This window comes from Staphylococcus sp. AC872, from assembly GCF_979255425.1.
The window spans coordinates 544,785-602,455 of sequence record NZ_CEEDKW010000001.1 but is presented as its reverse complement, the minus strand read 5'-3'; the positions used below and the strand labels follow the sequence as shown (position 1 = coordinate 602,455).

At 31.4% G+C, this 57,671-nt stretch carries 61 protein-coding genes and 5 pseudogenes (2 of these 66 cut by a window edge); 44 read left to right on the top strand and 22 right to left on the bottom strand.

The features are described 5' to 3' along the window. From ACZ267_RS02990 to isaB, 6 genes and pseudogenes are all read left to right on the top strand, one after another. A protein-coding gene (locus tag ACZ267_RS02990; RefSeq protein ID WP_463680285.1) for a hypothetical protein crosses the window boundary here: on the top strand, positions 1-534 show its 3' portion. 339 nt of this gene lie to the left of the window's left edge; only the last 534 of its 873 coding nucleotides appear in the window; its start codon lies off the left edge, out of view; its stop codon occupies positions 532-534. Positions 535-674: 140 nt separating this feature from the next. Beyond that, the gene (locus ACZ267_RS02985) at positions 675-2,069 is read left to right on the top strand and encodes a YfcC family protein (protein WP_047210528.1); all 1,395 of its coding nucleotides are present in this window, start codon (positions 675-677) and stop codon (positions 2,067-2,069) included. A 304-nt stretch (positions 2,070-2,373) separates the two neighbouring features. Next, positions 2,374-3,237 (top strand): UTP--glucose-1-phosphate uridylyltransferase GalU, encoded by an 864-nt coding sequence (gene galU, locus ACZ267_RS02980; RefSeq protein ID WP_047210527.1) that lies wholly within the window; start codon positions 2,374-2,376, stop codon positions 3,235-3,237. Positions 3,238-3,410: 173 nt separating this feature from the next. Then, positions 3,411-4,334: pseudogene (locus tag ACZ267_RS02975) on the top strand (CDP-glycerol glycerophosphotransferase family protein); the annotation flags it as partial. Beyond that, complete coding sequence (locus ACZ267_RS02970) at positions 4,329-6,278, top strand: glycosyltransferase (protein WP_308217848.1); 1,950 nt, start codon at positions 4,329-4,331, stop codon at positions 6,276-6,278. The pseudogene ACZ267_RS02975 and the gene ACZ267_RS02970, both read left to right, overlap by 6 nt. A 113-nt stretch (positions 6,279-6,391) precedes the next feature. Continuing rightward, complete coding sequence (gene isaB, locus ACZ267_RS02965) at positions 6,392-6,934, top strand: immunodominant staphylococcal antigen IsaB family protein (RefSeq protein ID WP_058714336.1); 543 nt, start codon at positions 6,392-6,394, stop codon at positions 6,932-6,934. 176 nt (positions 6,935-7,110) lie between these two features. On the opposite strand, the gene ACZ267_RS02960 is transcribed toward isaB, so the two are convergent. From ACZ267_RS02960 to ACZ267_RS02935, 6 genes are all read right to left on the bottom strand, one after another. Beyond that, the gene (locus ACZ267_RS02960; RefSeq protein ID WP_047210525.1) at positions 7,111-8,034 is read right to left on the bottom strand and encodes a hypothetical protein; all 924 of its coding nucleotides are present in this window, start codon (positions 8,032-8,034) and stop codon (positions 7,111-7,113) included. A gap of 24 nt (positions 8,035-8,058) precedes the next feature. Beyond that, positions 8,059-8,733, bottom strand: coding sequence for an ABC transporter ATP-binding protein (locus ACZ267_RS02955; RefSeq protein ID WP_047210524.1), 675 nt, complete (start codon positions 8,731-8,733; stop codon positions 8,059-8,061). A 15-nt stretch (positions 8,734-8,748) separates the two neighbouring features. Continuing rightward, on the bottom strand, positions 8,749-9,669 hold the full coding sequence (locus tag ACZ267_RS02950; RefSeq protein ID WP_047210523.1) for an ABC transporter permease: 921 nt from the start codon (positions 9,667-9,669) through the stop codon (positions 8,749-8,751). Next, positions 9,666-10,832, bottom strand: coding sequence for an ABC transporter permease (locus ACZ267_RS02945; protein ID WP_047210522.1), 1,167 nt, complete (start codon positions 10,830-10,832; stop codon positions 9,666-9,668). Before ACZ267_RS02945 ends, ACZ267_RS02950 begins: the two co-directional genes overlap by 4 nt. A 154-nt stretch (positions 10,833-10,986) precedes the next feature. Beyond that, the gene (locus ACZ267_RS02940; protein ID WP_047210521.1) at positions 10,987-12,471 is read right to left on the bottom strand and encodes a DUF6583 family protein; all 1,485 of its coding nucleotides are present in this window, start codon (positions 12,469-12,471) and stop codon (positions 10,987-10,989) included. Between the two features lie 104 nt (positions 12,472-12,575). Next, on the bottom strand, positions 12,576-13,187 hold the full coding sequence (locus ACZ267_RS02935; RefSeq protein WP_047210520.1) for a DUF5067 domain-containing protein: 612 nt from the start codon (positions 13,185-13,187) through the stop codon (positions 12,576-12,578). 326 nt (positions 13,188-13,513) lie between these two features. Here ACZ267_RS02935 and ACZ267_RS02930 point away from each other — a divergent pair. From ACZ267_RS02930 to ACZ267_RS02860, 15 genes and pseudogenes are all read left to right on the top strand, one after another. After that, positions 13,514-13,985 (top strand): annotated as a pseudogene (locus ACZ267_RS02930) (DUF5083 family protein). 14 nt (positions 13,986-13,999) lie between these two features. Continuing rightward, complete coding sequence (locus ACZ267_RS02925; RefSeq protein WP_047210518.1) at positions 14,000-14,374, top strand: cystatin-like fold lipoprotein; 375 nt, start codon at positions 14,000-14,002, stop codon at positions 14,372-14,374. A 17-nt stretch (positions 14,375-14,391) separates the two neighbouring features. Next, on the top strand, positions 14,392-14,781 hold the full coding sequence (locus tag ACZ267_RS02920; protein ID WP_047210517.1) for a DUF4064 domain-containing protein: 390 nt from the start codon (positions 14,392-14,394) through the stop codon (positions 14,779-14,781). A gap of 1 nt (position 14,782) precedes the next feature. Continuing rightward, entirely contained in the window at positions 14,783-15,175 is a 393-nt protein-coding gene (locus tag ACZ267_RS02915; RefSeq protein WP_047211290.1) for a DUF5084 family protein, read from the top strand. A 103-nt stretch (positions 15,176-15,278) separates the two neighbouring features. After that, a complete protein-coding gene (locus tag ACZ267_RS02910; protein ID WP_079449119.1) occupies positions 15,279-15,917 on the top strand; it encodes a DUF5079 family protein in 639 nt (212 codons plus the stop codon). Positions 15,918-16,019: 102 nt separating this feature from the next. After that, entirely contained in the window at positions 16,020-16,340 is a 321-nt protein-coding gene (locus ACZ267_RS02905) for a DUF5085 family protein (protein ID WP_239216988.1), read from the top strand. A gap of 1 nt (position 16,341) precedes the next feature. After that, positions 16,342-16,791: a DUF5085 family protein gene (locus tag ACZ267_RS02900; protein WP_227705989.1), complete on the top strand. Its 450-nt coding sequence runs from the start codon at positions 16,342-16,344 to the stop codon at positions 16,789-16,791. Beyond that, positions 16,791-17,405 (top strand): DUF5080 family protein, encoded by a 615-nt coding sequence (locus ACZ267_RS02895; protein WP_047211287.1) that lies wholly within the window; start codon positions 16,791-16,793, stop codon positions 17,403-17,405. Before ACZ267_RS02900 ends, ACZ267_RS02895 begins: the two co-directional genes overlap by 1 nt. A gap of 13 nt (positions 17,406-17,418) precedes the next feature. After that, the gene (locus ACZ267_RS02890) at positions 17,419-17,793 is read left to right on the top strand and encodes a hypothetical protein (protein WP_047211286.1); all 375 of its coding nucleotides are present in this window, start codon (positions 17,419-17,421) and stop codon (positions 17,791-17,793) included. A gap of 281 nt (positions 17,794-18,074) precedes the next feature. Beyond that, positions 18,075-18,467 (top strand): HNH endonuclease, encoded by a 393-nt coding sequence (locus ACZ267_RS02885; protein ID WP_047211285.1) that lies wholly within the window; start codon positions 18,075-18,077, stop codon positions 18,465-18,467. Positions 18,468-18,487: 20 nt separating this feature from the next. Then, the gene (locus ACZ267_RS02880; protein WP_047211283.1) at positions 18,488-18,934 is read left to right on the top strand and encodes an SMI1/KNR4 family protein; all 447 of its coding nucleotides are present in this window, start codon (positions 18,488-18,490) and stop codon (positions 18,932-18,934) included. A gap of 188 nt (positions 18,935-19,122) precedes the next feature. Then, positions 19,123-19,656 (top strand): annotated as a pseudogene (locus ACZ267_RS02875) (DNA/RNA non-specific endonuclease); the annotation flags it as partial. A 10-nt stretch (positions 19,657-19,666) separates the two neighbouring features. Further along, entirely contained in the window at positions 19,667-20,161 is a 495-nt protein-coding gene (locus ACZ267_RS02870; RefSeq protein WP_047211282.1) for an immunity protein YezG family protein, read from the top strand. 234 nt (positions 20,162-20,395) lie between these two features. Next, a pseudogene (locus ACZ267_RS02865) lies at positions 20,396-21,054 on the top strand (DUF5079 family protein). A 76-nt stretch (positions 21,055-21,130) separates the two neighbouring features. Continuing rightward, positions 21,131-21,796 carry a DUF5079 family protein gene (locus tag ACZ267_RS02860; protein WP_047211281.1) on the top strand — a complete coding sequence of 222 codons (666 nt, stop codon included), beginning with the start codon at positions 21,131-21,133 and terminating at the stop codon, positions 21,794-21,796. A gap of 220 nt (positions 21,797-22,016) precedes the next feature. Here the strand turns inward: ACZ267_RS02860 and ACZ267_RS02855 are convergent, their stop codons facing one another. Beyond that, the gene (locus ACZ267_RS02855) at positions 22,017-23,480 is read right to left on the bottom strand and encodes an alkaline phosphatase (protein ID WP_002466704.1); all 1,464 of its coding nucleotides are present in this window, start codon (positions 23,478-23,480) and stop codon (positions 22,017-22,019) included. 353 nt (positions 23,481-23,833) lie between these two features. Between ACZ267_RS02855 and ACZ267_RS02850 the strand changes: the two genes are divergently transcribed. The 5 genes from ACZ267_RS02850 (at position 23,834) to ACZ267_RS02830 (ending at position 27,599) form a co-directional block, all read left to right on the top strand. Continuing rightward, positions 23,834-24,655 (top strand): amidohydrolase family protein, encoded by an 822-nt coding sequence (locus ACZ267_RS02850; protein ID WP_326130113.1) that lies wholly within the window; start codon positions 23,834-23,836, stop codon positions 24,653-24,655. Further along, entirely contained in the window at positions 24,656-24,814 is a 159-nt protein-coding gene (locus tag ACZ267_RS02845) for an amidohydrolase family protein (protein WP_326130111.1), read from the top strand. Positions 24,815-24,829: 15 nt separating this feature from the next. Then, the gene (locus ACZ267_RS02840; RefSeq protein WP_227706011.1) at positions 24,830-25,336 is read left to right on the top strand and encodes an isochorismatase family protein; all 507 of its coding nucleotides are present in this window, start codon (positions 24,830-24,832) and stop codon (positions 25,334-25,336) included. A gap of 233 nt (positions 25,337-25,569) precedes the next feature. Further along, on the top strand, positions 25,570-27,264 hold the full coding sequence (locus ACZ267_RS02835; protein ID WP_047211279.1) for an ABC-ATPase domain-containing protein: 1,695 nt from the start codon (positions 25,570-25,572) through the stop codon (positions 27,262-27,264). Between the two features lie 71 nt (positions 27,265-27,335). Then, positions 27,336-27,599, top strand: a complete 264-nt coding sequence (locus ACZ267_RS02830) for a hypothetical protein (RefSeq protein WP_002466695.1) — start codon at positions 27,336-27,338, stop codon at positions 27,597-27,599. 68 nt (positions 27,600-27,667) lie between these two features. On the opposite strand, the gene ACZ267_RS02825 is transcribed toward ACZ267_RS02830, so the two are convergent. From ACZ267_RS02825 to ACZ267_RS02815, 3 genes are all read right to left on the bottom strand, one after another. Then, a complete protein-coding gene (locus tag ACZ267_RS02825) occupies positions 27,668-28,027 on the bottom strand; it encodes a hypothetical protein (RefSeq protein ID WP_047211278.1) in 360 nt (119 codons plus the stop codon). A 185-nt stretch (positions 28,028-28,212) separates the two neighbouring features. Then, on the bottom strand, positions 28,213-28,563 hold the full coding sequence (locus tag ACZ267_RS02820) for a DUF4064 domain-containing protein (RefSeq protein ID WP_047211277.1): 351 nt from the start codon (positions 28,561-28,563) through the stop codon (positions 28,213-28,215). Positions 28,564-28,742: 179 nt separating this feature from the next. Continuing rightward, positions 28,743-28,916, bottom strand: a complete 174-nt coding sequence (locus ACZ267_RS02815; protein ID WP_171991404.1) for a hypothetical protein — start codon at positions 28,914-28,916, stop codon at positions 28,743-28,745. Positions 28,917-29,067: 151 nt separating this feature from the next. Here ACZ267_RS02815 and ACZ267_RS02810 point away from each other — a divergent pair, with 151 nt between their 5' ends. The 4 genes from ACZ267_RS02810 to ACZ267_RS02795 all read left to right on the top strand — a co-directional run bounded on the left by ACZ267_RS02810 (position 29,068) and on the right by ACZ267_RS02795 (position 32,417). Then, positions 29,068-29,736, top strand: coding sequence for a response regulator transcription factor (locus ACZ267_RS02810; RefSeq protein ID WP_047211276.1), 669 nt, complete (start codon positions 29,068-29,070; stop codon positions 29,734-29,736). An 89-nt stretch (positions 29,737-29,825) separates the two neighbouring features. Further along, on the top strand, positions 29,826-30,734 hold the full coding sequence (locus tag ACZ267_RS02805) for an ABC transporter ATP-binding protein (RefSeq protein WP_047211275.1): 909 nt from the start codon (positions 29,826-29,828) through the stop codon (positions 30,732-30,734). Position 30,735: 1 nt separating this feature from the next. Further along, positions 30,736-31,491, top strand: coding sequence for an ABC transporter permease (locus ACZ267_RS02800; protein WP_047211274.1), 756 nt, complete (start codon positions 30,736-30,738; stop codon positions 31,489-31,491). A 17-nt stretch (positions 31,492-31,508) separates the two neighbouring features. Beyond that, positions 31,509-32,417, top strand: coding sequence for a sensor histidine kinase (locus ACZ267_RS02795; RefSeq protein ID WP_047211273.1), 909 nt, complete (start codon positions 31,509-31,511; stop codon positions 32,415-32,417). Positions 32,418-32,484: 67 nt separating this feature from the next. Here ACZ267_RS02795 and ACZ267_RS02790 read toward each other — a convergent pair whose 3' ends face one another. Next, the gene (locus ACZ267_RS02790; RefSeq protein ID WP_002466588.1) at positions 32,485-33,162 is read right to left on the bottom strand and encodes a hypothetical protein; all 678 of its coding nucleotides are present in this window, start codon (positions 33,160-33,162) and stop codon (positions 32,485-32,487) included. Between the two features lie 213 nt (positions 33,163-33,375). Here ACZ267_RS02790 and ACZ267_RS02785 point away from each other — a divergent pair, with 213 nt between their 5' ends. Continuing rightward, positions 33,376-34,743, top strand: a complete 1,368-nt coding sequence (locus ACZ267_RS02785) for a YqeG family HAD IIIA-type phosphatase (RefSeq protein ID WP_047211272.1) — start codon at positions 33,376-33,378, stop codon at positions 34,741-34,743. Positions 34,744-34,799: 56 nt separating this feature from the next. On the opposite strand, the gene ACZ267_RS02780 is transcribed toward ACZ267_RS02785, so the two are convergent. Both ACZ267_RS02780 and ACZ267_RS02775 read right to left on the bottom strand, forming a co-directional pair. Then, on the bottom strand, positions 34,800-35,462 hold the full coding sequence (locus ACZ267_RS02780; RefSeq protein WP_047211271.1) for an ABC transporter ATP-binding protein: 663 nt from the start codon (positions 35,460-35,462) through the stop codon (positions 34,800-34,802). A 14-nt stretch (positions 35,463-35,476) separates the two neighbouring features. Then, positions 35,477-36,526, bottom strand: a complete 1,050-nt coding sequence (locus ACZ267_RS02775) for an ABC transporter permease (RefSeq protein ID WP_047211270.1) — start codon at positions 36,524-36,526, stop codon at positions 35,477-35,479. 210 nt (positions 36,527-36,736) lie between these two features. Here ACZ267_RS02775 and ACZ267_RS02770 point away from each other — a divergent pair. Then, positions 36,737-37,765 (top strand): annotated as a pseudogene (locus ACZ267_RS02770) (SDR family oxidoreductase). 62 nt (positions 37,766-37,827) lie between these two features. Here ACZ267_RS02770 and ACZ267_RS02765 read toward each other — a convergent pair. Together ACZ267_RS02765 and ACZ267_RS02760 are read right to left on the bottom strand one after the other, a co-directional pair. Further along, the gene (locus tag ACZ267_RS02765) at positions 37,828-38,685 is read right to left on the bottom strand and encodes an SDR family oxidoreductase (RefSeq protein ID WP_047211269.1); all 858 of its coding nucleotides are present in this window, start codon (positions 38,683-38,685) and stop codon (positions 37,828-37,830) included. A gap of 78 nt (positions 38,686-38,763) precedes the next feature. Then, complete coding sequence (locus ACZ267_RS02760) at positions 38,764-39,819, bottom strand: HoxN/HupN/NixA family nickel/cobalt transporter (protein ID WP_047211268.1); 1,056 nt, start codon at positions 39,817-39,819, stop codon at positions 38,764-38,766. A 190-nt stretch (positions 39,820-40,009) separates the two neighbouring features. Here ACZ267_RS02760 and ACZ267_RS02755 point away from each other — a divergent pair, with 190 nt between their 5' ends. Continuing rightward, entirely contained in the window at positions 40,010-40,219 is a 210-nt protein-coding gene (locus tag ACZ267_RS02755; protein WP_002466596.1) for a zinc ribbon domain-containing protein, read from the top strand. A gap of 193 nt (positions 40,220-40,412) precedes the next feature. Further along, the gene (gene rarD / locus ACZ267_RS02750) at positions 40,413-41,315 is read left to right on the top strand and encodes an EamA family transporter RarD (protein ID WP_047211267.1); all 903 of its coding nucleotides are present in this window, start codon (positions 40,413-40,415) and stop codon (positions 41,313-41,315) included. Between the two features lie 67 nt (positions 41,316-41,382). On the opposite strand, the gene ACZ267_RS02745 is transcribed toward rarD, so the two are convergent. Both ACZ267_RS02745 and ACZ267_RS02740 read right to left on the bottom strand, forming a co-directional pair. Beyond that, positions 41,383-42,801 (bottom strand): anion permease, encoded by a 1,419-nt coding sequence (locus ACZ267_RS02745; RefSeq protein ID WP_047211266.1) that lies wholly within the window; start codon positions 42,799-42,801, stop codon positions 41,383-41,385. A 219-nt stretch (positions 42,802-43,020) separates the two neighbouring features. After that, entirely contained in the window at positions 43,021-43,488 is a 468-nt protein-coding gene (locus ACZ267_RS02740; protein ID WP_047211265.1) for a DinB family protein, read from the bottom strand. Positions 43,489-43,688: 200 nt separating this feature from the next. Between ACZ267_RS02740 and ACZ267_RS02735 the strand changes: the two genes are divergently transcribed. From ACZ267_RS02735 to ACZ267_RS02725, 3 genes are read left to right on the top strand one after another with little or no spacing between them, the layout of a single operon-like run. Next, a complete protein-coding gene (locus ACZ267_RS02735) occupies positions 43,689-44,015 on the top strand; it encodes a PadR family transcriptional regulator (protein WP_002466587.1) in 327 nt (108 codons plus the stop codon). Positions 44,016-44,017: 2 nt separating this feature from the next. Further along, entirely contained in the window at positions 44,018-44,797 is a 780-nt protein-coding gene (locus ACZ267_RS02730; protein WP_047211263.1) for a membrane protein, read from the top strand. 25 nt (positions 44,798-44,822) lie between these two features. Next, positions 44,823-45,386: a tubby C-terminal domain-like protein gene (locus ACZ267_RS02725; protein WP_002466589.1), complete on the top strand. Its 564-nt coding sequence runs from the start codon at positions 44,823-44,825 to the stop codon at positions 45,384-45,386. Between the two features lie 52 nt (positions 45,387-45,438). On the opposite strand, the gene pcp is transcribed toward ACZ267_RS02725, so the two are convergent. Then, the gene (gene pcp, locus ACZ267_RS02720; RefSeq protein ID WP_047211262.1) at positions 45,439-46,077 is read right to left on the bottom strand and encodes a pyroglutamyl-peptidase I; all 639 of its coding nucleotides are present in this window, start codon (positions 46,075-46,077) and stop codon (positions 45,439-45,441) included. A gap of 185 nt (positions 46,078-46,262) precedes the next feature. On the opposite strand from pcp, the gene ACZ267_RS02715 reads away from it, so the two are divergent. The 4 genes from ACZ267_RS02715 to ACZ267_RS02700 are packed head-to-tail and all read left to right on the top strand — an operon-like array spanning position 46,263 to position 50,310. Continuing rightward, complete coding sequence (locus tag ACZ267_RS02715; protein ID WP_079449117.1) at positions 46,263-48,215, top strand: BglG family transcription antiterminator; 1,953 nt, start codon at positions 46,263-46,265, stop codon at positions 48,213-48,215. Next, entirely contained in the window at positions 48,216-48,659 is a 444-nt protein-coding gene (locus tag ACZ267_RS02710) for a PTS sugar transporter subunit IIA (protein ID WP_047211260.1), read from the top strand. A gap of 1 nt (position 48,660) precedes the next feature. Then, the gene (locus tag ACZ267_RS02705; RefSeq protein ID WP_047211259.1) at positions 48,661-48,945 is read left to right on the top strand and encodes a PTS sugar transporter subunit IIB; all 285 of its coding nucleotides are present in this window, start codon (positions 48,661-48,663) and stop codon (positions 48,943-48,945) included. Positions 48,946-48,957: 12 nt separating this feature from the next. Continuing rightward, positions 48,958-50,310 (top strand): PTS ascorbate transporter subunit IIC, encoded by a 1,353-nt coding sequence (locus ACZ267_RS02700; protein ID WP_047211258.1) that lies wholly within the window; start codon positions 48,958-48,960, stop codon positions 50,308-50,310. A gap of 68 nt (positions 50,311-50,378) precedes the next feature. Here the strand turns inward: ACZ267_RS02700 and trhO are convergent, their stop codons facing one another. Beyond that, a complete protein-coding gene (gene trhO / locus ACZ267_RS02695) occupies positions 50,379-51,341 on the bottom strand; it encodes an oxygen-dependent tRNA uridine(34) hydroxylase TrhO (protein ID WP_079449116.1) in 963 nt (320 codons plus the stop codon). A 333-nt stretch (positions 51,342-51,674) separates the two neighbouring features. Between trhO and ACZ267_RS02690 the strand changes: the two genes are divergently transcribed. Further along, entirely contained in the window at positions 51,675-52,646 is a 972-nt protein-coding gene (locus ACZ267_RS02690) for an SMP-30/gluconolactonase/LRE family protein (RefSeq protein ID WP_047211256.1), read from the top strand. Between the two features lie 59 nt (positions 52,647-52,705). On the opposite strand, the gene ACZ267_RS02685 is transcribed toward ACZ267_RS02690, so the two are convergent. Further along, the gene (locus tag ACZ267_RS02685) at positions 52,706-53,221 is read right to left on the bottom strand and encodes a YceI family protein (protein WP_002451375.1); all 516 of its coding nucleotides are present in this window, start codon (positions 53,219-53,221) and stop codon (positions 52,706-52,708) included. Between the two features lie 225 nt (positions 53,222-53,446). Between ACZ267_RS02685 and ACZ267_RS02680 the strand changes: the two genes are divergently transcribed. Next, entirely contained in the window at positions 53,447-53,977 is a 531-nt protein-coding gene (locus ACZ267_RS02680) for a VOC family protein (protein ID WP_047211255.1), read from the top strand. Positions 53,978-54,026: 49 nt separating this feature from the next. Next, positions 54,027-54,839 carry an alpha/beta hydrolase gene (locus ACZ267_RS02675; RefSeq protein ID WP_002466579.1) on the top strand — a complete coding sequence of 271 codons (813 nt, stop codon included), beginning with the start codon at positions 54,027-54,029 and terminating at the stop codon, positions 54,837-54,839. 59 nt (positions 54,840-54,898) lie between these two features. Here ACZ267_RS02675 and ACZ267_RS02670 read toward each other — a convergent pair whose 3' ends face one another. Then, on the bottom strand, positions 54,899-56,464 hold the full coding sequence (locus ACZ267_RS02670) for a YfcC family protein (RefSeq protein WP_047211254.1): 1,566 nt from the start codon (positions 56,462-56,464) through the stop codon (positions 54,899-54,901). Between the two features lie 247 nt (positions 56,465-56,711). Beyond that, on the bottom strand, positions 56,712-57,671 hold the 3' end of the coding sequence (locus ACZ267_RS02665) for an ATP-binding cassette domain-containing protein (RefSeq protein ID WP_047211253.1). The gene runs 1,299 nt beyond the window's last position; 960 of the gene's 2,259 nt are visible here — the last part of the coding sequence; its start codon lies off the right edge, out of view; the stop codon is at positions 56,712-56,714.

The following is a 57,671-nucleotide window of genomic DNA, read 5'->3' as shown; positions in this document are numbered from 1 at the left end:
TCTATAAAAAATGCACCCGATGGCATGAAGTTTTATCAAGTATATCCAACGAAAGGTCAGTTTGCTTCTGTTATAGGTGTAAATAAAAATAAAATATTTATAGGTGGTACACAAGGTGCATTAAATGATTATGCTTCTTTATCTAAAGATGGTAAGGAACTAGATATTAATCAGTTATATAAAGCAAATAAAGATAATAGATCTTTACCAGAAATGGAAAAGAAAATACAAATCGTTGATAGTGGTGCAGCACAAAAAGCAGATGATCCAGATAAAAACGCTGCTAATACGATGGCACATATGAGAAGCCAAATTTATAATGAAATCAGTGAATTTGATGGCGAATTAGATAATAAAACCTACCTTTGGGATAACATCCGTATAGACAACGATGGTAATTGGACAGTGAATTATCGTAATCATGATGGGGAAATCATGGGTACATATAAGAGTGAGAAAGATAAAATAATTAAACTCGATCAAAATGGTAATAAAGTTAAAGAAAAGCAAATGAGTAATCAATCAGAAGAATAATGAATCGATGAAGCGTTTAGTGACATATCAAGGTTACTAAGCGCTTTTTAAATTTCTAAATAAATTATTGTTAATTTTCTGAAAATAGGGTATCGGTATAAAAATATTAACTTCAATGATTTAAAAAGGGGATTAATCATATGAAAAAAGAAAAATCGAAGAAGTTCAAATTTAAAACACCTCATACGTATGCTTTATTATTAATGGTTATTATATTTGCTTGGATAATGACTTATGTGATACCAGCAGGGGAATATGCACGAGAAAAGAAAAGTGGTCAAACAGTAGTTGTTTCTGGTTCTTACCATGAAGTTGCGAATCAGCATTTATCATTTTTAGATATTTTTAGAGCAGTACCAGAAGGTTTGGTAAGTGGCGGTGAAATTGTATTTTATGTATTTTTAGTAGGCGGTGCATTTGGGATAGTTCACCAAACAGGTGCATTTGAAAATGGTGTGAACAAAGCAATGCGTACATTAGGCAAAGCCAATTTTTTAATGATTCCATTGACGATGACGGCCTTTTCCATTTTAGGGTTTTCTATCGGATTATCAGAGGAGACGATTATTTTTGTACCTATAGGAGTGTTGATTGCTCGTACACTTGGTTATGATGCATTAACAGGTGCAGCGGTAGTCATATTAGGAGCCGGAAGCGGATTTATGGGTGGTATGCTTAATCCGTTTACTGTTGGTATTGCGCAAAAAGTAGCTGAGTTACCATTGTTCTCTGGTTGGGGATTACGTACGATTATATACGTCTTTATACTCACTGCAGCTATTACTACAGTCATGCTTTACGGTCAAAAAGTTAAAAAGAATAAGTCGAAGAGTATTGTTTATGAGTTGGAAAAGGAAGAAGGACAACTTAATACAGAAATTGAATATCAACATTTTAGTAAGAGGCAAGCTTTCAGTCTAGCATTGATTCTTGGTGCGATTTTATTTAATGTATTTGGTATTTTTAAGTATGATTGGACCTTTACACAAATGAGTGCCAACTTTCTATTGGCTGGTATCGTAGCAGGATTAGTCGCTGGACTTGGATTTAATGGAACATTTGATGCACTAGTTAAAGGGATGCAAGATATTCTCTATGGTGCGTTAGTCGTGGGTATTGCTAAAGGGATTGTCGTGTTATTAGAAAATGGTAAAATCATCGATACGATTGTACATGGTATGACAACACTATTATCTGACGTACCTGCTTCATTAGTCATCATGGTGACGTTTGTTTTACAATTTATATTGAATTTCTTTATTCCGTCAGGCTCAGGACAAGCTTTAACAACAATGCCACTCATGATACCTATTTCAGATTTACTACACATCAATCGACAAATTACAGTGCTAGCCTTCCAATATGGAGATGCCATTAGTAATATTTTATTCCCGACATCAGCGACACTGATGGGTGCTTTAGCAGTTGCGCGCATTTCATATACACAATGGCTAAAATTTGCATGGAAACTCATTGTTGTATGGATCATTATCTGTGCTACAGCGATGTCCATCGCTCTGGTGATAGGTTACTAGTAAGTTTATATAATTTATAAATGAAAAATATTTAAAACTGATTTTACATCTAAGGTGTAGAATCAGTTTTTTTATAGAATAAGTCAATTTAAATCGCTACACAATACAGACTAGTACAATATTTATAAAAATTAATACTAAAAATAAGTGGAATGTTGTGATAATATAATATGGTGTAAATACTTAACTTTTTAATAAATTGAATAAATCTATGTAAGTAATACATATACTATATATATTTATTATTAATCTAATAAATGATTTATTCGAGGGATTAAACGGTTATTCGAGGGGAGCTATTTGAGTGAAAGTTAAAAAAGCAATTATTCCAGCAGCTGGTTTGGGGACAAGATTTTTACCAGCAACGAAAGCAATGCCAAAAGAAATGTTAGCTATCTTAGATAAACCAACAATTCAATATATTGTTGAAGAAGCATCAAGAGCAGGGATCGAAGATATCATTATCGTTACAGGTAAACATAAACGTGCGATTGAAGATCATTTCGATAACCAAAAAGAATTAGAAATGGTATTACAAGAAAAAGGGAAAAATGACCTATTAGAAAAGGTTCGATACTCAACAGATTTAGCTAACATCTTCTATGTTCGTCAAAAAGAGCAAAAAGGTTTAGGCCATGCCATTCATACAGCACGTCAATTCATTGGAAATGAACCATTCGCTGTATTATTAGGTGATGACATTGTGGAATCAGACACACCAGCAATTAAACAATTGATGGATGTTTACGATGAAACAGGTAAATCCGTAATTGGTGTTCAAGAAGTAGCTGAAGAAGACACACACCGTTACGGTATTATCGATCCATTAGAAAAATCGGGTTTACGTTATGAAGTTAAGAAATTCGTAGAAAAACCAAAACAAGGTACAGCACCATCTAATTTAGCGATTATGGGACGCTATGTACTAACACCTGAAATCTTTGATTATCTTGAAACACAAGAAGAAGGTGCAGGTAACGAAATTCAATTAACAGATGCAATTGAACGTATGAACGCCGAAAGCCAAGTATACGCATACGATTTCGAAGGTGATCGTTACGATGTCGGTGAAAAACTAGGCTTCGTTAAAACAACGATTGAATATGCATTAAAAGACGAAGATATGAAAGATGATGTGAAAAAATATATTAGAGAATTGAATTTTTAATATTAGGAGAAAAAAATTGAAAAAAGTAGATATTAAAAAAAAGATTGATAATTACAAAAAGAATAAAGGTAAATTTTGTTATATAGAGAATCGAAGAAAGAAAAAGATACAAAAAAACTATTTTGTATTAGAGTCCACTCATGGGGATTCGGTAGGGGACATATTTTTATCTTATTGATGAAATTCAAAAACAGGTTGAAAAAAGTAAAATTTTCATCGTTTCTAAACAACCAGACAAGCATAAAAAATTGCTTGATGAAAAAGGAATTTCTAACATTCATATGGTGAAACATTTATCAGAAGAATATTATGAATTGATGGCGGTTTCTGAGTATTTAATCAATGATACAACATTTTATCCATTCTTCAGTAAAAGAGAAGGACAAAAATATTATATTATTTGGCATGGTACACCTTTAAAAAATATGGGGAAAGATATGGAAGTAGTCGTAGATGTTGCTAACGTTCAACGAAATTTCTATATGGCTGATAAAATTATTGTAAGTAATGAACATACTAAAGACGTTTTAGTGGATTCACATAATTTAAAAAATATCTATCCTGGTAAAGTAGTTGTCGGACCATCACCTAGAAATAGCGTGTTTTATAATCAGGAATTACGAGAAGTTATTAGAAAAAACTTAGGTCTAGAGAATAAAAAAGTGATAAGTTACATACCGACATGGAGAGGAACAGTAGGTAAGGTAAAAAAATCAACAGAAGTCGAAAAAATGCTCAACTACTTAGATAAATTTTTAGATGACAATACTATATTATTTGTTAAACTTCATGATTTCGAAAAAAATAGTATAAAAAATACGTATAGAAATATTCGTTTCTTCCCAGAAAACTTTGAAACATATGAATTCTTAACTGCTACAGACGCTTTAATAACAGACTATTCATTAGTGATGTAAGATTATTTGAACATGGATAAACCTGTCATTCTATATACATATGACTTAGATGAATACGCCAATACTAGAGGAATGTATGAGGATTTAACAGATTATCCATTTATTAATACAGATACCTTAGAAGAATTAGAAAAGGTTATTAATAAAATTGAACCAACCACTGATTACACTGAAATGAAAAATAGATTCACTAAATACGATAGCCAAGCAGGCGCCTATAAAATAACTAAAAATATATTGAATGATTATACGGAAGATTCAATTATAGAATATGATATACACAACGGAAAAGAAACTGTAGCCATTCTTAGCGGGGGCTTTTGGAATAATGGTGTAACGACGGCACTTATCAATACTTTGGAAAATGTTGACACCTCTCAACGAAACTATATATGCTTTTTTGAAAAATCTAAGGTGAAACCAGAGCACTATTATAGATTACTAAATCTTCCAGAAAATGTACTTTTTTATCCTACAACTGGGGAATTAAATGGTAATTTATATGATCGAATGCTAGTTAAAAAGTATTTATGGGATGAAAATTATTCTGCAAAAGCTAGGAAAAACCAGTTAAAACGCCTTTATAGAGAAGAATTCAAACGATTATTCGGAGATGTAAAAATAGATTGGATGATTCATTATACTGGTTTTGAACGAAAAGAAGCTGAGATGATGAGACATATAGATGCTAAAACAGCTATATGGGTGCATACTGATATGTTTGAAGAATATAAAGCCAAACGTAATTTTAGTAAAAAGATTGTATTTGGCGCATATAAAGATGTAGATAAGATTGTTTTGGTACATAATAATTTAAGAGAGAATCTAGTGAACAATATCAAAGGTATTAGTCATAAAATGACAACTGTGAATAATTTCTTAGGAGAAAATAGAACTCGAAATCTTGGTAATGAAGATTTGTTTGAATCATTAGAGGGTGTTAAGGTCGATTATTCTTTTAATGACAATGCATATAAATCTAAGAACCAAATTCATCTAGAGAACTTTAAAGATGAAATTCAAACTCTATTAAATGAAATTAAAAATAAGAAAAATATAAACTATAAGTTAGTCATAGATAAAATTATTGAAATTAGCTCAACATACAAGCTTAGTGACTATTTAACTCATGTCGTTAATAAAGAGGTTGAAATGATTAATGAGTCTATACACAGACTTCAAGGTATATTTAATGATAATGAAGATTTGGTATATGAACTAGCATTTGAAGAGTTTGTATCAGCTATACTTCCTACATTAAAAGATAAAGAAGACGAACTGCACTTTGATTTTCCTGAGTTAAACGATCGAATAGAACAATATAGAGATAGTGAAATCGATGAAAATGAAGATTTGAGTAATGATGCAATTAACCAACCTCGACAACAACTATCTCCAAAAGTTGAAAAATTAATTTTAGATAGCTATCAAACTTTAAAAAGAGAAAAAGATTTATCAGCTAAATATGATTATTTATTTGGTAAACAGTTCGAAAAAGTGTCTAACTATATGAATCACTCAGTTTTAGATAATGAAAATCAGTTATCTAAAAAACCAATATTTGATTTTTACAATCACTTTAGAATTTCTAAAGTGAAACTTTTAAATGCTATATATGATGAAAATATTAAGGTTTACATTAATATAGGACGATATGATTATCAAAAAGGACACGATAAATTAATTGAGGCATTCGAAGATTTATATGAAATCAATCAAAATATATTCTTAGTTTTAGTTTGTCCGCATGGTCCACTAAAAAGTAAAACGATTAATAGGGTTAGAAATTCATCGGCTAGGGAAAGCATCGTCATTTTAGGTGGAATGAATAATCCATACCCACTATTATCGAATTGTGATGCATTTGTATTATCATCAAATTACGAGGGATTAGGATTAGTTGTATACGAAGCATTAGCGCTAGAAACAGATGTAATCACTGTAGACCTTCCAGAAACAATTCAATACTTAGAAGAAGATCAAGCCATTATTGTAGATAATAATGCGAAAGGAATCTATAACGGTTTATATAAACATAGATATAATCAATATGAAATTAAACCATTTAATTTCGAACCATTTAGACAATCGTCTATTAAGGAATTTGAAGAAGTCTTTAAATAATTCATATAGACGTACAGGCATTGCTAACCATCAACTAGGAAAGATAGGTCTCCGATTATCAAGTTATTGTTACATTAAATGTATCAATATATTTTGTGTAAAGGAGAATAAATATGAAGTTAATTCGATGGTCAGGTCTCGTATTAATTTGTACTTTAACTGTGATACCGATGAATGGTTTAGCACATGCCCAAACTAATCAAACAAATATGTCATCAGTACATACTGATATCCATGATACTCAGTTTGAAAAATCTGGAAATGTCGGTAATCACGCACAATTTTTACTTGATGAATCGTTTCTAAAATCACTAGATAAAGGAACTGTTTCATTTAATGGTTACCAAGTTGTATCAAATGATGATGGAAAATCAACGTATAACAAGCAAGTGTTTGATCAAGATATCACAGTTATTGATTCCCATTCAGCATCGAGTGTGAGATTTTCAGTAGCAAATCCAAGTGTGTCATTACAACAGATGAAGGACGTATATGATTCATCAAAGCTAAAACATATCCCTCATACAAGTAATGATGCACAATATCCTGATGATGGTACTTATGTTTATCAAGGTGATGCTACGCGATTACAATTTGTAGTTAAAAAGGGCTATGTATCAACTGTAACAGTCGGTCAAGTGAATACAGAAGGATAAAGTAAGGGTAAGTGTGCGGTTTGTCTAAGGGTAGATAATTATACTTTTAAAAGAAATCTAAATGAAGAAACATAAATATAAAATCCTCAACTTGTGGTATCAACACTATTGAAAAGTGTGAATCAATCATCACTCTATATTCAATGGTGTTCATCCATTTAAGTTGAGGATATTTTTTATAATGCTTCTTTGAGTGCTTCTTTCATAGCGACATAAGCATAGTTACCAAAGTCTGCTTGTGCACTTTCAAACGGAGCGCCATTAACACTCACTACTTCATGATTTTTATCTTTATCATACTTAACAGGTGAGAAATTAAAATAAGCTAAATAGTTAGAATCGGCTTTTTCGTCTTTTTCCTTTTCACCTTTAACTAATATTGACACATTAGTAACTGGAAGTGCTTCATAATTCATTTGAGCTACACTATATGGTACAGGTTTTGATTGGTTAAGTTTTAATAATTGGTTTAAATTTTTAACTTTAGTGAAATCTTTATTTTCTACAGCATCACTGAAACTTACATGATATAGACCTGGTTCAACAGAAGCATAAATAAGTTTACCGTCTTTATATTTAGTCATGATTTCAGTATAATATTCTGGGTAATTAGTGTTGCCGACTTTTTTACCAGAGCCAGTGACATACCAATAATTAACTTGCTTAATACCATCTTCGCCTGCATCCATTTTTTGACGTTTTACATCTTTTTTATCTTTGAAAAATGCATCAACATCGTCTAATGAAGAACCCTTAGATTCTTTAGTATATTTATAATCAGCAAGCTTTACTTTATCCATTAATTTCTTATAATCTTTCCAACCTTGCATTCCTTTTTGATTAGTAAAAGTTTTATCTGTCATTATTGGATCTAATTTATTAAGCATAGAGATTGGTTTTTGTTTATTATACTTTTTCTTAGCTTCTTCATACGCTTCACTATTGTCATCGTATTCTTTAAAACGTTCACTTTTACTTTTAGCTTTAGATTCTGATTTTTTCTCATCATTTTTATGTGAATCTTTATCATTATTACTATTGCTACAACCTGCTAAACATAATACTAATGCTAAAATAAATACACTAATTAATTTTTTCATAAAAAATTCTCCTTTAACTATGTTTTAAGTTAATGCATTATTATATTTTTCATAAGCCATCCCTTTGTCTTCAAGAACATGACGATAAAAAGGATTTTGACCGATAATTTTAATGTGGTCAGCTAACACTTCAACCTCATCCAAGTGATGTGTGGTCATAATAATTAAACATTGAGATTTTAATTGTTCTAATAAATGATGGATATCATATCTAGATTCGAGATCGATACCTACAGTTGGTTCGTCTAGAATTAAAATCTTAGGTTGGCTAAGTAGTCCGATTAATATATTGATTTTTCTTTTATTACCACCAGATAGCTTCGAAACTTTAGCTTTGGTTTCATCAAAATTAAGTTGTTTTAAATAACTTTGAATCGTCTCTTCTGATATTGGATGTTCACATAATGATTTGAAAAATTGAATATTCTCTTCAACAGTCATATGTTCAAATAATGCGATGTCTTGTGGTACATAACCCACTAATTGTCTGATTTGCCGTTTAGTTAATGTCTTCCCAAAATAGTGAATGCTACCTGCATCGACCTTTTCAATACCAGCAATTAAGCGCAATAACGTAGACTTACCGGCACCATTTTCACCTAATAGAATAGTGATGAGATTGTTCTGAAATGTCATATTTAGTGAATCGAAAATGTGCTTCTTCTTATAATGTTTCGCTACGTTTTGAACGTCTATCATATTTATCACACTCCTTTATAATTGAATCCATATATAAATCACACTTATTACCATGGCATACACAATCGCCATAAATAGACGATGACTTAAGACATTTACTTTAAATAGAAGTAATGCCATACCGAACTCGTAAACTACTAATATAATGATTGATTTCAAGTAAAACCATATACTCAAAGGTTGGTGCATGCCAATACTAATGAGCACTAATATACAAAATAGAATAATGACATGTGTAATGATATAGGTACTATAAAGTTTGAGTTGACTATGATGAGTCAGAAATAATCGATGAAGTGGTGCATCTTGCTTAAGACGTTGATGTGATAGAATTTGAATCACACTGACCCATATCACAACGGCAAATACAATGCCGATAGAGATAGATTGATTGGCATTATGATTGATGGCATGCGTAGTCATTTGTGATTTGGGTGTGTCTTTGTTGTATTGCTTTTGAATGTCTGACATTGTTTTAGGTTGTTTTATATCACTTAAATGTTCATATATAATATTTGGAATTTGTTGTTCATATAAGGAACGACTTATGATTTCAATGGCTATACTACCTATGAAATCATCACGTCCATATAACGGCAGGGCAGCCTTTAAATTGTTGTCTTTAAGTTTACGATCAAAGTCTTTAGGAATTTGTAGGCTTGCCATGACTTCCTTTTTCTTTACTAAATCATCGATATAAAAGTCGTCTTCAGATAGTTGACGAACATCAACATATTTACTTTGATTAATTTGATGTATGAGTTGCTTAGATGATTGGGTATGACTCATATCTTGTACTGCGATTGGAATTTTAAACGTTTGATTTGCAGATTTTTGACCCAACCATAAGGCAGTTAATGTTAAGACAATCGTCAATATCAAGATTAAATAAGCTAGCCATTGTTTTTTAATCACAAGTTGAATATAAGGTTTCATCGGCGATACCTCCAAACAAGTACAAGTATTAACATCACAATCAATACAACCAAACTAGAATAAAAAGCAGGGTGTGTATCTAAAATATAATTATTTAATGTAATTTCTAGCATCTGATTAGTGACTAAACTAAATGGTTGACTGACTATCATATTATTAAATATATGTTGGAAGAAAATGGTTGGGACAGTGATACCAGAAAATCCAATAATTATGATGCTTAAACCGACTTTTAAAAGTAAATTCAACCATGATTTAGCTAATAAATCGATTATGATTAAGCATAAGATCATCATTGTTACAAAGTATAGTAATTCAATAGTTACTGTAGGCCAATTGTAATTTCTAAAGGGACTATTTAGTGCATGATGAATCCAAATAAACCCTATAGCTGACCATAGTAGCGTGTAAAACCAAGCGATAAACCCACGGACAAGTGTGAGTTTCTCATAGGAAAAGTGAAACATTTGTAATCGCTCTTTTAATGCAGATTCTTGGTTCATTTTAAGTACAGTATAGAGTGAGAGACATAGGATATATATTGAAAGTAAATAACCAGTCACCACATAATAACTACCAGTATCATAGATATTGATAGGTTCATAATCGAAGGCACCAGTACGATTGAGACCTGTAAATAGCATGTCAGTCATCGTCATTAATGTCTCATTGTCAGAAGGCTTATCCGCAAGATGAGTGAAACTTAGAATGCCCCCCATTGATAACATTAAGCGGTCATACACAGAATGAGTAAGTTGGTTAATGACTACACTTTTAGTGGACTGTTTGTCATATGTATAAACTGAAATAGGAAGACTGCCGTTTTTATAAAAAGCCTTTGTCATACCTTTATCAAAGACGAAATAGCCCTGTAATTTCTGTTGTTGCAACAATTGATGCGCTTGATGTTCATCATATTTTTTCAAAGAGACGTTTTTTCCTAAGTGACTCCCTTTACCTACAGACCCTAAAATAAGTTGCGTTTCTTTGGAGTGATCCTTGTCGACGATACCTATCTTGAAAGAAGATTGATCTTGGTTAAGTTGTTGTAGAATTGTTAGTGTCGTGATTAAAGCCATAATCATCAGTAATAAATATAAAAATAAACACCACTTCTTCAATAAAAAAGAGTGGTAGATGTGAAACAATTTTAGTATTTTCAAATAACCACTCCTATTAAATGATATGAAAAATGGGGTGGAAATTATGTCCCACCCCGTATGGTTGTATTGGCTACGATATCCTATATTGAAATGGATAGGGGTATGAGCCAGTCAATAGTTTGAAAATGTATTTGATATATCATTCTCTAGCTACTTAATCTTCTAATTTTTTAGTTATTTTTTTGAAATTATCTTTATAACTTTTATTGATTTCTTTGGCTAGTTTTTCTTTGTCTTTTTCAGATAAATCATTAAAATCTTTAGCACCTTTTGTATCAAAGTCAATTTTTTCTTTTAATTTGGTATCTGCATTTAAAATGATGTTAATAGGTTCATTTTCTATTTTAAACTCTACATTAAGCTTTTGTTTTTGTTGATTATTCTTTGTATCAGTATCTAAATTATTTTCATAGTCAATATCATAGTTATCTGTACCATCATCTATAGTTACAGTACCAGCATCTTTTCGTTTTGAATCGCTTTGACTTTCCTTATTATCGATATCAACTGTATAACGATCATAATCTATACTACTTGTTAATGTGTATTTATCTTTGTAGTTATCATCTTTCTTTTTAGATGTACCATTAATCTCAAATGTATTATCATTACCAGACACTTTGTAATCCACTTTTAAATCATCATCAATTTTATTTGTACCTTTGATAGTGATTTTTTTGTCATCTGAATCAGTAATAGTAATATCTCGTTTTAATATTTGGTGCTTTTCTTGATAAATTTTAGATTCGATTTTAGGGAAATCTTTATCTTGAGCATCCTGTGCATCTTTGAGTGCATCTTTAATTGATTTGTTATAATCTTTTTCATTCATATTTGAAAGTCGCAAAAGTTCATTGTCATTCTTTGCTTTTTTTAATGCGGCTACTGTTATTTTCTTAGCTTTTTCTCTACTAATAGTTAATGTGACAGGTTTAATCTTTTTAGATTCGCCGTCAATTTTGACCTTTTCTTTATCGCCTTTTTTAAAGTCATCATCATCTAATTGATTTGTGATTAAATCAGTATAGCGCTCAGTTACTTTATCCATATCATCTTGACGTGTGTGTAATACGCCTAGTTGATTGTTCAAATTGAAATTAACATTTGAATAGCCTTTATCTTTAAGTTCAGATGGGTCAACACCTTGCAATTCAGCTAATCCATCAATAATTTCATTATTTTTGATACTATAAATACCTTTGAAGTAAGGTGATTGGTAATATTGATTTTGATCATCGGCACTGGCTTGGAATTTACCGATTTCTTCATCTACGATTGTAGGTGACATATTGACGATACTTTTCTTACTTTTAGGATCGTGGCCAATGGTACCTTCAAGTTTTGTACCATCTACTACAGATTTAGGTAAGCCAAGATCTTCGATAAAATCTTTAGAGGCATCTGCACTAATTTCGAATTTAGATAAGAATGAATTATTGTTATATTTTTCTTGGAATTTCATTTCGTTTTCAAAACGATCATTTACATATGAATTTAAGTTTTTAGCTGTTTTCTTTTCACTTAATAAATATGTATTTTTGGGTGTGTTAGTAATAAATGCATATACACCCCAAGCTATTCCCAGTACAAGTAATAATCCGACCACGATAGGTAAGATGATTTTAAGTTTTTTCGACATATCGTATCCTCCCAAAATTTGCTATAATCCCCCAATTAGAATTGAACTATTTAACAAAAGTGACTAAATAATTGCGAACAATTTATTCAGCCACTTTACTTGTATTATTTTAACTTGATTTCCTTTTTAGCAAGATTATCGTTGCTATAATCGTTAGGATCTTTAACCTGTAATGTTACTGGTGTTTTAGTATCTTTTAATTTAAAGAATTTAACTGCTTTAACTTTACCACCTTTATTGATTTCGTCAGTATCGTTATCGCCGTATTTTCTATCTAATTTACTATCATAAGCATCCCCAGTTTCTAATTTTCTTTTTACATCTTTAGAATCTTGGTATGCTTCAAAGCTTTGACTGAATGCTGATGATGCTGTTACATCTTCTTTATCAGTTTTCTTTTTAACACCATAAACAATAGCAATATTTGGTTTGTCATCATCTGCATATTTACTTGCATCAACGATTTCAGTATCTAAAATTTCAATATCAAAATCTTTACTTGTCAATTTATCATTTTTGAATTTAGAGTTAGATTTTTCTTTATCATCGTCAGAAGAATCAACTTTAACAGAATCAGTATTACCAGAATCTTTCTTGCTTTCAGATGATTTGTTTGATGAATCACTATCTGATGAATCCTTAGAAGAATCATCTTTACCACCACATGCGGCTAATACTAGTACTGACGCAAATAGTAAAGCTAATAATTTTTTCATAGTCACAACCTCCAAAATTTTATAAAAGTAAAAGTATGTAATAAAACATTCAAGTTTTAATATTAAATGTATATTAAAATAATGAATATTTATGGTAAATAGTATAGCATTTATTAGATATAATAGTAATACTTTTATTTTAAAATATTTAGTTTAAAATATATAGATAAACAGTATATTTACATAGATTATGATTAATTAAATTTTTGTATAGTTGTAATACCAAATTGTTTTAAAAGCACAATTATCTAATAGAGTTAAATTGAATTTTGTCTAATAATATTAAGAGTTAGTAAAAAAATAAAAAGTAATGCAGAGGAGAAGCAATGGAAAATATAAAAAATCAATAAGCTATTTTTATCTTTTGAAATCATTCCGTTTATAATGACAGTTTTATTAATGTTTGCACCGATGTTAGCAGAATTAATGAATAATCGCTTGCAGTACGGTTGGGATTTTAGTGATAAAGTTGCTTTATATTCTTATATTTCAATTATGAGTGTATATGTTATTACCATATTGTTAGAAATTATTTTTTATTTTAAAATACTGAAAAATTATCAATATGATCAAACAAATATTGAATTAGCCAATAGAGTTAAAGTCACAAAGGTATTGTCAATTTTATATATGATTCCAGGTTTATATGCGATTCCATTTTATTTTAGATTTTTACATGTTCGCTCATTTAGAGAAAATAAAAAGTCGGGACAACCTGCTTATCATTTTTGGGAAAGCTTTATAAAAGCTGACAGAAAACCATTTGAGTTGAAAGACATTTTTACCAAAAACCGTTGATTAAGGAGTTAATAATGAAAAAACTAATTTTAGGTGTTTTAGTTATATTGATAAGTATATTGAATAGTGGTTGTAGTGATAATCAAGAGGAAAACAAATATCAAAGTAAAATAAATAAAATTATGGAAATTCAGCAAGAAACACATAAAGAAATGGTAAAAAAAGATGATGAATTCATACCAGAATTTGATAAAGATAAAGTAAACACATACGTATTTGATGAAGGTAAACTTATTATAATAAGTTATAAAGCATTCAAAAATAGTGGTAATCTGTTTTTTATACCTTATGTATTTAAAGATGACAAAATATACTATAAAGAGCACTTCGACGCAGAAACATATGTTAAAGAACATAAAGCTGATTATAAAGATATCAAAGTAAACTGAATTATAGGAGAGAGAAAATGGAAAAATTAATTAAAGTGACGTCTTTAATTGGCGTTATCATTCAAAGCTTTTTAACATTATTATTTTTATTATTTTTAATTTTATCAGCTACAGGCATTATACAACCGGATTTAACTACAACAGTTAATGGAAAGGAAACAGTACAAAGTCCAGAAACAGCTCAAGCAACATTCGTTACGGTATTTGTCGTTTTATTTGTTATTTCTTTAGTTTCAGATTTATTAGGTATTTTCGCTATGAAAAAGTTATTTGTTAATAATAAAATGAGCGGTATTATGCATATTATTGGAGCAGTGATCAGTGCTAATCTATTAACATTTATTGTTTGGTTAATCAGTGGTATTTCTATCTTAAGTTATAACAAAACTAGAAAAGAAGTGTCGTAGTATGAAATATACTTGGTGGATACTTTTAACAATTGCAGGTATTTTAAGTTTAATAAGTGTATATGGATTTATTCTATGTGTAGGTAGCTTTGGAATGGTAGCACTGAATGTTATGTGGTTATTTGTCTACACACCACATAAAAATTCAAAAGCACTTGAATCTGTTTCAAAACCAACAATATATTTGTCAATCATTGGAACATACGCTGTCATAACGTTGATGTCTATTCTATTTTACTTTGTAATGAAAACTGATTTTAATGATATAGGAACAAAATTATACGGTGAAACTTTTAATACGTTAGGATTACCATTATTTATCATTGGCATTGTTTTATTTACTATTGGTACATGGTTTGTATATAAAAAACAACAATCACGATTAAGACAATAAAACGAATAGAATGTAGTTTAGGACGGGGTGATGAGAATACTGTCCTATTGGTTTATACATATATTAGAAAGCGCTATATATACGTAATAAGGAGGATGTATTAATGGAAGAATCATTAAAACAATTAAGAAAACCGGCAATTCAATATTTAAATATATTTTCATTAATTTTTATATTTTTTTCATGTTTACAATATAACTTTGATTTGACTATAGAGTATACACCGATTTACCTAGTAGTAACTACGATAATAGCAATTATAATTAATATTCTAGGCCTTTTACAATTCTTAGAAAAAAAAGTGACGAAACCTATAAAAAGAGCAAAGCGTTATTTAATAATTAACATATTAAGTAGTTATACTGTATATATGACATTTTACAATTTATACTTTTTTGTGGCTGCTAAGCATCATTATTATTTGGATAATTATTGGTATTTTGGAATTATGACATTATTATTTTGTTCTACTGCTCATATATTAAGTATATTATTAATGATGTTTACTCCTAATTGGTCAAAAGAGAATAAGATGGTGGCTATCATTATTTTGAAGGGGTTAGCTTCTTTGATATATATTCAAAAAATTGTAGAATATTTTGTTGTTCCAAACATTGCAGAATCACATTTTATATTTTTATTATCTCTACTATTTATTTTTGCATGTAACTTTATAGTTACTCAATATTATTTACTGTATGTAAATGTTTATACAGAAGTAAATGATGACAAAAATAACTAAAAAATAATAAAGGATGGGACTAATGGAATTAGATGTATTAATAATGCCTCATATAGCGAAAATAGAATTAAAGAGTTCTTTGTGTCGAATGATATATATACAATGGGACCAATTATTTTTAATAAAGAAAATATGGGTATGGGTGAAGTTAATTTTGTAACATATATATCACTCAATGATGAAATTGAAGACATACCTGAATTAAATATTAAGTATCAACCTACGTTGGAAATTTATCCGACAATTTCTCATAAATGTTTTGATGAGGAAGATTTTGAAGCTATGTATGAGGATATTCAGATATTTGCTTTTGAAAATGATATAACTCTTTCAGATAAACCTTTCTATCATGTGATGTCTCATTACTTTGGGGGAGAGATTTATGAAATTCATGCCGAAATTAATATAGATGAGGTTGAATAAAATGAATTTTTCAGAAATAATGTACCGAAATGTAGTATATAAAGAATACGTTGATTACAGTATTAACAAACTCGATGAATGTGCAATTGATTTTTATAATTTGATTAATGCTTTTGATTTAGAGAAAAATGGTCCACTAATTATGCTTTATACACAGGTAATGAAAGACAATAGGGTTAATGTGAAAATGATGACACCTGTTAACAAATCATTTGTTCCTAATAAATATTTAAACTTTATGACGTTTTTATATATAGACCAAATGTTGCATGGAAGATTAATAGGTGATGATTATTCTAATGAAGAGCCTAAACTATTATATGAAATTGAAGAATTTGCGAAAAAAAATAAAATGAGAAGAATTTCACCATATTATCATATCATAAATGAAATAGATGATTTGAATTGGGTTGATGTAAAGGTCAAAGTGATGGAGGTCTCTAACACATAATGGATATTATACTTGTGATTATCGTGTTTGGTTTATTTTATTTGGTGCATTTTACATCAGTAATGCATTCGGGCGGTCTTAAAGTATTGCCAATAATGACATATATTTTAGCTCTCATTTTATATTTAATACCTGTGATTCTCATAAAAGAAGAAAGTGCAAATCAGTTTGAAAACTTGATGCTCATATTAAATATAGGTGTGTTGTTGTATGGAATTATGGGTGTAAGGGGTTTGTGGTCTAGGCCTTTGAAAGTAAAGATTCAAGAGCTAACAAAGTCATCAGATAAAATGATTACACAACATAAATATGACAAAATTGAAAGTATGAAAATTAATTTAGAAATAGCTAAATATAAGGGCATAATATCATTATTGATCTCATTTATATTTATGATCACAATGTCAATCAAAGCATCATCACAGTATAAAGAAGATTTTGCATTTGGAAACATTATCATAATATATATTTTTATCGTAATATTTGTGATTTACATTATTATAGATATCATTTTTAGAATAACAAAAGGACGATGGAGACTCATATCAATAAGACCATTACTGATGTCGATTTGGTTATTTATTTTCATAGTGATATTACTAATACAAAGATAGGTGAATAAATACAATGAAAAAATTGTTATATATATTAATTGTAATGAGTTGTTGTCTAGTTGGATGTAGTCACAATTCTCAAGATGACTTACCGAAATCAGTGAAGAAGAATGTAGATGAACAAGTTAAATTAGCTAAACAGCAAGGTGACAAGTATACAATTAAAGAAAATTCTGTTAAATATGATAAAAAAAGCAAAACGTTGAAAATGGAAATAGACTGGAAACTAAACATTGATGTACCTGATAGAATTGGTGAAGGTTCTACATACAAATTTGCACATAATGATTTAATTCAAAAAGTGGAATATAAATATGATTATAAAGGAAAAGAACAAAAGCATTTAATGAAGAAAAATAAAGAAGATGAATTTAAATTTGTTAAATAGAAAAATGTAGCGTGAAATATAAAAAATATGATGAAGCCAAAGGTGTTAAATTACTACAAATTTCAATAATTGTAGCAGTTATTATTTTTGTTCTTAATTTATTAAATGTATTTGGATTAAGATGATTTTTTACTATAAACAATAATACATAAAAATGGAGTAGATGAATTTAAAAGGATTCATCTACTCCATTTTTTGTAATAAAATTCCGAATATCTATAAAGAATATTCAACGTAGTTTCATACCAAATCATCAAGTGACACACACACCAAAAGATATTATGGTAAAGAGTGAAGGTAGTCGAATAAAAGATAGCGTAAATAAACCAAAAAATTCTCCAAATCCAACTAAATGGCAAAAAAAGGGTGGAGAAATTAAGATAGATGAGAATGGAACTTGGATTTATACCAATAAGGATGGTATTAAAGTTGCGTATAAAAAGGGATATCCAGATTTTAAAAGAGCAGGTCTTGTAGAGCAAGAAGTTGATATTAATAGTTTTAATGACTATTACACCGATTTTAAAAAAGCGGATGCATTTGCTGAACGAAAGAAAAGAATTGAAAATACTTGGCACCATCATGAAGATGGAAAAACAATGCAAGAAGTAAATAAAAAAATTCATCGAGAATTCACCCATAGAGGTGGAATGTCACTAAAAAGAAAAAATTAAAATATTAGAAGGTGAAGTTAATGAAATTTAAAAATTTTGGAGAAATATCTAAAGAAAAAATTAAATGGTTAGAACAAAAATATAGAGTTACTTTACCGAACGATTACAAGCAATTTTTGTTGGAGAATAATGGTGCTTTTTTCGATATTGAAAACATGAACAAAATACAAATAGATGAATTAAATGATAATATATATATGGAAGTATTATATGGATTCGATACACCTTATGATGTTACGAACGTCGAATATTGGATGGATGAATATGAATCGGAATTAATTGAAGAATCAATTATAATAGGTAATGATTTGTCACAAGGATTTATAGTATTGATTTTATTAGAAGGATATGAAGGAATATATTTCTGGGATGATGGACATAATTTCGAATCATCCAATGACGAAGAAAACACTTATTTTATAGCTGAGTCATTTACAAAATTCATAGAGAAAATACAATATAAATAAAATATATTTTATGAAAATATAGTGGGAATCACAAATAACTTTGATACTGTGTATAAATAAGCGTAGAAGAACGTTTGTATTCAATAGATAATATTTAAAAAGTGAGAAAATGAGTCTCTCTGCCAAATAAAACTGTTATGTTAATTTATGGAAGTTAGGTAAACGAATTACTTAGCTTCTTTTTTTAACATCGCATAAACAGTATTCATTATCAAGAAGACCCAAAACTTACAAAGGTTGAGTATGGTGACCATTATGAAAAAAGATTTATGAAACCTAAAAAATTGAAAGCTAACATCGAATATATAACACCACATGGACATGTGTGTCGCACGGATCACAAAGGTCGTATAAAAGAAGTATACGCAGAAGACCTAGCATCCCATAATGGCGGACGTAATCTATATGCGCAACGAACAATTGGAAGAGAAGACCGATTACCAGATGATGACGGTGGTCATTTAATAGCGCGCGCATTCGGAGGTTCTAAAGATATAGACAACCTCGTACCTCAAAGTAAATACATCAACCGATCATTTAAAGAGAATGGCGAATGGTATAAGATGGAAAAAGATTGGCGATCAACAATAGAAAAAGGTGGAACTATTAAAAATATAAAAATGGAAATTAGATATGACGATGTTAGTCATAGACCATTGAAGTTTGAAGTGTCTTATGAACAAGATGGAAAACTAATAGAAAAAATAATTGAAAATAGATAGGAGTTTAAATATGAACTTTGAAGATAAGCTTAATAATATTTATCAAGAAATTGCGAATAATGCCAATCAAATAATTCCAGATGAATGGAAGAATATCTTTATGGAAAGTGAAGTAACAGAGGACGGAGGTAGTGTATATTTCTTTTATACATTAAAAAAAGAGGAAGGTTTTTTTTATTCTCATGATATTGCGATAAAATTTAACGTTTCAAAACGTATTTATAAAGACATTCTAAATGAATTATATGAATGCTTTAAGGAATTGAGAAAAGAATTTATAAAGAATAATCAAGAAGTATGGACTACATGTACATTTATTTTAAATGATGAAGGAAAAGCGAATATTTCATTTGGTTATATTAACTGGTTAAATAATGATTTTACGTTAGGTACTCGAATAGATTATTTTAAATACAAGTATTTTGGTGAACTTCCAGAGCAACAACGATTAATAGACGAAGTAAAGCAATTAGAACAGTTCATTAAAGAACAAGAAGATAATTAAATATGGCAAGGATAAGCGACTAAACTATTCAAAAAGTTTAGTCGCTATTTTTTGAAATATGATAAAATTAATTAAAAATACATAATATATTTGACATAATAGATAACATTTAGTGTGTTTATAATTAATTGCAAATAAAATATAAAAAATAGTGATTGTTTAAAAATTATTGGAGATTCTTGGAAAAGTGCAACAAAAGGAATAACATCATTGTTCTCATAGGAGGTTTGTATAATGGACAAAGAGAATTTACAAATTTTAAGTATAAGTAATATTAAAAATTCTTATTTAATAGGTTTTGCGTTGTTGAATTTTATAATATTTGCATTTTATATTGCTTCATTGGTATGGAAGGAACAGTCCCTAATTATATGAAAATATATTTATTAATATAATTATTACTATGGCTTATATTGTATTTACAAGAAAAAGGAAAAATATTTGCAGACTTTAATAGAAATAACTATAGGATAAGAGTGTGTATCTATATGCTAATAAATATATTAGCAGGATATAATATTCCTTTTTTGATAAGTTCGGCTGATATTTTTTATTAATCAGGTGTAGATGGAGAAGCGTTTAAATATTGGATTATAATTGCAGGTATAATTCTAATTTCCATTGTAGGATTATTTATATTTTGTTATTTAGAATTTGAAATGTTTGGAAATAAGCAATATCTAATATTAAAAGTTTTAGGAGTATTTTTAGTATTATTATCAGTTATTGCTTTGATATATATTTCATTTGTTTCACCTAGTGACTCGTGGGAAAGTAAGGTTATTTGGATAGGCTGTTTCTTTTTATTTGGTGTCCACATAATAATGGGACGAGTATTTTTCTATTTAGCAGTTTTAATCAATGATATTAGAGAAGATGGGGTGAAATTATAATGGAATTAGCGAAATAATAGAGTATAGGTTGTTAAAAATATACAAAAAGATATTACATATATAGGAGTGGAGAGAAATGGCAACGAATCTACAAAAAAAATCAATAGAATCTATTCAACATTCCCATTTGATAGGATTATCATTAGTGAATTTCATTATTTTTGCATTGTATTATTTTATATATGCAGGTCCAGGTATAAAAGGGAATATACCTTTATATATGAAAATATATTTAATAGGTTCGTTATTATTATGGTTGATTCTTTATTTACAAGAACGAGAATATATTTTTAAAAATTTTAACCGGAGTAATTATAAAATCAGAGTCGTAACATATATGACCATCAACCTTCTTTTAGGGTACAACATTCCATTTTTAATTAGTTCCGCTTATGCTTTTTATTTTGGAGATTCTCGAGAAGATACTTTTACTTATTGGTTATTAATTTGCGGACTCATAATAGTTTCTGCTATAGGTCTATTCTTCTTTTGTTTAGGAGAATTTGAAATGTTTGGTATCCAAAGCGGTAGTTTTATTAGAATGTTTGGAATTCTAGTTATCTTATTATCATTTGGACTATTGTTATATGTATCATTAATTGTTCCGGTTGATTCTGAAGAAAATAGAACGATTTGGATGGGGATGATAATGCTCTTTTGTAGTCATTTGTTAATTGGACGAACATATTTTTATCTTGGTCTGTTAGAATATGATATTAAGGAAGAAGGATTAAATTTATAGGTATTATAATTATTAAATTTTGAATTCTCAAAGCTTTAAAGGTTAAAAATAGAGTTTTTTAATTAATACATTAACCCACATACAATAAGAACGCCAACTACCACAATAAATCAATGGTAGTTGGCATTTTTGATATTTAACAAAGGATATATATAATGATTAAGACTTATTTCACAATGATATGATGGCATAGGGGTAGATCATGTTGCTTTATTTCATTCTATGATGATGTAACGTCGCTGCTAAAGAAGTCGAATAGGTTTTTAGGTTGATCTGTGTTATCGACATTGCCTTCTAAGAAGTCTGAACCTGGTCCGTATGCGTATGTGTTAACATCTTCGCCAGTATGACCGTATGTTGTCCAACCTGTTCTTGATTTATCGTTAATAGGTTTTTGGATAGCGTCTTGAAGTTTGCCTTGTTGTTTTTCAATTTTAGGATCGTCTTCATTTTTGGCTTTATCTTTTACATCTTTTAATTTATCTGCTTCGTCTTTGATTTTATCTATTTGTTTAGACTTCACGTCAAAGCCATATCCGTTCTTGATGACTTTTTCTACATCTTCACCCTTTGCAATTTGTTCTGTCATATGTGCACCTGATTTTTTCATTTTATGAATAGCATCAGGATTCCATTTATATTCCTCGCCACTACCAATTGTCATACCACCAGTTGAATGGTCTGCCGTTGCGATAACTAAAGTATCATCACGATTTTCAGCGTATGACATCGCATTTTCAAATGCTTTGTTGAAACCGTCCATTTCTGACATGACACCTGTGACATCATTAGCGTGGGCTGTTTTATCGATTGAAGCACCTTCTACCATTAAGAAGAAACCGTTATTATTTTTCTCAAGTTTATTTAATGCACTTTGTTGCATATCAGCTAACATTGGATTTTTCTTAGGTGCATCAATTTGTAGTGGCATATTTTCTTCCGCAAATAGACCTAATACTTGGTCGCTTTTAGAATTAGCTAATTCATTTTTATTTGATACGACGTCATAACCGTCTTTTTTGAATTTTTTATCTAGGTTTCCATTTTCTTTACCAAAGTATTTAGAGCCACCACCAAGAAGTACATCTACTTTATGTTGGCCGTTGATTTTATCATTGTAAAATTGTTTAGCGATTTCATCTTTTTTATCACGGTCGTCAACATGTGCAGCATATGCAGCGGGTGTAGCGTCAGTAATTTCCGCAGTCGAAACTAATCCCGTAGACTTACCGCTTTCTTTTGCTTGTTCTAATACTGTTTTTTGAGCTTGTTTGTTATTATCTACACCGATAGCACCATTAAATGTTTTCTTACCAGTACTAAGTGCTGTACCAGCAGCTGCTGAGTCGGTAATATTTTCTTTATCATCATCGTTATGTACGCGCATTGTTCCTTTAAGATAGTTGTCGAAAGCTGTTTTATCCATCTCTTTAGTTTTAGGATTATCAGCGTAGTAACGGTAGGCTGTATTAAATGATGGTCCCATGCCATCCCCAATTAAGAAGATTACATTCTTAGGATTTTTAGTATTACCCATGGCAATGGCTTCGCTATTGTTAGTATTTTGACTATCGGGTGCTTGACCACCTGCTGAAGCTAGTGTTGGATGACTTGTGCTAAATAAAGTCGTCGTTAAAATTGAACCTGCAATAGTCATCTTTCCCCATTTTGAATTTAAAAACATATAAACGTTCCTCCCAATATTATATATAATTGTTACATTAATAGAATAAAATAATTAAATTGATTTGAAGTAATTATTAAGTTAATGTTTTGTAAATTTATATTAAATTCCAGGAGTGTAAATATACATTTATATTAATGCATCATTTTATATTTGGTTGTTTTATAAATGATATCAATTGTTATAAATATGATTTGACCAATAATATGAATTACTATCATTTAGTAAAGTATTGAAAATTAAATCAACCCAATTATTCGCGTTATCATTGGGTAAGCGTTATAATTCATTTGATTTAAATATAAATGTAGTTTGAGATGCTTTATATCTCTTGCTGTAAGGAGGCTTTTTATATGACTCAATCTAAACCAGTCATTGCTGTTGAAGAACATTTTGTTATAGAGGAGTTAGATTCTTTTAAAGATGAAGATCCTAATGGTCCACATGCGAAAGCGGTAGCACCTATCATGAATCGTTTGAAGAACTTAGGTGACAATCGTATTGCTGAAATGGATGAAGCGGGAGTGGCAAAGCAAATTGTGTCTCTAACTGCACCTGGTACACAACAATTAGAGAGAGATGAGGCAATCCAACTGTCTACTAAGGCAAATAATTTACTTGGTGAAGCAGTTCAAAAGCATCCTGAAAGACTAGCTGGATTCGCAACGCTACCCACCATTGAGCCAGAATTAGCCGCACAAGAATTAGAGCGTACTGTGAATGAATTTGGATTTAAAGGCGCGATTATAAATGGTCATACGTTAGGAGAATATTTAGACCATCCTAAATTTGAAATAATCTTTGAAAAGGCTGAACAATTAAATGTACCTATCTATTTACATCCAGCCATTCCACCTGACAATGTAATCGATACGTATTACAAAGGTAATTATTCAAGTGATGTAGCAATGCAATTTGCTTCTGCTGGATGGGGTTGGCATATCGAAACAGCTATTCACTTAATTCGCATCGTGTTGAGTGGTACATTTGATAAGTATCCCGATTTAAAAATAGTGACAGGACATAATGGGGAAGGTGTATTATACGCACTTCAAAGATTGGATACTTTAATTCCACCACAATTGTCTCATCTAAAGAAAAAAGTCAGTGATTATCTTAAAGAGAATATTTATTATTCAATTTCTGGTTATACTTATGCACCACCATTTATGTAAATGTACGAACAAGTAGGTGCTGATCATATTTTATATTCTAGTGACTATCCATATGTTTCTATGAAAGATACATTAGATTTTGTTGATCAATTAGATATCAGTGAGGAAGATAAAGATAAGATTTTATACAAAAATGCGCAGCAATTATTTAATTTATAGAGGAGTATGATATTAATGGATAATCAATTAGAACCACTTAATCCTAAAAAAGTAGCATTTATAGCTGTAGATTTACAGAAAGATTTACCGATGACGTATCATCCTTATCCATACGCTACAATTACTGAAAATGCAGGTAAATTAGCACGTGCATTTGAACAAGCAGGTGCATTGAATGTCTTTTTCAAAGTTGATACTACAGATGGTAAGGATATGTTAAATCCAATTGCCGATAGAAGTATGGTGGCTAAAGGAGCTGCTGATATGGGTGACCGTCAAAAATTTGATCAGTTAACACCTGAATTAGACGACATTAAGCATGCACTCCGTATTACTAAGCATCAATGGGGTAGCTTTTATGGTACGGAATTAGATTTACAATTAAGACGTCGCGGTATAGATACTATTGTCTTAAGTGGTGTTGCGACAGGCTTCGGTGTAGATACAACAGCTAGAGAAGCGTATCAACATGGGTATCATATTATTTTTGCTGAAGATGCGATGGGCGCATTGTCAGAATAAGAATATGAGTATGAAGTAAACTATATATTCCCATTCATGGGGCGTGTACGTAAAACAGACGATATTATTAACGCAGGTTGGTCAGAATAACGTCAGTCTAAAATAGAATAATAGAATCAAAACAAAAGTCATTTTTAGTTTTATAGCTAAAGATGGCTTTTATGTGTTTAGTGGAAAATGGCTATCGGGTAGTATGAATGAATAGATGATTCAAATACTAAGGAGAATGATTAATGAAACAAGCACAAGACTTAAAAAAAACATTATTTCAATTAGATGGTCAAAAGTACGGTGCTTATAAACGTATTAAAAATGTCTATGATTTTAATGACTTTCAATTAGCCATTGATCATATACAAGTGGATCCATATGCGCCGCCATCTAAAATAAGATTAATCATTGATAGAGATATTGTAGAGATACCAGATGAATATTTAGATACTGAAGATAAGCGTGTAGCTGTTGTTGACTTTTTAACAAGAAATGTCGCACGTGTATTGAAATCGTTAGTTTCTAAATCAAAGGGACAACACAAATTATTGATAGATCGTTGCGGTCAAGAAATGTTGAAAAGAACATCAGTAGTAATTAACAACAATAATATAGAGGTGCGTCTCGAGGTAGGTCTTCCAGCTGCAGGACGCAAAATATTAGGCAAAGCTGCAGCAACAACACTGACCGAACTATTACCTCAGCTTGTATCTCAAGCACTTAACTATCAACAAATTGATCAAGCATCTTTAAAACAACAGGTTGAATTAAAATTAAATCAAACTTATATTAGAGCGCAACTTGAGCAACAAGGACTTATCGCATTTGTAGCTAATGGGGCCATATTACCGAGGAAAAGTGGTATATCTGATGGACCAATGTCCAAAGCCCAATCATTTATAAGTCCTAAGTCATTTGAGACGACTATGCATGTGCTGTTTGGTGAAGCGGTGGAGGGTATGGGAATACCTAAAGGCATTACCCTTATTGTGGGTGGTGGCTATCATGGTAAGTCAACATTATTACAAGCATTAGAGAGAGGTGTCTATGACCATATTGCAGGTGATGGACGAGAATATGTTATTACCAACGACAGTGCAATGAAGATTCGCGCTGAAGACGGTCGTAGCGTTGAAAATGTGAATATACAGCCGTTTATTGATCACCTACCAGGTAAAAAAGACACAAGTCAATTTTCAACAGATAATGCAAGTGGTAGTACATCACAAGCCACCAATGTGATGGAAGCACTTGAAGCACAATCCAAGGTGATGTTAATTGATGAAGATACGTCAGCTACGAATTTTATGATTCGTGATGGGCGTATGCAAAAGTTAATAGCACCCGAGAAAGAACCGATTACACCATTTTCAAATAAAGTGAAGCCATTATATGATGACTATAATGTATCGACTATTTTAATTGTAGGTGGATCAGGCGATTACTTTGAAGTGGCTGATCAAGTACTGATGATGGATGAATATGTACTCAAAGATGTCACTGAAGAAGCTAAGGCAATAGCACATTCCACTGGATATGAACGAGATATGATTTCACAACAATCATTTGGTAACATCCCGTCAAGAGTCCCACTTACGTCAAGTTTTACTAAAAAGGGTAAAGATGGTCGATTAAAAGCAAAAGGCCAACATGCAGTGATGTATGGTAAAGAGGCGATTGATATATCTGGATTAGAACAATTAGTAGATGATAGTCAGACTAATTGTTTGGCAATGATATTAGATTATATGCAACGTCATAAGGTGAATAACGAGCAGACGATTGTAGAGATAGTCGATGCTATTTATCAATTGATTGACGAACAAGGGTTAGAGGCGATGTCACATCATCAAGGTCATCCAGGTAATTTAGCCTTACCACGTAAACAAGAACTGATAGGTACGTTGAATCGCTATAGAGGGTTGCATGTGAAATGATATAAATGTAATGATGAATAAAGAGATGAATGAAGTATTTTTAAATTTTAACGAAAGGACGGAATAGCACGTTGAAATTTTTGAGTATTTTCTTTCCTGTTATTATTTATGTCATCATTTTAGCGTTGCAATATTTTTTATCTCGAACAGGTAGTAAAATATTAGGTTTAATTATGCCAGTTGTATTAGTTGTAGGTGTCACATATGGTTATATGATGAATTATTTTGAATTAGGATTAATGCCTATCATCTTCTTAACAATTATGGGATTATTTATGTTATTAGGAGAATGGCAACGTGCACAACAAGCTAGAAAATCAAAAATGAAAGAATAATGAGATGCGCATGTATCTAGGAGTACGTGAAGTACTTAGATAACATGCGCATTAATGTATGATAGAAGTTATTTAATAAAAGGTTTGTTGTCATTATATTCTGCTTCAGTCATCAATCGACTTTTTCGTTGGATACCGTAATCTTCTTTGAAACAGTGTTCTCCCACTTTTAAATAGGGTACTACAGTTGCTCTGAATTTTACTTTTTTATAAAGAAGTGAAAACCCAATGTCATAATATTTTTGCCTTTCAAAAAGCCATATATGGTCAATCATAGCGCCATTAATTTGGACATCTTTTAATAAGATTTTGACATTGCGCAAATATGGAATATCGCGATTCAATTTATTTTTATAACCTACATATTCAACTCTACCAGTGACTACGACATTTTTATTACGAAATGGTCTTAATTGTTCCCTGATCATCTATGTTCCCCTTAAAATATCACTTATTAATGAAATAATATCACAAAATTATAAAAAGTGACCAAATATCATTTGGTATAATTAAAAAAGTAGTGCTATTGATTACATTTGATGTTGTAGGGGATATTAAATTAATATAAAAAATAAAACCTTCATCCGATAGATTGATGAAGGTCAGTGCGTTGCTATTTTCGAATTAAAGCCAGAATACCAGCAACTAAAATTAAAATACCTGATAAGATACCAAAGAAACCGATAAAGATGAAGTTTAAAAGGCCACCAATAACTAATAAAACGCTCATTAAAACTCTTTTCTTATTGATGATACAACTTAAGATTAAAGTGATAATACATGTAAGGATAACTGCGACACCTAAGCCGAAAACTTGTCCACTATCTGATGCCTCAAATTCATTACCGATACTACCCACCATAATCGCAAATAACCCACCAAGCATACCGAAAATACTTCCCATAATTCCTAGAATCATTTCCGCAACTCGGTTTGTTGGTCTTTCAAACTGATAATTATTCATTATGTCACCTCGTTATTATTCATAACTTTAATATATACTATTAAACAAATTAAATAAATAGTTTTGTAGCAACTTATTAAAATAATAATACTTAATTGATGTAAAAACATTTAATATACAAAAAGAAGTTGAACACACTTTAATGATGTGTCCAACTTTTATATGAAAAATGATTCGTTTTAATTATGATTGTCCTTAAACGCTCTAACAAAATAATAAATACTAATACATGCGATAATAAGAAATGGAATAAATACAGATAAACTAAAACCATGGATGATATTCCAAACAATCATGACAATTGCCAATAAACAAACACCCACACACGCTAACATTTCAATTGTACGTAGCATGATGTATAACCTCCTATGTATTTAAAACATGGTATTGTAAATATATAATGATTCTAATAGTTTAATTATAAAGTAATTTATAATGTTGTTAAAATAATTTAATATGAAAGATTGCTTATTAAAAAGTTATAAAGAAAAGGAAGGTCTTATTATGTCATATAACGCATTAATCGTTGAAGATGATATAGATATAGCACATATTTTATCTTTAACTCTTACAAAGATGACGGTACATACAACAATTAATTATTCCGGTCAAGAAGCGCTTCAAACATTAAAAAATAATCAATTTGATTTAGTGATTTTAGATTTGATGTTACCAGAATTAAGTGGTGAAGAAATACTTCCTTTTATAAAAGATAATACATATAGCAAAGTTATAGTTATATCTGCTAAAACTGATGTAGAAGAAAAAGTAAAACTATTAAATTTAGGTGCAGATGATTATATGACTAAACCCTTCGATGCTAAAGAAGTAACAGCTCGTGTTTCAGTTCAACTGAGAAATTTAGATAGCAAACCTCAAATGGAGCAACTTAAATGGAAAGATCTTACTTTGGATATTAGTAAATATCAAATGTTCTATAAAAATATTGAAATTAATTTAACTAATTCAGAGTTCGAGATTATGAAGTTGTTAATGCAATATCCTGAGAAGGCATTTTCAAAGCAAAAGATTTATGAATCCATACAAGGTATTTATTTAGGTGATGACAATACCATCAATGTACATATATCTAATATTAGAAAGAAGATAGCGCTGCAGACAACTGAAACATATATACAAACAGTGTGGGGGATTGGGTTTATGTTGATCTAAAATCTTTATGATTTCTTTATATTTTACTTAAAGGAACTTAAGGAATATTTCGTTATGTTAAGTGTAAGAATAGCGAAGGAGATGATTAAATGAATCCAGTCATACAAACAAAGCAATTATCTAAAAAGTTTAAACATGACTATGGGTTACAACCTACCGATTTTAATCTTTATGAAGGAGAAATATGCGCGATTATCGGACGAAATGGCGCAGGTAAATCGACGTTATTTAAATTAATTGCGAATCAAATTCATCCTACGAGTGGTAGTATCAAATTGTTTGGAGAAGATGGCTATAATATTAATAATCAGGGGCGAAAAAGAGAAGGATTTATGATTGAAACACCAGAATTTATATCTAATTTTACGGCTTATCAAAATCTATATTATTTTAGTATTCAACGTGGTGTTACGAACAGTGAAAAAATAGAAGAAGTATTAACTCTAGTAGATTTGAAGAATATCACTAAAAAGGTAAAGCAATATTCATTAGGAATGAAACAAAGACTTGGTATAGCGTTGGCTTTATTGACAGGGCCAGATATATTAGTACTAGATGAACCGATTAATGGATTAGATGCTCAAGGTATTAAAAGTTTTCGAGATTTAATTTTAAAATTAAATGAAGAAAATGGAATTACAATATTAATATCTAGCCATATTTTAAATGAACTACAACAACTTGCTTATCGATTTGTATTCATTGAAAATGGTGAAATTATTGAAGATATAAGCAAAGAACAAATGCTTAGTAAAGGAAAGCGTCAACTGATAATCAAAGTTGATAAGCCTGAAAGCGCAGTAAGAATATTAGAAGAACATATTGAAAATATTAACTATAAAGTATTGCATAATAAAGAAATTGTTATAGAACCACCCAATATAGAAAGTAGTGATATTAATAAGTTACTACTTAATAATAATATCGAAGTTGAAGAATTCAAGATTGAAACAACGAATTTGGAAGATTATTTCTTAAATAAGGGAGTGGGAAATTAACATGATTAATTATATGAAAAGTGAGCTTTATAGAATATTTCATAGTAAAGGAGTATATATATACTTAATTGTTTGTAATGTTCTAATGATACTTGCGGCACTCACATTATTTTATTTTGATAAAACGGAAAATAATTTTCCTTATGGTAATGCTAAGTTTTTCTATACAAATGTAATTACAGCTGGATTACTCATCTTGGTTATTGGTGCATCCATGAATATGTTAGTGAATAGTAAACAAAACAAAGCATTAAATAAAATTTCAATTTCTTTTGATACAGCAGTTGCATCTATTTATTGGGGCAAATTTATAGTTTATATCTTGAGTTTCTTAGTTTTATCTCTAATTAGTACTGCTATAACAGTTATATTAGGTATCACATTATTTGATTTTGATCAAACAGCACTCACGAATTATTTAATAGCGTTAGTTAATATGGCCCCTATTGTGTTTGGTGGTCTCGCTTTAGCCCATGCTATTAATAGTTTTAAAGCTAATCTTGCAATAGTTATCATTATTATTAGTATTTTTTACTATCAATCAGCAATGATATTACAAGTATTGACGATGATCAGTCATAAATTTGATGTTATTTATGATAATTCTCCAACAGAGCTATTTAATCAAAATTTTAAAGAATTTATGCAGGAGTCAAGTCAGTTTGGGATTCATTATTGGTTGATAGGTGTATTATTAGGATTGATGTTTTTAATAGTAGGTTATTTAATTTATAGAAATAAAGAGTTTATAGACTAATTTAAGGAAGTTATTAAATGATAATCAGTATGATATTAGCACTCATTCTTGTTGTTATAATTTATAAATATTTATTGTTGAAATATGATATGACTCAATTAACGAAACAATTAAAATATATAAAACATCATATTAATTCGAATCAAATTATTCGAACTAATACTCATCATAACCACTCAGTTAACCTGATTAATGAAATCAATGGCGTGTTAAATGCAAAGAGAAAAGAAGTTGTGAAATATAAGCAACAGGAATTACTGTTAAATCAAGAAATTACCAATATATCTCATGATATTCGAACACCTTTAACAGCTATTAAAGGATATGCTAACTTAATGCAAGAGATTGAAACAATAGGCGAAATCAATCGTTATACTAAGGTGATTAATAGTAAAACAGATAACCTTATCAATATGGTGGATCTATTTCATGAAATGACCAAATTAAATTCAGGTGACTATGCTTTAAATATACAAGAAATTAATATTGATGAATGTTTAAAAGAACAATTTTTATCGTATTTCAACCAATTTGATAACAAGTCTATTAATGTATTATTTAATGAGGATGGTACACACTTAGTCAAAGCTGATCGAGTATGTTTAGAACGGATTATCAATAATTTAATATCGAATATTCTTAAATATGGTAAGACATATGCGAAAATTAAAGTTTTCGATAACAAAGACAGGGTGCTTATTGAAATACAAAATGATACTGATGAACCATTAAGTGATGATGATCAAACTAACTTATTCAAAAGATCTCAAACACTTGACGTCAGTAGACATAATGGTAGTACGGGATTAGGTTTATACATGGTTAAGCGATTAGTAGAAGTACAGAATGGTAGAATTATAGCTACTTTCCAAAATAATCAGTTTAATATATCCATTGAATTGCCAAGAGTAAATAGACAAAAATAATGATAAGATGTCAAAATAAATTAAAACCTGTTCTCAACAGCGTCGTTGGGAACAGGTTTGTTATTGTTTAAATAATTTTTTCTTTATCCATGTATTCATGTACTTTGTTGATTTGTTCTAAAAATGAGCCATCAAATTTGTTATCGAAGAAAGCACTGCCTATAGTGAAGGACCATGGTGACGCATTTTTAATAAGATCTAATTTATCGTAATTATCAATACTACCAGCTACGCATACAGGTCCGCTTACATTTTTAACAAACGTTGTAATTAATTCATCAGCATCACCAATATATCGATAACCTAATAAATCTATGCCATATACACCTTTGTTTAAATAATCATTGGCTTCTTGTACCATATCATCAATGTCTCCCTCTAATAGGGAAGGTCTGCCACTAATTTTTCCAACGAATGGCATATATTTTAAATTATTTAATTTACAGAAATTATGAATAGAATCAAAATATGTTGTCCCCATTAAAATATCACAACCACATTCAGCTGCAATCTGTGCCCCTTGTAATCCCTTTTCTTCATCGTATTCTACAACTTCTAAAAATGTAGTCTTACCACATGATTTCATATAAGAATAAAGTTGTTTCATTTCTTCTTTAGGTATGCCTTGTTCTTTAAATCCCCAAAATTTAGCTTGTGAATATTTACATGATTCAAAAATATCTGATGCATTTTTTACTGTAAAATCATTGTGAGTCAACATAACTGTAAGTTCGCTTCTATTCATTTTATTTCTCCCACCATTTATTTATTAACTATATTAATATTTGTTATTTTAATGTTAATCCTAGGAAATAACAAGTATTATTTTTAATAAATAACAATATTTACATATAATATTAGATTGACTTACAAAAGAGTATCAATTATCATTTGTTGTGTTATTATTAAAATGTATTGCAATATAAAAACAAAATGATTATTAGTGAGGTTGAAAATATTGAATATTTTATTTCCATCAGTATATTTAGATAGTGTTTATGCGATAGATTATGAAAAAGTTAAAGAATTAGGCTATAAAGCTATAATTTTTGATATAGACAGTACTTTAGTCCCTCATGGTGATGACACATCTGACCAAGTAGATGAATTATTTGCACACATTCATGATGTAGGATTAAAAACATTGTTATTATCTAACAATAGCGATGAACGAATTGCGCTTTTTAACAGAAATATTCAAACTTTGTATATCCCTATGGCGAATAAACCTCACAAACCTAATTTTTTTAAAGCTATCGATATGTTAGGTGTTAATCGCTCAGAAGTTTTACTTGTTGGCGATCAAATCTTTACAGATGTTTTAGGGGCAAATTTATGTGGCATTGACAATGTATTGGTTAATTTCTTAAAACATAAAGAAGATATCAATATAGGTAAAAAACGCCAAGTAGAAAAACTTATTTTACAAGTTTATACACTGTTATATAAAAAGAGAAAGCATAGACTATCAGATATAGTAGTAGGAGATTATAAAAAAATGGATAAAAAGAAAAAATTGTTCTGTGAAATTCATCCCGCTTTTTATGCGATTTCAGTACGCAAAGGTATATTGAAAAGACACGTTGATAATCTAAGACAAAAAACAAAGTTTGCTCGTACATTTAAAAAAGAACAATTGCCAAATGTGGTTCATAGTTATTCGACACACTTGATTAAAAAAGGTAAAGATATTGATCCTGAATTACAATACAATAAAGCATATAATATTCAACTAGCTTCTTCTAAAATGGATGGGATTATAATAAAACCTGGTGAAGAATTTTCATTTTGGAAGCTAGTGGGTAAGATTAATAAGAAAAATGGTTATAAAGATGGCAGAGTCATTATAAATAACAAAGTACAACCAGGTATGGGGGGTGGACTTTGTAATTTAGCCAATTCAATCAATTTACTTATACAACATAGTCCATTAGAAGTTATTGAATTACATACGCATTCCGATGCTTTATCACCAGACCATGGCAAGCGAGTACCATTCGGAACAGGCACGTCTATCACGTATAACTACATTGATTATCGTTTTAAAAATACAACGGATCAAACGGTTCAGATTAATTTATGGGTTGAAAATGAAACCTCTTATGCAGAGTTAAGAAGTGAAAAGCCGTTTCCAGTCAAATTTAATTTGATTGAAAGAGATCATCATTTTACTAAAGTGGATGGTAAATTTTACCGTAAGTCTAATATTTATAAAGAAACAATTGATAAGAAAACGAATAAAGTCATAAAAGAAGAGTTAGTATATAAAAACAATTCTGAAGTATTGTTTGATTATGATTTAATACCGAAAGATTTAGTAGTATAAATTAAACAAATTAAAACCTGTTCTCAACAGCGTCGTTGGGAACAGGTTTGTTCTTGTTATTGGGCTTGTAACACACCGTCTTGCATGTGATAGACTTTGTCGCAGAATTGGGTTAATCGCTCGTCGTGGGTAACGATAATGCATGTTTTGTTTCGTTGCTTTGTTTGATGTTCTAAGATTTTCATAACGGCCATCGCGTTGTCTGTATCTAACGAAGCAGTGGGTTCATCGGCTAATATAATAGATGGATTAGTGTAGATTGCTTTGGCAATGGCAACACGTTGCTTTTGACCACCTGATATTTCGCTAGGAAGTTGGTTCTCTATTTCGGTCAGGCCTAATTGATTTAGTAAATCTTTATATTCATCTTTATTGAGTACATCTTTTTTATACTTTTTAAGTAACTGAAATTGTTGTTTAACCGTTAAAAATGGCACTAAATTAGTGGATTGTAAAATAAATCCAATTTCTTGAATTCTAATACGGGCAAGGGCCTTTTGTTTTAATTGGGTAATATTTTGATGATTAATCCATATGTCACCCGTAGTAGGTGTTTGTAATGCACCTGCCATTGTTAAAAAAGTACTTTTCCCAGAACCAGATGGCCCTACAATGGCGATGAGTTCGCCTTGATTAAACGACAAATCAGTTGATTTAACAGCTTCTATGGTTTGGTTACCATCTTTAAATGATTTCGTGACAGCTTTAAATTGTAACATTTGCATACTCCTTTCTATCCAATTGCTTTCAATGGATCAATTTTTCTGATAGATAAGACTGAAAATAGACTTCCTAATAATGAAATAATGATGAGTACTATACCAAATATAAGTAGTATGATGATATTAAACTGTATTGGAACAGCGTCAGGCAGAATAGTGCTTGTTAATAATGTTAGTCCTAGTCCAATTGCCGTACCAATCAGTGACAATATAAAGGTTTGTGCTAATACCATTTTAGCTAGATAGGTATTAGTGAAGCCTTGTGCTTTTAAGACACCGAATAGATTAGTCTTTTGTAGCGTCATGACGTATAAGAACACACCGATAACCGTTGCTGAAATTACAAATAAGAAAGAAATCATAAAGTTTAAAGTTAGATTTTGCGCTTTATAACCCGGTAAATTTTCAATAAATGTATTGATAGATACGCCTTCTAAATCACCATCGAGCTTATGATCCTTCCAATTTTTATCTTTCACGACAATGGCATTGGTTTTATCTTTTGATAGCGCTGGATTGATCTTTTCAATCGTTTTGTTATTAGAAAAAATCACTGGTGATGCATTGTACTTCGCACTTTCTGTAATACCAACGACCTTCAATTTCTCATCTGATTGTGACAATGATAATGTATCGCCAACTTTGAATCCTTTATCTTTAAGGGTTTGGTCAATCACCACTTCATTAGGCTTTTTTACTTGATGCCCGTCAACTAATTTTGGCACTAAAAATGAATGAGATGTCACACCGAAGAGTAAGGCATTTTCTTCTTTTTGTTTATTAGAAACGATGACACCTTGTTGTTTCAATGATGTTGCTTTTTTGAAGTTGTCTTTCACTTTGGATTGATCAAATACAGATTGTTCTACGGTTTGATTGGCATCTTTATTTAAAATAATAGCGTCAGCATGCCACTTTTCAATGCCTTCTGTATTCATTTTGATTAACCCATTTGCAAGTCCAGATAATAAAAATAATAAATAGCTAATGAGTACCAAAATCCCAATAATTAAACTGAACTTAAGTTTGTTTCTTTTAATTTCATTCCAGGCTAAGAACATTAGGTTGTATCCTCCTTTGAAAATAGATAAGACCGTTATATAACTTATCGTGATTAGATTACTTTAAGATACCATTTTTTACGCTTATTTCATAAAATTTCGGTTGATTTAAAATGATAACAAAGCATTGGTAATATTCATATAATTAGTTGAATGTGATATAACCTGTTATAATCAAAGCTCAAATAAGTTAACCTGAGGAGGTTAAATATGAATGAACAAGTCTTGGTCACAGGTGGTAGCGGGTTCTTAGGAATGCGTATCATTAGTGAACTATTAAAAGATGGCTATGAGGTACGTACGACGTTACGTTCTTTAGATAAAAAGAAACAAGTAATTAAAACATTAAATGATCATCACATAAAAACTGATAAATTATCATTTGTAGAAGTGGATTTATCGAAGGATGAACATTGGAATGAAGCGATGAAAGATTGTAAATATGTATTGAGTGTCGCTTCACCAGTATTTTTTGATATTCCGGAAGATGAAAAGGAAGTCATTAGACCAGCAATTGAAGGTATTCAACGAATTTTGAGAGCAGCGGAGAAAGCGAATGTGAAACGTGTAGTGATGACGTCAAACTTTGGTGCTGTTGGTTTTAGTAATAAAGATCAATCTAGTGTCACTACCTAAGAAAACTGGACAAACCAAGATGAACCGGGATTGTTAGCTTATGAAAAATCTAAGTTATTAGCAGAGAAGGCGGCATGGGACTTCGTTAAGAATAAGGATAATGATTTAGAATTTGCGACGATTAATCCTGTAGCAATGTTAGGGCCATCATTAGATAGCCACGTATCGGGAAGTTTTAATATTATTAAAAATCTCGTGAATGGTTCATTGAAACGTGTGCCTAATATCCCATTAAATGTGGTAGATGTTAGAGATGTGGCACGTTTACACATTTTAGCGATGACTACACCTGAGGCCAATAACCAACGATTTATCGCCACGGCAGACGGACAAATTTCAATGCCAGAAATTGCCCAATTAATTAAACATCAACGTCCTGAATTAGCTACTCATACATCTACAAAGAAATTGCCTAACTTTGTATTAGGTTTAGGTGGGAAGTTTAATAAAGAGGCTAAAGAAGGTAAATTGTTACTTGATATGAATAGAAATGTAAGTAACGAACATGCTAAATCAATACTTGGTTGGCGCCCAATTGGAACACAAGAAGAGGCAATTCTAGAAGCGCTTGATAGTATGGCTAAATATAACTTGATTAAATAAATTAAAAAAGCAGTAGTAGGTCAGTGTTTAAAATGACTTACTACTGCTTTTATGTTGTAAATCTATTTTCCTAATAATTTAACAACGCGACGTTGTTGTTCTTTACCCGTTGGATCAGCTTGTGTTTTAAGTTCAGTAAATGCTTCAGACCAGTCTGATGTACGAGTACGAATAGGTGGTTCTTCCATTTCTAACGTATTAAGTATGACGGTAGCGACTTCTTCAGAAGTTTGAGATGAGCCCGCGCCATAATTCTCTTTAAGACCACCTAAGTATGAATCAAGGATTGGCTTGTACTCATCATCTTTAAGACCACCCGTAGACTGTAGTTGTGCCATCACATTGTTTGTGAATTCTGATTGAATGCCACCTGGTTCAATGAGAGTAAATTTAATATTGAATTCCGGTTGAACGTAACTAGCCATCGCTTCCGTATAACCTTCTACACCGAATTTAGTTGCACAATAAATTTCGTTAAATGGTTGACCTACAAGACCGCCAACAGAAGATATATTAATGATACGACCTTCTCTTTGATTTCTCATATATGGTAAGACTGCTTTTGTCATACGTATGACGGCCATTAAGTTTAAATTCAATTGCCACATGATTTCATCATCTGTTGCGAGTTCCGTTGTTTTAACAAAGCCAGCACCTGCGTTATTAATAAGGATATCAATACGACCTTCAGTATTGATAATGTCAGTAACGACTTGATTGATATGATTTAAGTTTGTAACATCTAGTTGTTTGACTTCTAAGTCTATACCGTCTTGCTGTGATAATTGTATGAGTGCATCTTGTTTTTCTAAATGACGCATCGTTGCGTATACTTTATATCCATTTTTAGCAAGTAGTGAAGCAGTTTCTAAGCCTAAGCCTGTTGAAGACCCAGTAATTAATGCGATTTTTTTATTCATGAACGAATACCCCGATTATTTTTATTTAAATGATTAGTTGCGCTAAGTTTACGTGGTTATCAATGGAATAGCAAAGATTTAAGACCAACGTTGTTCAACTTTTCCGAATTTCCAAATCAATGTTGAAATCAACCATGTGATTAAGAACAAACCAACCAAAATATAACCTAAATAGTCAAATTGAATGGATTGAATTAGTGACCAAAAGCCACCTGATAACGCAAATTTATCAGCCATAATTTGTAACAACTCTATTAGGCCAATTATTAAAGCTGCGATAACTGAAATGGTTGTAATTGTAATGTTGTAATAGATTTTACGAATAGGATTAAAGAATGCCCAATTGTAGGCAGATTTCATCACTACACCATCTAAGGTATCTAATAAACTCATACCAGCCGCAAATAAAATAGGTAATGATAAGATACCTATAAATGAAATAGCTTGTTGAGAAGCACCAGATGACAACGCGAGCAATGCAATTTCACTTGCTGTATCAAATCCTAAACCAAAGAGGAAACCTAATGGTAATACGTGCCAACTTCTACTGATGACTTTGAAGTAAGGTCCTACAAATCGAGTGATAAAACCTCTAGATTCTAAAAGTTCATTCACTTCTTCATCATCAATGCCTTTTTGTTTACGTAATTTCATAAATAATTGAACTAGAGATACTAGAATAATTAAATTTAAGTTACCAATTAAAACTAAGAAAAATCCGGAAACTAACGTGCCAATCGTACCACCTATGTCTTGGAAATGGGGTAATTCACTTTTAGCCCATTTGACTGATATGCCTAGTAATACAGCCATTAAAAATACGACTGTAGAGTGACCGATTGAAAAGTAGAAACCGACACCTACAGGATCGCGACGTTGTTGTAATAACTTCCTAACTGTATTATCGATGGCAGCAATATGATCGGCATCGAAAGCGTGACGTAAACCTAACGTATATGCCAAAATACCCATGCCAAATAAAATATGATGATCTTTACCTGCAAACCATAAAAAGCTAAATCCAATAATGTGTAGTAAGATGACAATGCTTATGTATGGTAACCAACTTAATGATTGTCGTTGCATTGATTTCAAAATAATACCCTCTTTCTGATAAACATAATAATTAATCATACTCCGATTGATGATAAACGCATAGAAAATTTTATTGGTGTAACAAAAATGTTATGCCGAAAATAAATTAGTTTTAATTATTATTTAATTAATATTTCAATTAAATAAGGTTAATAGATTAAACGTTTGAATGATTATATTGTCAGGTATAGATTAATGACAAGTTTTTAAATAAAGGGGGAGATGCCAAATGGTTGAACATCAAGGGTGTGTTAAATGCGGACATACTGAAGTCGAAGAGGGCACACTTTCTGCAACTGGTTCAGGGCTCTCAAAAGTTTTTGATTTACAACATAATAATTTTATAACGATTACTTGTAAAAATTGTGGTTATACGGAATTTTATAAAGATGATAAGAATAGAAAATCAGATATCATTGATCTCTTTTTCGGTGGCTAGTGACTGACTATGAGTCCTTAAATATACTATCTTTAATCGTTGATAATGAGTATATGAATGAACATCCCAATTGTTGAATTAGGCGTTCAATATGTTGGGATGTATTTTTATAAACAAACTATTGTTTTTCTGATTCATTTATTAGTAGACTGATATTATTATAACGATTGAGACGTGTGAAGGGAGGACTTTGATGAATAATGAATATAAAAAAGGCATATTTTTCGCACTAGGTGCATATGTTTTATGGGGCATTTTACCTATATATTGGGAACTGATTCATCATATTGGTGCATTTGAAATTTTAGCCTTTAGAATTATCTTTTCAGCGATATTCATGATTTTTATTTTAATCATTGGCAAGAATCAGAGGCAAGCATTTATTCGAGATGTGAATCAATTGGTGACACATCCTATAAAACTTGTAGCCATCGTCGTTGCTGGTTATGTGATAACAATTAACTGGGGGACATTTATATGGGCAGTGACGAATGGACATGTATTACAATCTAGTTTAGGTTATTATATTAATCCATTAGTGAGTATCTTATTAGCGCTCATTTTCCTAAAAGAAAGATTTAATAAATTTGAATGGTTAGCGATACTATTTGCATTTATTGGCGTACTTTACATGACATTGAAAGTAGGAGAATTCCCAATCGTGTCACTCATGTTGGCATTTTCATTTGGGATTTATGGATTATTGAAAAAGGTTGTCCATATCGATGCGATTAGTAGTATTACAGTAGAATGTATTGTCACGGCTCCTGCAGGTTTAATTTATGTAGGTTACTTATGGCAACAGCACCAACTTAGCTTTGGTATGAACATGTCATCGTTCTGGTTATTATTCTCTGGTGCGATTACAGCGATTCCTTTAATACTATTCTCAGCAGGCGCAAAACGTATTCCACTATCTTTAACAGGGTTCATCCAATATGTTGGACCGACCATTATGTTTGTTTTAGGTATCTTCTTATTTAACGAACCGTTTGATATCAATCAGTTGATAACGTTTATCTTTATCTGGATAGGTATTGTGTTATATAGTACATCTCAATATTTAAAAATGAAAAGAAGACCAATTACAGAATAAGAAAAATCATCACCTTTACCCAAGAATAAGTGGTATAGGTGATGATTTTTTATTGATATTGAATTGATTAAAATATACCGATTAATTTCATCCATAATGAGCCTAAGCCAATCCAGATGATAAAGTAGACGAATCCTAATACGATATTCATTGTCCACCAACGTTTTTGTGTGATGTAGCCTGAGCCATAAAGAATAGGCGCTGGACCACTACTATAGTGTGTTGTTGACGCTAATAAGTTACCGAAGAACCCAAGAATTAAAGCACTGAATAATGGAGGTGCTCCGGCTGCGACTGCCACACCTAATAATGCAGCATACATCGCACTGACATGTGCAGTTGCACTTGCGAATAAATAATGTGAATAGAAGAAAAATAGTATAAGTAGCACAATGACAATTGGCCAACTTAAACCATGTAAGCTATGTGCAATCAATTGACTCAACCATGGAATAAATCCTAGTTGGTTTAACTGATCTGCCATGAGTACAAGCACTGAGAACCAAACTAATGTATTCCAAGCACCTGTTTCATTTAAAATATCTTTCCATGTTAAGACACCGGTAAGTAATAGTAATGCTAACGCAATAAACGCTGTTAATGTTGCATCAACATGCATAAAGCTACCTGTTACCCATAATGCTAATGCCACGATAAAGATACCTGTCATGAATTTTTCAGCAATGGATATAGGTCCCATATTGGCTAATTCATTTTCAGCCCACTGTTTGGCATTGGGTGTTTCCTTTACAGTAGGTGGATACATTTTATAAATAATAAATGGAACGACGATTAAGGATACTAGTCCTGGTACTAGTGCAGCTAAAAACCAATTCATCCACGTAATATGTACATGCGCAGTTTTTTCCGCTAAGTTTTGAGCTAGTGGATTACCTGCCATTGCAGTTAAGAACATTGCTGCTGTAATGAGGTTACCTTGGAATTCAGTGAAAATGAGAAAGGCACCCATTTTACGTTCTGTACCATCTTTAGGGCTTGAACCAAATGATTCAGACAATGATTTAATAATAGGGAACATAATACCACCGGCACGTGCAGTATTACTTGGTGTTGCAGGGGCTAATATTAAATCGACGCCTACTAATGAATAGGCTAAGCCCAAGGTCTTTTTCCCAAACAGTTTGACGAATTGCAGTGCGATTCGACGACCTAAACCCGTTTTAACAAAACCTCTTGAAATAAAGAATGCCATAGCGATAAGCCATATACTATTATTTCCGAATCCTTGGACAGCGGTCTTAATATCTACAACACCAACCAAAACGGTTAATGTAAATCCAATAATAGATACGGCACCAATGGGCATAGGTTGCGTGATACAAGCGATGATCGTAGCGACAAATATCGCAAACATATACCATGCTTGAGTATCTAGTGCGTCTGGTTTAAAAGGGGTTAATGCCCATATGAGTAAACCAACTACAATAGGAAGAATAAACTTTTTGTATTTTACATTATTTTCCAAGATGAGTTTCCTTCTTTCTTTCTATTAGAAAATTCATTAATACACCACTAGGATAATCCTATTTATAGTGAATGTACAGAGGGTTTGAGTAATTAATTGAGAATCATTTTCGATGATTTAGGACATAAAAAAAGACCTCACTTTACAAGTGAAATCCTTTAAATGATGATAGTCTAAGATACTGTTTTAACAACCAGACTATCAAAAAGCATTGTTGAATTATTGTTGTTTTGTGACACGTGCCATTTCTTCAATTTTACCAGCGTGAAGCGGTATATGAATAGCATTTAACATTAATAATCCTTCCACTGTGGAGAATCCTGCAATGGGTTGATCTAGTGTTTGTGCTAACTGTTCATCTGTTAATTGTCTTGCACGTTCAGGAATAGTTTGAATATCTTTTAAAATCTCATCGATACTCGGCACACCACCTTCAATTTGAGGCCAGTCAGCTGGTTTAGATCCAGGCGCAAATAGTTGTCTATAGCGTTCTAAGTCAACCACATGTTGATTGCCTTTAGATAATGCATTTTCAAAAACAGTTAATACATGACCGAATTGCCAATGTATATTATTAGGAAATACATCACTATCTTGATCTAAAATATCTTCAACTTTCCAACTATCATACATATTTACTAAATAATGAACACCCGTATCTATAACATCATAAACCGTATTCGTCATCGTTCATCTCTCCTCTGTATAAAAAATATACTTAATCGTTCTAATTGTGTTTACCCAGAATCATCGCATCTTAGACATTATTAAATGAGTGTGATTGATAGTGAATATTATGAAGTGACTATCTTTTATTGTAAGATAGTTGACAAGAATAGATTTATTGACTATCTTATATTATAAGATAGTAGTCGGAGGCGTTGATGATGTCAGTATCAAATCAAATGATGAAAGGACTGCTAGATGGCGCAATTTTAGGACTAATAGCTAAAGGTGAAACATATGGTTATGAAATATTAGAAAAATTGCATGCCCATCAATTTCCTGAAATTAGTGATGGAAGTATTTATCCTGTACTCTTACGTTTGAGTAAAAAAGGATACGTAGAAACAACAGTTCGTAAATCTGATAATGGTGGGCCTAAAAGAAAATATTATACGATTACAGAAAGCGGCAAAGTAGAGTTAGCAGCATTTCAAGAGAAGTGGAAGTATTTAAACTCAGGTATGAATAATTTATTCGGGAGTGAATAGTTATGTTGAGTAAAGAATCGGAAAATTTCTTGGACAAATTAAGAGTTGAACTTCTTTTTAGAGGAAAAGACGAAGATGAAGTGAATGAGATAGACGATGAATTGCGAGATCATTTACTGACTGCTGAACAAAATGGTGAAGATGTACGGCCAATTATCCAGACGCCTGTAAAATCATATGCAGATCGTTTTGCTAAAGAAATGACATTGACACAGGGACTATATAAATATGTGATGTACTTTATAGTATTCTTATTGGCCATTTTTATGATACCTAGAATGCTTGATCAAGGTACGTTTGATGTGTCAGTATCACTCCTGCTTTATATTATAGGTGTATTCGTTTTAGGTGTGGTTGTACAACTCGTAGTGATGAGGAAAGCGTTAGTTCGATGGGGAGATAAGAAAGAGTCTTACATTGTGATCATAGGATTTGGTATAGGTGTTTATTTATTGATGATAGCTGGCGAATATTTATTAAGGCATTATCCAATCTATACTATGATTAAATTATCTAATATACAAAGTTTAGTGATTGGACTCATTTTACTCATTTTGACAATGATTGGTTGCTTTATAGTTAAACAGAAGATTTTCGCATTTATTATTTTAATAGTGTCTGCACCTAACATAATTGCGCACCTTTTCACTGGAAATATGAGTGGTAATCGTGAAACATTTATTATTATTTCCTCGGTAATACTGTTAGTGATTAGTTGGGGATTCATAGGTTATTATATTTATAAGCTCTGGAAATTAAGAAAAAGAGATAAACGTGAATAATTCTATTAAAAAAGGTGGCAGTAGGATGTATAAGTATAAAAAGAGGAATCCTTTTTCTACCCAATCATCTCCAGTTTATGATGAAGGGAATCGACATATTGTTGATATACAGAAAGTTTTTCGTAATCCATTTCAAAGAATCGTAAGTATTGTCACATTATCTTTAAGATTTAGAAGATATGAATTGAGGAATTCAGCAGGAGAAATCGTTGTCGAAGCTAGTGCGAAGTCTGTGTTAGAGGGTAAACATTTTGAATTGTATTATCATGACAAGGGCAGCACACAAAAGGTTTTATTTGATAAGAAAAGTAGTGGAACAAAGGATACGTATGGCATTATTAAATTAGATAATCGAATTTTAAATATATATGCCGATGAAAATAATCAGACGCACATTAAAGATGCTAAATTAGATCGTGATATTGCATATTGGAAACAAGTTGGGGACTACGCAGAAATACGTGGTGGAGAAGATCGCTTTTTTGAAGATCATAAGATCTTGTGCATTGCGATACTTCATATCTTTGCAGTGAATCATGTCTATACACGCCATAAAGGATGGTCAATGATAGGACCGCCTACGATATAAAAAATAGCCAAGAATGATAGGATTAGGTCATTCTTGGCTATTTTTATATGAATTAATGTGTCTCACCTAAAGCAATTTTGATGTCATCATTTCTGTCAATTGCTTCGATTGCTGCAATTAACCCTTTAACAATTGTGTCCAGTGATAATGAGGGTGATTGTTCTGAGGATTCGACTTGTTCTGGAATATAAGGCACATGAATGAATCCGAATAGCAGGCTTGGAAAACGTGTAGCATTTAAGTAACCGAGTTGATATAAAATATGATTGCATACAAACGTACCTGCACTGTTTGATAGCTTGGCAGGAATGCCTTGTTGTTTGATATTTTCTGTCATTCGTTTAACAGGTAAATTTGAAAAATAAGCTGATGCACCCTTAGGTTGTATAGGAATATCAATAGGTTGTTGTCCGTCATTATCAGCTATTCTGGCATCATCTATATTGATACCGATACGTTCAGGTGTGATTTCGGCACGCCCACCGGCTTGACCTACTGCAACGACAGCATCATATTGTTCAGAATCTAACGCTTGTTGTATGACATTCATCACTTTATGAAAGACAGTTGGCACTTCTAACTTTGTAATATCATGTTGTCCGATATGGTTAGGCAACTGCTTAACCGCCTCCCAAGAAGGATTAACTTGATTACCCTCAAATGGATCAAATCCAGTAACTAGAATCTTCATACGCCCACCTCATTAAATTAATATTTATTGAATCATAACATGATTATGTATGCTTTAAGAGTATTATAGAATGAGTTAAATCCAAATGTAATATTGATATGCATAATTGCGGATTTGAATATGAAAAGAATTTCACATCTAACTCTAAAAGAAATCGCTTACAATATAGATAGGAGGATTAAATATTGTTAAGTAACAGACAAACTAAAATTTTGTATTTCTTGTTGAAAACAGAATCATTTGTATCAATTGCCAGGTTAGCTGAAATGTTTGATATCTCACAACGTTCTATACAATATGATTTACAAAATATTGAAAGTTTTCAAGACAATAAACAATTCGTATTAATGAGGCATAAGTCATTAGGCGTAAAAGCTAAAACATTGGATCAAAAAATTTATGATTCGGAACTTGATAATTTATCAGAAATAGTTCATTTAACTAAAAACGAACGTAAGACAAATATACTGATTACACTTTTTGAAGCGACACAACCATTGTCATCTAATCATTTAGCAGAATTAATGAAAGTATCGAGACGAACGATTGTGAATGACCTTAAATTAGTACAACAATGGTTGGCATCCTACCATTTAGAAATGAAGTATATTCAAAACAAAGGATTTATTATCAATGGAGAAGAAGAAGCATTAAGACAAGCTTATGCAAATATAGTTAAAAATTATTTCAAAATGACTGTGCCTTATTTTCAAGATAACTTATTTTCTGAAGAAGAATTAGCGCTTGTGAGAAAAACGGTCATAGAAACGTTAAATGAAGAAGATTATCGACTCGTTCAATCTCCAGTAGATGGTTTAGTTTATCATATTATCATCGCTATACACAGATTGAAATTAAATTACTCAATCGATGTTCCAAAAGAAGAATATGAAAAAGTATGTGATACGGTTCAATATCGTATTTCACAAAAATTGAAAAAGAATTTAGAAATTAAATTTGATATTCAATTTTCTGAATCGGAAGCTATTTTTATAACATTACATTTGTTGAGTTCCAAAATTTCTAGTATCAAGGAAAATAATATAAATACTGGAGAACTAGAACAATTTTTAAATGAACTTATTAAACAAGTTAGCGTAAAAATAGGTGTAGATTTAAGAGAAAACAGCAAATTATTAAATGGTTTGATTGTTCATATACAACCTGCAATTCATAGAATGAAATTTAATCTGGTTGAGAAGAATCCTTTAAAAGAAGATATTAAAAAGCAATACAAAAATGTTTATGACATAGTGAAGAGAAATATCCATATCATTGAAGAAGCCTATGATATATCATTTACAGAAGATGAAATTGCATATATGACAGTGCACTTTGTATCAAGTATAGAACGCATTTCCACACAAAAAAGTAGTTATATCAAAGTAGTATTACTTTGTGGCTCTGGCATTGGAACCTCTCAATTACTGAAAAGTAAATTAGGCAATTTGTATCCTGAATTTGACGTGATTGATGCATATTCGATTTATCAAATTGATGAAGAAGAATTGTTGAAAAAGGGTGTCGACTACATTATTTCTACAGTAGATTGTCATTTTGATGAAATACCAGTTGTTACGGTTGATACCTTTCTTAATAAAAGTTCAAGAGATCAATTGAACCAAATTGTGAATCAATATAGAGAATCTAAAGTCGTTCAATTAGAACAAATAGGAGAAAACCTTAGAGAACTATTACCAGAACACAGAATAACTAAAACTGAACATATGATTAATAAAGATAGGGCGATATATCAAGTGTCTGATTTATTATTACAAGATAATATTATTGAAAGTAGATATGCAGATGCGATTATAAAGCAAATGGAATCGTTTGGACCTTATATGGTAATTAGTCCTCATATAGCATTATTACATTCTGATACCACTTATGTTCAAAAAGGTGCTGGATTTGCAATGACATATGTAGACAACGGTATTCCATTCGGTCATCAGAAATATGACCCAGTTAAGGTGATTATCGTCCTAGCAACGAAAAAACCACATTTACATCTCAAAGCATTAGGACAATTGAGCCAACTATTAACGGATGATATTAAAAAGAAAGCTTTTTTAGAAGGCAATATACAAATGATAAATCAATATATAAATGAAATTTCAGAAGAAAGGATGAATTGAGTGACTTTAGATATTTTGACAGAGGACAAAATAGTTATAAAGGAAAAAGTATCGACTTGGTCCGAAGCTATAGAAATAGCAGCACAACCTTTATTAGATAATCATAGTATTAATAATAATTATGTAAGTGCAATGATAGAAAGTGTGAATGAAATGGGACCATATATTGTTATTGCACCAGAGATAGCTATTGCACATGCAAGGCCTGATAATAATGTAAAAGAAGTTGGGTTAAGTCTTTTGAAACTTCATCAACACATTAATTTTGCTGAAGATAGTCATTATGCTTCACTCATTTTTGTCTTGAGTGCAATTGATAATACATCACATTTAACTATATTACAAAGTCTAGCAAGCGTATTAGGAAACCAAGCAATTGTAAATCAATTAGTGCAAGCTGAAAACAAGGAAGACATTTTAAAATTATTAAAGGAGAATGATTAATATGAAAATTTTAGTAGTATGCGGACACGGTTTAGGAAGTAGTTTTATGGTTGAAATGAATGCACAAGAAGCTTTGAAGAATTTAAATGCACCTTCGGATATTGAAGTCGAACATAGTGATATTATGACTGCTAGTCCAGAAATGGCAGACTTATTTATATGTGGTAGAGATTTGGAAGAAAATGCAGAACGTTTAGGTGATGTATTAGTTCTAGATAATATTTTAGATAAAGAAGAATTACAAAATAAATTGGAAAGTAAATTGAATGATTTAAATATGATTTAGAGAGGTGGACATATGAAAGCCATATTAGATTTTATAGTAGATATTTTAAGTCAACCAGCTATATTAGTAGCACTTATAGCATTTGTTGGATTATTAGTTCAAAAGAAATCTGCTTCAGCAATTACTTCTGGTACGATTAAGACAATGTTAGGTTTCTTAATTTTAAGCGCAGGAGCTGAAGTTGTTTCTAAATCTCTTGAACCTTTTGGGAAAATATTCCAACATGCATTTGGTGTTCAAGGAATCGTACCCAATAATGAAGCTATTATTTCGTTAGCTTTAAAAGATTATGGAACTACTGCAGCGCTTATCATGGTATTTGGTATGATTTTAAATATATTAATTGCTCGTGTTACAAATCTTAAGTATATATTCTTAACAGGACATCATACGTTTTATATGGCAGCATTTTTAGCTATTTTATTAACTGTAGGTCATATAAAAGGATCTTTAACTGTAGTCATAGGATCAATAATTTTAGGGTTAATTATGGCTATATTACCAGCTCTTGCTCAACCAACAATGAGAAAAATAACTGGCAATGATCAAGTCGCATTAGGTCATTTTGGTACTATTAGTTATTGGGCTGCTGGTGAAGTTGGTAAATTATTCAAAGGGAAATCTAAATCTACAGAAGATATTAAATTTCCTAAAGGGTTGAGTTTTTTAAGAGAAAGTACAATAAGTATTTCCATTACAATGGCATTGTTATATTTTATTGCTTCTTTATTTGCTGGAGTAAACTATGTAAATAAAATAAGTGATGGACAAAATTTTATAGTGTTTTCTGTAATACAAGGTGTTACATTCGCTGCAGGCGTATTTATTATCTTAACAGGAGTAAGATTGATACTAGCAGAGATTGTACCAGCATTTAAAGGGATTTCTGAAAAAATTGTGCCTAACTCTAAACCTGCATTAGACTGCCCCATTGTTTTTCCTTACGCACAAAATGCAGTATTAATTGGATTCTTTGTAAGCTTTATTACTGGTGTTATCGGTATGTTTGTATTGTTTTTATTTGGTGGTGTAGTTATTTTACCTGGAGTAGTTGCACATTTCTTTTTAGGTGCTGCTTCAGCAGTATTTGGCAATGCAAGAGGTGGTATAAAAGGTGCAATTGCAGGGTCAGCTTTAAATGGTTTGTTAATAACATTTTTACCATTATTATTCTTACCTTTCTTAGGAGATCTTGGACTTGCATCAACAACATTCTCTGATACCGACTTTTTAGCTGTTGGAATTGTATTTGGTAACATCGTCAAGTTTACTGGTATCATTGGGGCTATTATCTTTATCGTTGTTATTGCTACAGTAGCTATATTATTAAAAGGGAAATCAGATAAAAAAGTAGAACAGTCATAAACCCAATGACTCAATAAAAAAACAGGTCGTAAAACGTATCGTTTTACGGCCTGTTTTAAATATTTTAATTATGCGTGTGCATGTTCTGGAACGTCTTTGAAGTTTTCTAAACGACGTTCCCATTCTTCATCACTAATATCATGTGTTGCAACGTAACGGTTGCGTTCATGTTTAGCGCAGTCGTATGAGCATGCGCCTAAATATTTTTCTTCATTTTCTTCTGAAACAAGGATTTGTTTGTTACATTCTGGGTTGGCACAATTGATATAACGTTCGCAAGGTGTGCCGTCGAAATGTTCTTTACCGACCACTGTTTTCTCAACTTGGTTAACATCCACGCTAATACGTTCATCGAAGACATACATTTTACCATCCCAGTATTGGCCTTTGGTTTCTGGGTCTTTACCATAAGTTGCGATACCGCCGTGTAATTGACCAACGTTTTCGAAACCTTCTTTAACTAACCAACCTGAGAATTTTTCACAACGAATACCACCTGTACAATAAGTGACAATGTTTTTACCGTCTAATTTGTCTTTGTTGTCGCTAATCCAATCTGGCAAGTCTCTGAAACGTGTAATGTCTGGACGCACAGCACCACGGAAATGACCTAAATCAAATTCGTAATCATTTCTAGCATCTAAGATGATTGTATTTTCATCTTCAAGTGCTTCTTTAAATTCTTTTGGTGAGTAGTATTTACCAGTTGTTTCACGTGGATCTACATCTTCTTCTAAATCAAGTGCAACGATTTCTTTTCTTGGACGTACGTGCATTTTTTTGAATGTGTGACCTTCAGCTTCATCAATTTTGAATGTCATGTCTTTAAAACGTTCGTCTGCATGCATATGTTCAATATATTTATCTGTATCTTCTTTAGTACCTGATAGTGTACCGTTGATACCTTCTGTTGATACTAAGATACGTCCTTTTAAGTTATTCTCTTTACAGAATGCTAAGTGTTCTGCAGCAAATGTTTCGGGGTCTTCAATCGTTGTATATTTGTAATATAAAAGTACTCTATAATCCATTTTCTATTCTCCTCTAATCTATTAATCTATGTGTTTTACATCATTATTTATGCATTGTTAAGCGTTTCGTTAATGTCTACGTATTTTTACACCATTATAATATTGTACCAAAATTAGCAAATGATTCAATATCTCAGCTTATAAATCATTCAAGTGACTGAGTATTTAAATGTATTTTACTAAGATATAAAACTGACAAAATAAGGCAATAATGATTTGAAAATGTGCATATGTCACAGAATCAGCAAATTGGTTATATCCCTCAATGACTTTAAATTTAATTTCAGATAAAATAGTGATGATATCATTATATATGAAAGAAGGGGTATGAAAATGGAAAATAATGGTTTACCAACATTAAAGTATGAGGGGCTATCGGCTAGTGTGGCGCCGATTGTTTCGGAAAGTGAATTGCAAACGATAACAGCTGAACCATGGGTGGAAATCTCGGATAAAGGATTACAACTTGAGGGCTTAAACTTTGATCGTGATGGGCAATTATTCTTACTTGATGTCTTTGAAGGTAATATCTTTAAAGTTAACCCAGACACTAAAGAAGTGACACGTCCATTTAAATCGAAAAAAGAAAATCCAGCAGCCATTAAAATTCATAAAGACGGTCGATTATTTATATGCTATTTAGGTGATTTCAAATCGACAGGTGGTATATTTGCTACAACTGACAAAGGGGACCAATTTGAAGAGATTATTTCAGAATTAAATACGAAATATTGTATTGACGATATGGTATTTGATCGTAAAGGTGGCTTTTATTTTACTGATTTTAGAGGTTATTCAACTCATCCTCTAGGCGGTGTGTATTATGTATCACCAGATTTTCAAAAGGTGACACCTGTGATTCAAAATATTAGTGTCGCAAATGGTGTGGCCTTAAGTACAGATGAACGTGTACTTTGGGTGACTGAAACGACTACGAACCGATTACATCGTATTGAATTAGAAGAAGATGGTGTGACAATTGCACCATTCGGCGCGACGATTCCTTATTATTTTACTGGTCATGAAGGTCCAGATTCTTGCTGTATTGATAGTGATGATAATTTGTATGTTGCAATGTATGGACAAGGGAGAGTCTTAGTATTTAATAAAAAAGGCTATCCTATTGGGCAAATTTTAATTCCAGGTCGAGATGAAGGTCATATGCTACGCTCTACGCATCCACAATTTATTCCTGATACAAATCAACTTATTATTTGTTCAAATGACATCGAAATGGGTGGCGGATCGATGTTATATACGGTAAATGGATTTGCTAAAGGTCATCATAGTTTCCAATTTCATTAAAAAAAGTATGAAAAAAACGGTTTTCTACGTATATGTAGAAAACCGCTTTTTAATATATATTAGTCTTGGATTGAAAATTCTGCTGAAACTTCGAATTTTACTTCTCTACCTAACATTACGCCACCAGTTTCTAATGCTTGGTTAAAGCTAATGCCATATTTTTCTCTATCGATTTTACCAGTTACGATGAAACCAGTTACTTGTTCACCGTTCATAGGATTTTTACTTACGCCATTATATTCAACGTCGAATTTTTCTTCGTGTGTTTCGCCTTTGATTGTTAAGTCGCCAACAACACTATTTTCACTTACTTCTTTAGATACGAAAGTGATTTTATCAAATTCATCAGTACCGAAGAAATCGCCTGTTTTTAAGTGGTTGTCACGGTCTTCGTTACCAGTATTGATTGAAGCAGGATCAATTGTTGCAGTTGCTTTTAAAGTACTTAAATCGTTAATATCGCCTTCAACGTTAACGTCGAATTTTTCGAATGCACCTTTCACTTTTGAAACCATTAAATGTTTGATTTGGAAATCTAATGCACTGTGTACGCTATCGAATGTAAATTGAGTCATAATTAACTCCTCCGTTTTCTCTTTTTAAATATATCATTTATATTTGATATAAAGAATATACCACGTACATTTTAGAAAAGCAAACTTTTTATTATTAAATCTTCAAAAGTTTATATCTTTTCTACTCTAAAAGTATATTTAACTTCTAAATGTGTCAAATGAAAACATATTGGGAATAGAAAATAAAAAGACAGGTAAATATTTTAATCAAAGGAGTTATCAAAGATGCGTATCACAAGAGGTATCAATCATATTGGATTGACTGTTCCAGACATTGAAGTAGCGACAGAATTTTTCAAACAAGGATTAGACGGGAAAGTGGCTTATGACAGTCAAACACTAAAAGATAGTCCTAGAGAGGGCGAATTTGTTGAAGAGGTATTAGGCCTTGAGAAAGGTGCCAAAATTATTAAAAAACGAATGATGGTTTTTGGTAATGGTCCAAATATTGAACTTTTTGAATTTAAAGATGCTACGCAACAACAAGCTGTATCATTACAAGATATAGGTTTCACGCATCTTTCATTCTATGTAGATTATTTTGAGAAAGCTTTGGCACAAATCAAACGTGCAGGTGGACAACCTATATCTGAACCACATCTAAATACACGGTATGAAGATACGGAAGATAATCTAACGGTTTATGTTAAGACACCATGGGGAAGCTTAATTGAGTTACAAACGATACCAAATTGTTATTATTATCCTCCTGATAGTGAAGCGCATGTATTTATTCCGAATAAAATTGATGAATGATGTCATTATTGTTCGAAAGTGGGTATAAGTGAACTAAAGGGGGATGACAATGAATTATATTAAATACATTCAATCAGCAGATGGTACTAACCTATATGCGAAGGTCAACGAGGTATCGGAACCAAAGGCCAATATCATTGTTGTTCACGGTTTAGCTGAACACCTTGAACGTTATGATCATATCACTACATTTTTAAATGATAATCAATTTAACGTCATTAGATACGATCAACGTGGACACGGTCGTTCAGAAGGAAAGCCTGTATTTTATAGTAATAAAGATGAAATTGTAGAAGATTTAGATGCGATGATTCAATTTGTGAAAGAAACCTACAAAGGTAATGTCTATCTTATTGGACATAGCATGGGCGGATACACAGTCACATTATATGGTACAAAACATCCTGGTCTTGTCGATGGTATGATTACTTCTGGGGCATTGACACGGTATAACCTGAAATTATTTGGAGAACCTGACCGTAGTCAACCAGAAGATAAATATTTACCGAATGAACTTGGTGACGGTGTATGTTCAGATGAAGATACGATTCGAAAGTATGAATTAGACGATTTAGTAGCTAAAGATATCTCTTTTGGATTAATTTATACATTGCTTGATGGCGTAGAATTATTAAAAGCACAAGCAGCATCGTTTACTGATCCTATATTAATATTACATGGTAAGGAAGATGGTCTTGTGAGTTATCAAGATTCACTTGAATTGTTCAATGACATTAGTTCCGAACATAAATCAATCCATATTTATGATGGACTGAAACATGAAATATTTAATGAGGCTTCATATAATCAAAGTATTTTCCAGGAAATAGTAGACTGGTTAAATCATAATGTATCTCAATAAAATGATAACCGGGATAGTGCTAGCTATGCACTTATCCCGGTTATTTTTATATCAAACGATTAATGTAATAAAACTTGTGTGACTAACATGCCACCACCAAATACAAGTACAAAGACGACAACAGGCCATACAAAACGGAACCAGTGAGAATAACGCATATTAAGCATTTGTAATGTTGCCATGACTAGACCTGTTGGTGCTAAGAATAGCATTGCATATTGTCCAAATTGATATGCAGATACAATAGTATATCTAGGAATACCAACTGTATCAGCTAGTGGTGCGAAAATAGGCATCGCTAACACAGCTAATCCAGATGATGATGGAATAATAAATCCTAGGAAGAAGAAGATAAATAATAAAGCGATTATAAATAATGGACCTTGAATATGTTCTACGAGTGAAGAAGAAAAATGTAAAATCGTATCTGAAATGCGACCATTATTTAATACTAAGTTAATGCCACGTGCTAATCCGATAATGAGTGATACCCCAACTAAACTGGAAGCACCTTTGACAAATTCATCAACGACACCTTGTTCACCTAAACCATTAGGACCAGTTGCAGTGAGTAGCATGATAATAATGGTAAAGATAAGGAATGCAGAAGCCATTGTTGGGAACCACCAACCTTGTGACATCACACCCCATACCATGACTGGGAAAGGTATCACAAAGAGTAGTAAAATTAATTTTTTACGCATTGTAAATGATTGTTGTGTGGTATCGTGCTGCATCACAGACCATTGTTGATCAAATTCATCTTTGTCTTCGTAACTATAAGACGCGGTAGGGTCTTTTTTAATTTTTTTACTATACCAATAGAGGTAACCAATAACAAATAGTGCACCGATAATACAACCAGCGATACGCCAATACAAACCTTCAGTAAATGTAGTGCCGGCTGCATTAGATGCGATAACTACTGAAAATGGATTGATCGTAGAGAATGTTGAGCCCATCGAACTTGCTAAAAAGATAGCACCCACACAAACAATAGAGTCATATCCCATAGCTAAAAAGATAGGGACAAGTATAGGATAGAAAGCTACAGCTTCTTCCTCAATACCACATAAGGTACCACCAAGAACCATTAATATAGATACAAAGAAGATTAATAAAAATTCTCTGCCTTTGGTCTTTTTAGTTAGCGCCAGTAAGCCAGATTCAAAGGCACCACTAGCTTGAACGACACCAATTAAACCACCGAGTACTAAAATGAATACCATAATATCAGCAGCTTCAATCGTACCATTTACCATACTATTCGTAATATCAGACAAATGAGCAGGGTGTTGATCTAAGCGCTCATATGTATTGGGAATGGATACAGGTTTATTAATCGCACCTGAAGTAAATTGATCAATATCAATTTTGACACCCATCTTATCTAATTCATGTTGTGTAGCTTTGTGTGTTTCAACTTTACCTTGCGGACTTTCGACCTTTAATACATGATCATCATAAGATAATTTAGAGTAAGAACCTGCAGGAATCATCCAAGTTGCTAAAACAGCTAAAATCGTTAAGATGAATAAAATTGCAAATGCACCAGGCATTTTTAACTTAAACTTTCTTTTTGGTGAAGATGTATGACCATCGTTCATCGTGTGTTCCGTTTCCATTCAATCTCCTCCCTATACATACTTTATTAGTGAATAATTATAAATAAATATACATATAATTTCAAACAAATTAAGCATAACATTAATTATGAAAAATAATGAGGAAAAATTAACATTTTCAAAGAAAAAAATAATTGAGAATTAATGAAGTTCAATCCCACTGACTAAGCTGTTATTAAATCATGTTAGCTAAAAATAACCAGTACGTTTTTGTCTTCACGTACTGGTTTCGTCTGCCATCAATATACTATTGTTCGATATATCTTCTTAGATGTTTGGCGGTTACAGATTGTTCAACATCAAGTAAGCCCTGTGGTTCGCCGCTATAAAGGAGTTGTCCGCCTTTATCACCTGCATAGGGACCGATATCAATAAACCAATCTGCTTGTGTCATCATTGTTAAGTTATGCTCGATTAGGATTACTGTGTTACCTTGATCAATTAAATGATTGAAACATTCGATGAGTATGGGAAGGTCGTCTTCATGAAGACCAGTCGTAGGTTCATCAAAAATAAATATTGCATCATGTACGGTTTCTGTTAAATATTTACTCAATTTAACACGTTGTATCTCCCCACCAGAAAGCGTATCTAGAGATTGTCCTAGTGTCATGTAATTTAAGCCAGTATTTGCTAAAGCTTGTAATGGTTGAACAATGTGCTTATCATTTTTGAATTTTTCGATGGCTTCTTGGACAGTTAATGATAAAATATCAGCAATTGAGTAGCCATCAACTTTGGCTTCAAGTATTTCGGGACGATACCTTGTACCACCGCACATTTCACATGTTTGAGAGAAATCAGGCATAAATGCCAACTCAGTTTTAATTATGCCCTTACCATGACACTCAGGGCATGCACCTTCAGAATTATAACTGAACATACTTTTCTTAAGCCCAGTTTGTTGACTGAAGAACTCGCGCACGTCATCAAAGATATTTAAATAAGTTAGTAAGTTTGAACGGTTTGATGCGTGGGCAGGTTTTTGATCTATGAAAATCGCATGGCTATTTTTTTCAAATGCTGATGTGATTAATGAACTTTTACCTGAACCTGCTACGCCTGTTACGACAGTCATTGCATGTTTAGGCAATTGAGTAGTGATATGTTGCAAATTATTTTTAGAAATATCATTAATCTCTAACATATCATTGTTTGATCTAATGTCATCTTTTAAAGTATGCGTACGATGAAGTGCTTGGCCGGT

Bases quoted from the DNA above. Each gene is read 5' to 3' on its own strand.
- ACZ267_RS02925 (WP_047210518.1), top strand. From the start codon at position 14,000: ATGAAAAAACTAATTTTAGGTGTTTTAGTTATATTGATAAGTATATTG.
- ACZ267_RS02670 (WP_047211254.1), bottom strand. From the start codon at position 56,464: ATGGAAACGGAACACACGATGAACGATGGTCATACATCTTCACCAAAA.
- ACZ267_RS02860 (WP_047211281.1), top strand. From the start codon at position 21,131: ATGGCAACGAATCTACAAAAAAAATCAATAGAATCTATTCAACATTCC.
- ACZ267_RS02845 (WP_326130111.1), top strand. From the start codon at position 24,656: ATGTACGAACAAGTAGGTGCTGATCATATTTTATATTCTAGTGACTAT.
- rarD (WP_047211267.1), top strand. From the start codon at position 40,413: ATGAATAATGAATATAAAAAAGGCATATTTTTCGCACTAGGTGCATAT.
- ACZ267_RS02880 (WP_047211283.1), top strand. From the start codon at position 18,488: ATGAAATTTAAAAATTTTGGAGAAATATCTAAAGAAAAAATTAAATGG.
- ACZ267_RS02780 (WP_047211271.1), bottom strand. From the start codon at position 35,462: ATGTTACAATTTAAAGCTGTCACGAAATCATTTAAAGATGGTAACCAA.
- ACZ267_RS02850 (WP_326130113.1), top strand. From the start codon at position 23,834: ATGACTCAATCTAAACCAGTCATTGCTGTTGAAGAACATTTTGTTATA.
- ACZ267_RS02940 (WP_047210521.1), bottom strand. From the start codon at position 12,471: ATGTCGAAAAAACTTAAAATCATCTTACCTATCGTGGTCGGATTATTA.
- ACZ267_RS02920 (WP_047210517.1), top strand. From the start codon at position 14,392: ATGGAAAAATTAATTAAAGTGACGTCTTTAATTGGCGTTATCATTCAA.
- ACZ267_RS02835 (WP_047211279.1), top strand. From the start codon at position 25,570: ATGAAACAAGCACAAGACTTAAAAAAAACATTATTTCAATTAGATGGT.
- ACZ267_RS02680 (WP_047211255.1), top strand. From the start codon at position 53,447: ATGCGTATCACAAGAGGTATCAATCATATTGGATTGACTGTTCCAGAC.
- ACZ267_RS02810 (WP_047211276.1), top strand. From the start codon at position 29,068: ATGTCATATAACGCATTAATCGTTGAAGATGATATAGATATAGCACAT.
- ACZ267_RS02825 (WP_047211278.1), bottom strand. From the start codon at position 28,027: ATGATCAGGGAACAATTAAGACCATTTCGTAATAAAAATGTCGTAGTC.
- ACZ267_RS02690 (WP_047211256.1), top strand. From the start codon at position 51,675: ATGGAAAATAATGGTTTACCAACATTAAAGTATGAGGGGCTATCGGCT.
- ACZ267_RS02775 (WP_047211270.1), bottom strand. From the start codon at position 36,526: ATGTTCTTAGCCTGGAATGAAATTAAAAGAAACAAACTTAAGTTCAGT.
- ACZ267_RS02950 (WP_047210523.1), bottom strand. From the start codon at position 9,669: ATGAAACCTTATATTCAACTTGTGATTAAAAAACAATGGCTAGCTTAT.
- ACZ267_RS02730 (WP_047211263.1), top strand. From the start codon at position 44,018: ATGTTGAGTAAAGAATCGGAAAATTTCTTGGACAAATTAAGAGTTGAA.
- ACZ267_RS02705 (WP_047211259.1), top strand. From the start codon at position 48,661: ATGAAAATTTTAGTAGTATGCGGACACGGTTTAGGAAGTAGTTTTATG.
- ACZ267_RS02800 (WP_047211274.1), top strand. From the start codon at position 30,736: ATGATTAATTATATGAAAAGTGAGCTTTATAGAATATTTCATAGTAAA.
- ACZ267_RS02955 (WP_047210524.1), bottom strand. From the start codon at position 8,733: ATGATAGACGTTCAAAACGTAGCGAAACATTATAAGAAGAAGCACATT.
- ACZ267_RS02985 (WP_047210528.1), top strand. From the start codon at position 675: ATGAAAAAAGAAAAATCGAAGAAGTTCAAATTTAAAACACCTCATACG.
- ACZ267_RS02815 (WP_171991404.1), bottom strand. From the start codon at position 28,916: ATGCTACGTACAATTGAAATGTTAGCGTGTGTGGGTGTTTGTTTATTG.
- ACZ267_RS02870 (WP_047211282.1), top strand. From the start codon at position 19,667: ATGAACTTTGAAGATAAGCTTAATAATATTTATCAAGAAATTGCGAAT.
- ACZ267_RS02820 (WP_047211277.1), bottom strand. From the start codon at position 28,563: ATGAATAATTATCAGTTTGAAAGACCAACAAACCGAGTTGCGGAAATG.
- ACZ267_RS02915 (WP_047211290.1), top strand. From the start codon at position 14,783: ATGAAATATACTTGGTGGATACTTTTAACAATTGCAGGTATTTTAAGT.
- ACZ267_RS02900 (WP_227705989.1), top strand. From the start codon at position 16,342: ATGAATTTTTCAGAAATAATGTACCGAAATGTAGTATATAAAGAATAC.
- ACZ267_RS02885 (WP_047211285.1), top strand. From the start codon at position 18,075: ATGGTAAAGAGTGAAGGTAGTCGAATAAAAGATAGCGTAAATAAACCA.
- ACZ267_RS02700 (WP_047211258.1), top strand. From the start codon at position 48,958: ATGAAAGCCATATTAGATTTTATAGTAGATATTTTAAGTCAACCAGCT.
- ACZ267_RS02910 (WP_079449119.1), top strand. From the start codon at position 15,279: ATGGAAGAATCATTAAAACAATTAAGAAAACCGGCAATTCAATATTTA.
- ACZ267_RS02725 (WP_002466589.1), top strand. From the start codon at position 44,823: ATGTATAAGTATAAAAAGAGGAATCCTTTTTCTACCCAATCATCTCCA.
- ACZ267_RS02905 (WP_239216988.1), top strand. From the start codon at position 16,020: ATGGGACCAATTATTTTTAATAAAGAAAATATGGGTATGGGTGAAGTT.
- ACZ267_RS02960 (WP_047210525.1), bottom strand. From the start codon at position 8,034: ATGAAAAAATTAATTAGTGTATTTATTTTAGCATTAGTATTATGTTTA.
- ACZ267_RS02890 (WP_047211286.1), top strand. From the start codon at position 17,419: ATGAAAAAATTGTTATATATATTAATTGTAATGAGTTGTTGTCTAGTT.
- ACZ267_RS02755 (WP_002466596.1), top strand. From the start codon at position 40,010: ATGGTTGAACATCAAGGGTGTGTTAAATGCGGACATACTGAAGTCGAA.
- ACZ267_RS02805 (WP_047211275.1), top strand. From the start codon at position 29,826: ATGAATCCAGTCATACAAACAAAGCAATTATCTAAAAAGTTTAAACAT.
- trhO (WP_079449116.1), bottom strand. From the start codon at position 51,341: ATGGATTATAGAGTACTTTTATATTACAAATATACAACGATTGAAGAC.
- ACZ267_RS02895 (WP_047211287.1), top strand. From the start codon at position 16,791: ATGGATATTATACTTGTGATTATCGTGTTTGGTTTATTTTATTTGGTG.
- pcp (WP_047211262.1), bottom strand. From the start codon at position 46,077: ATGAAGATTCTAGTTACTGGATTTGATCCATTTGAGGGTAATCAAGTT.
- ACZ267_RS02840 (WP_227706011.1), top strand. From the start codon at position 24,830: ATGGATAATCAATTAGAACCACTTAATCCTAAAAAAGTAGCATTTATA.
- ACZ267_RS02970 (WP_308217848.1), top strand. From the start codon at position 4,329: ATGAAAAATAGATTCACTAAATACGATAGCCAAGCAGGCGCCTATAAA.
- ACZ267_RS02855 (WP_002466704.1), bottom strand. From the start codon at position 23,480: ATGTTTTTAAATTCAAAATGGGGAAAGATGACTATTGCAGGTTCAATT.
- ACZ267_RS02675 (WP_002466579.1), top strand. From the start codon at position 54,027: ATGAATTATATTAAATACATTCAATCAGCAGATGGTACTAACCTATAT.
- ACZ267_RS02935 (WP_047210520.1), bottom strand. From the start codon at position 13,187: ATGAAAAAATTATTAGCTTTACTATTTGCGTCAGTACTAGTATTAGCC.
- ACZ267_RS02740 (WP_047211265.1), bottom strand. From the start codon at position 43,488: ATGACGAATACGGTTTATGATGTTATAGATACGGGTGTTCATTATTTA.
- ACZ267_RS02765 (WP_047211269.1), bottom strand. From the start codon at position 38,685: ATGAATAAAAAAATCGCATTAATTACTGGGTCTTCAACAGGCTTAGGC.
- ACZ267_RS02685 (WP_002451375.1), bottom strand. From the start codon at position 53,221: ATGACTCAATTTACATTCGATAGCGTACACAGTGCATTAGATTTCCAA.
- ACZ267_RS02735 (WP_002466587.1), top strand. From the start codon at position 43,689: ATGTCAGTATCAAATCAAATGATGAAAGGACTGCTAGATGGCGCAATT.
- ACZ267_RS02760 (WP_047211268.1), bottom strand. From the start codon at position 39,819: ATGATTAATTATTATGTTTATCAGAAAGAGGGTATTATTTTGAAATCA.
- isaB (WP_058714336.1), top strand. From the start codon at position 6,392: ATGAAGTTAATTCGATGGTCAGGTCTCGTATTAATTTGTACTTTAACT.
- ACZ267_RS02790 (WP_002466588.1), bottom strand. From the start codon at position 33,162: ATGAATAGAAGCGAACTTACAGTTATGTTGACTCACAATGATTTTACA.
- ACZ267_RS02795 (WP_047211273.1), top strand. From the start codon at position 31,509: ATGATAATCAGTATGATATTAGCACTCATTCTTGTTGTTATAATTTAT.